This window comes from Microcoleus sp. LAD1_D5 (assembly GCF_036702115.1).
Classification (GTDB): domain Bacteria; phylum Cyanobacteriota; class Cyanobacteriia; order Cyanobacteriales; family Microcoleaceae; genus Microcoleus.
Genome location: NZ_JAUBSA010000052.1, coordinates 1 through 45,647 on the forward strand (window position 1 = coordinate 1; position 45,647 = coordinate 45,647).

At 45.2% G+C, this 45,647-nt stretch carries 37 protein-coding genes, 3 pseudogenes and 1 CRISPR repeat array; of the genes and pseudogenes, 20 read left to right on the plus strand and 20 right to left on the minus strand.

Translation table 11 applies throughout. The annotated features are described in order from the left end of the window. Positions 1-267 precede the first annotated feature (267 nt). From QUA70_RS19835 to QUA70_RS19845, 3 genes are all read right to left on the minus strand, one after another. Positions 268-1,443 (minus strand): ATP-grasp domain-containing protein, encoded by a 1,176-nt coding sequence (locus QUA70_RS19835; protein ID WP_333329888.1) that lies wholly within the window; start codon positions 1,441-1,443, stop codon positions 268-270. A gap of 22 nt (positions 1,444-1,465) precedes the next feature. Next, a complete protein-coding gene (locus tag QUA70_RS19840; RefSeq protein WP_333349387.1) occupies positions 1,466-2,527 on the minus strand; it encodes a DMT family transporter in 1,062 nt (353 codons plus the stop codon). Positions 2,528-2,669: 142 nt separating this feature from the next. After that, positions 2,670-3,170 carry a thioesterase family protein gene (locus QUA70_RS19845; RefSeq protein ID WP_333329884.1) on the minus strand — a complete coding sequence of 167 codons (501 nt, stop codon included), beginning with the start codon at positions 3,168-3,170 and terminating at the stop codon, positions 2,670-2,672. A gap of 141 nt (positions 3,171-3,311) precedes the next feature. Here QUA70_RS19845 and QUA70_RS19850 point away from each other — a divergent pair, with 141 nt between their 5' ends. Further along, positions 3,312-4,163: a universal stress protein gene (locus QUA70_RS19850; protein WP_333329881.1), complete on the plus strand. Its 852-nt coding sequence runs from the start codon at positions 3,312-3,314 to the stop codon at positions 4,161-4,163. Positions 4,164-4,282: 119 nt separating this feature from the next. On the opposite strand, the gene psbM is transcribed toward QUA70_RS19850, so the two are convergent. From psbM to QUA70_RS19890, 8 genes are all read right to left on the minus strand, one after another. Next, positions 4,283-4,396, minus strand: a complete 114-nt coding sequence (psbM, locus tag QUA70_RS19855; protein WP_015177760.1) for a photosystem II reaction center protein PsbM — start codon at positions 4,394-4,396, stop codon at positions 4,283-4,285. A gap of 298 nt (positions 4,397-4,694) precedes the next feature. Next, positions 4,695-4,991: a 2Fe-2S iron-sulfur cluster-binding protein gene (locus tag QUA70_RS19860; RefSeq protein WP_333083505.1), complete on the minus strand. Its 297-nt coding sequence runs from the start codon at positions 4,989-4,991 to the stop codon at positions 4,695-4,697. Positions 4,992-5,109: 118 nt separating this feature from the next. Further along, complete coding sequence (locus tag QUA70_RS19865) at positions 5,110-7,005, minus strand: TolC family protein (RefSeq protein WP_333329880.1); 1,896 nt, start codon at positions 7,003-7,005, stop codon at positions 5,110-5,112. A 141-nt stretch (positions 7,006-7,146) separates the two neighbouring features. Then, positions 7,147-8,532, minus strand: a complete 1,386-nt coding sequence (locus tag QUA70_RS19870) for a TIGR03279 family radical SAM protein (RefSeq protein WP_333329879.1) — start codon at positions 8,530-8,532, stop codon at positions 7,147-7,149. A gap of 173 nt (positions 8,533-8,705) precedes the next feature. Beyond that, positions 8,706-9,041, minus strand: coding sequence for a hypothetical protein (locus QUA70_RS19875; RefSeq protein ID WP_333329878.1), 336 nt, complete (start codon positions 9,039-9,041; stop codon positions 8,706-8,708). A 15-nt stretch (positions 9,042-9,056) separates the two neighbouring features. After that, positions 9,057-9,254, minus strand: a complete 198-nt coding sequence (locus tag QUA70_RS19880; RefSeq protein ID WP_333329876.1) for a hypothetical protein — start codon at positions 9,252-9,254, stop codon at positions 9,057-9,059. Positions 9,255-9,272: 18 nt separating this feature from the next. Then, the gene (locus QUA70_RS19885) at positions 9,273-9,410 is read right to left on the minus strand and encodes a DUF5615 family PIN-like protein (RefSeq protein ID WP_333349388.1); all 138 of its coding nucleotides are present in this window, start codon (positions 9,408-9,410) and stop codon (positions 9,273-9,275) included. A 6-nt stretch (positions 9,411-9,416) separates the two neighbouring features. After that, positions 9,417-9,749 (minus strand): DUF433 domain-containing protein, encoded by a 333-nt coding sequence (locus QUA70_RS19890; RefSeq protein ID WP_333329869.1) that lies wholly within the window; start codon positions 9,747-9,749, stop codon positions 9,417-9,419. 137 nt (positions 9,750-9,886) lie between these two features. Between QUA70_RS19890 and QUA70_RS19895 the strand changes: the two genes are divergently transcribed. Continuing rightward, positions 9,887-10,798 (plus strand): tetratricopeptide repeat protein, encoded by a 912-nt coding sequence (locus QUA70_RS19895; protein WP_333349390.1) that lies wholly within the window; start codon positions 9,887-9,889, stop codon positions 10,796-10,798. A 433-nt stretch (positions 10,799-11,231) separates the two neighbouring features. On the opposite strand, the gene QUA70_RS19900 is transcribed toward QUA70_RS19895, so the two are convergent. Next, positions 11,232-12,134, minus strand: coding sequence for an undecaprenyl-diphosphate phosphatase (locus QUA70_RS19900; protein ID WP_333329863.1), 903 nt, complete (start codon positions 12,132-12,134; stop codon positions 11,232-11,234). Positions 12,135-12,452: 318 nt separating this feature from the next. On the opposite strand from QUA70_RS19900, the gene QUA70_RS19905 reads away from it, so the two are divergent. Both QUA70_RS19905 and QUA70_RS19910 read left to right on the plus strand, forming a co-directional pair. Continuing rightward, a complete protein-coding gene (locus QUA70_RS19905; protein WP_333349392.1) occupies positions 12,453-13,064 on the plus strand; it encodes a thylakoid membrane photosystem I accumulation factor in 612 nt (203 codons plus the stop codon). A 637-nt stretch (positions 13,065-13,701) separates the two neighbouring features. After that, a CRISPR array of direct repeats spans positions 13,702-17,010; the repeat unit is 37 nt; unit sequence GTTTCAATCCCTGATAGGGTTTTAGGTGTTTTCCGGC. 355 nt (positions 17,011-17,365) lie between these two features. Further along, positions 17,366-18,427, plus strand: coding sequence for a mannose-1-phosphate guanylyltransferase (locus QUA70_RS19910; RefSeq protein WP_333329857.1), 1,062 nt, complete (start codon positions 17,366-17,368; stop codon positions 18,425-18,427). Positions 18,428-18,541: 114 nt separating this feature from the next. Here QUA70_RS19910 and QUA70_RS19915 read toward each other — a convergent pair whose 3' ends face one another. Then, positions 18,542-19,126, minus strand: a complete 585-nt coding sequence (locus QUA70_RS19915; RefSeq protein WP_333329854.1) for a Uma2 family endonuclease — start codon at positions 19,124-19,126, stop codon at positions 18,542-18,544. A gap of 107 nt (positions 19,127-19,233) precedes the next feature. On the opposite strand from QUA70_RS19915, the gene QUA70_RS19920 reads away from it, so the two are divergent. From QUA70_RS19920 to QUA70_RS19955, 9 genes are all read left to right on the plus strand, one after another. Then, positions 19,234-19,371 carry a hypothetical protein gene (locus tag QUA70_RS19920; RefSeq protein WP_333329851.1) on the plus strand — a complete coding sequence of 46 codons (138 nt, stop codon included), beginning with the start codon at positions 19,234-19,236 and terminating at the stop codon, positions 19,369-19,371. Positions 19,372-19,425: 54 nt separating this feature from the next. Then, positions 19,426-21,078 (plus strand): AarF/ABC1/UbiB kinase family protein, encoded by a 1,653-nt coding sequence (locus QUA70_RS19925; protein WP_333329848.1) that lies wholly within the window; start codon positions 19,426-19,428, stop codon positions 21,076-21,078. A gap of 261 nt (positions 21,079-21,339) precedes the next feature. After that, the gene (locus QUA70_RS19930) at positions 21,340-21,546 is read left to right on the plus strand and encodes a hypothetical protein (RefSeq protein WP_333329845.1); all 207 of its coding nucleotides are present in this window, start codon (positions 21,340-21,342) and stop codon (positions 21,544-21,546) included. A gap of 236 nt (positions 21,547-21,782) precedes the next feature. Then, complete coding sequence (gene uvsE, locus QUA70_RS19935; protein ID WP_333349393.1) at positions 21,783-22,727, plus strand: UV DNA damage repair endonuclease UvsE; 945 nt, start codon at positions 21,783-21,785, stop codon at positions 22,725-22,727. Between the two features lie 110 nt (positions 22,728-22,837). After that, positions 22,838-23,509, plus strand: a complete 672-nt coding sequence (locus tag QUA70_RS19940) for an SOS response-associated peptidase (protein WP_333349395.1) — start codon at positions 22,838-22,840, stop codon at positions 23,507-23,509. A 103-nt stretch (positions 23,510-23,612) separates the two neighbouring features. Continuing rightward, on the plus strand, positions 23,613-23,792 hold the full coding sequence (locus QUA70_RS28640) for a heavy metal-binding domain-containing protein (protein ID WP_445251659.1): 180 nt from the start codon (positions 23,613-23,615) through the stop codon (positions 23,790-23,792). 168 nt (positions 23,793-23,960) lie between these two features. Beyond that, complete coding sequence (locus QUA70_RS19945; protein ID WP_333349396.1) at positions 23,961-25,220, plus strand: lipase family protein; 1,260 nt, start codon at positions 23,961-23,963, stop codon at positions 25,218-25,220. 98 nt (positions 25,221-25,318) lie between these two features. Further along, the gene (locus tag QUA70_RS19950) at positions 25,319-25,639 is read left to right on the plus strand and encodes a heavy metal-binding domain-containing protein (RefSeq protein WP_333349398.1); all 321 of its coding nucleotides are present in this window, start codon (positions 25,319-25,321) and stop codon (positions 25,637-25,639) included. 478 nt (positions 25,640-26,117) lie between these two features. Then, entirely contained in the window at positions 26,118-26,504 is a 387-nt protein-coding gene (locus QUA70_RS19955; RefSeq protein ID WP_333349400.1) for a VOC family protein, read from the plus strand. 120 nt (positions 26,505-26,624) lie between these two features. On the opposite strand, the gene QUA70_RS19960 is transcribed toward QUA70_RS19955, so the two are convergent. Further along, positions 26,625-27,242: a CP12 domain-containing protein gene (locus QUA70_RS19960; RefSeq protein WP_333349402.1), complete on the minus strand. Its 618-nt coding sequence runs from the start codon at positions 27,240-27,242 to the stop codon at positions 26,625-26,627. A 486-nt stretch (positions 27,243-27,728) separates the two neighbouring features. Here QUA70_RS19960 and glpX point away from each other — a divergent pair, with 486 nt between their 5' ends. From glpX to QUA70_RS19975, 3 genes are all read left to right on the plus strand, one after another. Continuing rightward, positions 27,729-28,766, plus strand: a complete 1,038-nt coding sequence (glpX, locus tag QUA70_RS19965; RefSeq protein ID WP_333219227.1) for a class II fructose-bisphosphatase — start codon at positions 27,729-27,731, stop codon at positions 28,764-28,766. Positions 28,767-28,911: 145 nt separating this feature from the next. Beyond that, a complete protein-coding gene (locus QUA70_RS19970; protein ID WP_333349403.1) occupies positions 28,912-30,204 on the plus strand; it encodes a glutamyl-tRNA reductase in 1,293 nt (430 codons plus the stop codon). A 208-nt stretch (positions 30,205-30,412) separates the two neighbouring features. Next, complete coding sequence (locus QUA70_RS19975) at positions 30,413-33,421, plus strand: UPF0182 family protein (RefSeq protein WP_333349405.1); 3,009 nt, start codon at positions 30,413-30,415, stop codon at positions 33,419-33,421. A gap of 824 nt (positions 33,422-34,245) precedes the next feature. On the opposite strand, the gene QUA70_RS19980 is transcribed toward QUA70_RS19975, so the two are convergent. From QUA70_RS19980 to QUA70_RS19990, 3 genes are all read right to left on the minus strand, one after another. After that, positions 34,246-34,914, minus strand: coding sequence for a hypothetical protein (locus tag QUA70_RS19980; protein ID WP_333329825.1), 669 nt, complete (start codon positions 34,912-34,914; stop codon positions 34,246-34,248). Between the two features lie 228 nt (positions 34,915-35,142). Further along, on the minus strand, positions 35,143-36,093 hold the full coding sequence (locus QUA70_RS19985) for a hypothetical protein (protein WP_333329822.1): 951 nt from the start codon (positions 36,091-36,093) through the stop codon (positions 35,143-35,145). Between the two features lie 241 nt (positions 36,094-36,334). Then, entirely contained in the window at positions 36,335-37,963 is a 1,629-nt protein-coding gene (locus QUA70_RS19990; RefSeq protein ID WP_333329819.1) for a site-2 protease family protein, read from the minus strand. Positions 37,964-38,510: 547 nt separating this feature from the next. Here QUA70_RS19990 and QUA70_RS19995 point away from each other — a divergent pair. The 4 genes and pseudogenes from QUA70_RS19995 to QUA70_RS20010 all read left to right on the plus strand — a co-directional run bounded on the left by QUA70_RS19995 (position 38,511) and on the right by QUA70_RS20010 (position 42,015). Further along, entirely contained in the window at positions 38,511-39,644 is a 1,134-nt protein-coding gene (locus QUA70_RS19995; RefSeq protein ID WP_333329813.1) for a tyrosine-type recombinase/integrase, read from the plus strand. A gap of 269 nt (positions 39,645-39,913) precedes the next feature. Continuing rightward, a complete protein-coding gene (locus QUA70_RS20000) occupies positions 39,914-40,288 on the plus strand; it encodes a hypothetical protein (protein ID WP_333329810.1) in 375 nt (124 codons plus the stop codon). Beyond that, positions 40,281-40,490: a hypothetical protein gene (locus QUA70_RS20005; protein WP_333349407.1), complete on the plus strand. Its 210-nt coding sequence runs from the start codon at positions 40,281-40,283 to the stop codon at positions 40,488-40,490. The genes QUA70_RS20000 and QUA70_RS20005 overlap by 8 nt, the downstream gene beginning before the upstream one ends. A 30-nt stretch (positions 40,491-40,520) precedes the next feature. Next, positions 40,521-42,015: pseudogene (locus QUA70_RS20010) on the plus strand (IS5 family transposase). A 179-nt stretch (positions 42,016-42,194) separates the two neighbouring features. On the opposite strand, the pseudogene QUA70_RS20015 reads toward QUA70_RS20010, so the two are convergent. The 3 genes and pseudogenes from QUA70_RS20015 to QUA70_RS20025 form a co-directional block, all read right to left on the minus strand. After that, positions 42,195-43,384, minus strand: a pseudogene (locus tag QUA70_RS20015) (ISAs1 family transposase). Positions 43,385-43,551: 167 nt separating this feature from the next. After that, positions 43,552-44,653, minus strand: a pseudogene (locus tag QUA70_RS20020) (IS4 family transposase); the annotation flags it as partial. 75 nt (positions 44,654-44,728) lie between these two features. Continuing rightward, on the minus strand, positions 44,729-45,565 hold the full coding sequence (locus QUA70_RS20025; RefSeq protein ID WP_333349409.1) for a reverse transcriptase domain-containing protein: 837 nt from the start codon (positions 45,563-45,565) through the stop codon (positions 44,729-44,731). Positions 45,566-45,647 lie beyond the last annotated feature (82 nt).

The following is a 45,647-nucleotide window of genomic DNA, read 5'->3' on the forward strand; positions in this document are numbered from 1 at the left end:
ATTTTAAACCATCCTAATCTTTCTTCAGTCTTGTCTTATGGTACTTTGGCTGCTTAAAAACTGTCCGGAGTATTGTTCCATTTGTTTTATCTAATTAATATAAATTGAGTGATTTTGATGCTGACCAAAAAATGGACATCCCCAAATTGCTATCTTACTCAAAGCTATCACAACTTGCCAGCCTGTGTTTACTTGGCTCAACAATTTATATTTCTTTACAAATCCCTTTTGTTTTCAGGTAAGGTGCAGCGCACCCTGCAAGTTTGATTAATGCAGCAAATCCACAATATGAGGAATAATTTCGATATGCTGAGTTAACAAATAATCCAACCTATCCGCCAATAAACTAAAAATTAAATCGTTATAACTCATCCCGTATTCCGCCAAACCTAAAGCTACCAAACTCGTCACATTTTCCCCTGGATGTTTCAGATCCGGTTTTGGATTTGCTTCCAAAACATAAAGCGAGCCATCAGCATCACTTCGGACATCGAGCCGCACCAAACTGTTCAAACTAAACTCCCAATAAATTTTTCGAGCTAACTCAATTAACTCTTGTTTTAGTTCCGGTTCCTCGGCGCCCATTAACCGTCCTCTGTCGGCCGTAATGGCTTTTTGATCCATAGAAGTAAAGATACGTTCGTCAGACTCTAGCACCCGCTCCACAGTCGAAAAAGCAAAGGGTTTTGTATTTTTATCAAATTTGCCTTGAGCATAAGTAACATAGCCACAAACCGCTACACAAAATTCTCGTCCAGGCAAATACTTTTCAATTAAAGCAGTATTGTGAGTGTCTCGGTGAACTTCCGAAACCGCCTTAGACAAACCCTCAATCTTGTCTACAAAATGAACGTGCAGCGAAGCGCGGCCGGATACTGGTTTAACAACAAACGGCCCTGGATAATCTCCAAAAGCAATGGAAAAACGCTCGTGCAAATGAGGATGCAAAATCCCTTGAGAAGGATGCCAAGTCATAAACGGAGCGGTTTTTATTCCGACTGATTGCAGTTCCCGTTTAAAAGCGTGTTTGTTATCTAAAGTTGAACTATTTAAAGGATTGTGACCAACATAAGGCATTCCCAACATTTCCAACAATGCGGGAGTGTGACAAACAGGATTGTAGCCCTGGACTCCGCCAGTATTCATCCACACTAAATGGATATTTTTTTGTTTTAGTTGTTCGCCTAAATTCATGTCATCAGGCATGACAAAGACTTGCTGAAATCCAATTTCTGCTAATGCTTTAGCAATCTCGCGGGCGACGACTTCGTAACTCTTCCAAGAGCGGGGATTGTGAGTTTTGTAAATCACTGATTCGGGGCGATCGCAGTCGCCGCCGAACACCACAGCAATCCGCAATTTAGCAAGCAGCACCTCCAAATATTGAGGTAGTAAACTAAAGTCGTAATGCCAGTGATTCATGCCAATTGATGTTGCAAACATTTAAGTTTTTTCCCTGTGTATTTTATTTTTTATCGGCAGAACTGCTAGATTTTGCCAAATATATTCCAGCCAAAACTACGGAGAAAGCCAACCAATTAAACAAGCTCAAACTTTCCGCAAACAGCACCCCGGCAATAATCGCAGTAATCAGGGGTTCTAGCAGCAGGAAAAGAGCGACAAATCCCGACGACAAACGACCGAGACTGTGGATGAGAAGTCCTTGGCCGAAAGCTTGGCAAATCACCGCCAAACCAATTACAGCCAGCCATCCCTGCCAAGAATAAGGGAAAATTCGATCGCCCGCCAGCAGAACCAGTGGCAAAACCAATATACTGCCAATAAAACAGCGCCACATCAATATAGTTGTCGCTGGAAACTTCGTTCGCAAATGTTCTGCAATCAGCAGATTTCCTGCATAAAACATCGCCGATAAAAGAGCAGCAATGTCGCCGACAAGAGTGTCTCCCGCCGTTTGCAAATCCTCCATGCCGATCGCAATTGCGCCGGACAAAGCCACCGCCAGTCCCACCAAAAACCTGTTGTCAAAGCGCCGCCCCAACAGCAGCCATCCCCCCAAAGTAGTAAATAAAGGAGTTAAGTTTCGCAGTACAGTAGAATTAGCGACATTAGTCTGAGTCAGTGACCAGGCCCAGAAACCCAAAGAAGCAGAAGAAACCACGCCTACGGCTGTTAACAGCATCACATCCTGCCGAGTGTAGCTCGATCGCCCTTCAACTTGTGCCCCAGACATTCGGCGACGCGCAGCACCCGCACCATTCCACAGTCCAAATACCACAGTTGCTATCCACAAACGGTTAAAAACAGTAGCATTCGGGCTGATTTCCCGTTCGCTCAACCTAATAAAAATCGCAGCCAGCGACACCGCTAGCAGCGCCGCCGACAGCGAAACGATCGCCCAAATTTTGCCTTTACTGTCAGCTAATTCACCGTTTTTTAAACTGTCCGGCTTTCCCGAAACAAGAGTTTTGTCTTCAGTTGTTAAGGCAGAGTTTAACTCGGTTTTTCCCAAAATATTGCGCTGAATTTCAATATTTGGCTCTGGCAATCCCAGTTTTTTTGACATTATTAAAAGTTCCAATAAAGGCAGAAGGCAGTTGTGTATAGTGCGTGACTCAATAAATTTTTGGCTGCGAAGATAGTAACTCAAAAGTCACGCACTATACTTACTAAGGCTGCATAAACTATTGTTTAGAGTTAACAGCAGCTTAGGTTGAAGGTTTAACAGAAAGCCTTGTCAAAGCCTCCTTCAGCGCCGGCGGCAATTGGCGGATAATCTTGCCCTTGTCGCGATCGACACCAACCAAAGTTACCTGTGCTGTCACGTATAATTCTTGAGTATCGGGCGATCGAATTTCGTAATCCCAAAGCAGCCGCACACCCTCGGTAGCAGCGATCCGCGTTCTGACTGCCACAGATTGACCCATTTGTACAGCCCGGTGGTAGCGCAGCGAAAGTTCCACCACGGGCAATTCCAAACCCTGCGCCACCCAGTCTGCATACTCGATGCCTAGAGAGCGCAAACTTTCCACCCTCGCTTCCTCCATCCAAGCAATATAAGTTCCGTGCCAAACCACACCGCTGTAGTCAGTATGGTGAGGGTACACTCGCACCAAATATTCAAACCAGCCCTCCGAGTCCATCCCGCGCCGGTTTTGAATAGCACCAGCCGGTGCGAGTTCTGGTTGAGTTCGATCGTTCTCTAACACGTTACAAATCGTTCCAAAACGCTACATTTCTACAAATCATAAGACAAACTTCAGGCCTATGCTTAACATTAACGAACTAGAGTACCAACGCCCTAGTTTAACGTCGCACAAGAAAACTCAACTGTTTTTACCGCCAAAACCATGATAGAAAAAATTTTAGTAGCCGTCGCCGGTCGCGGCTTGTGCGAAGAGATGTTTAATATGTTGATGGACATCCCTTCCTTGCAACAAACCTCTGTCACCGTCTTGCACGTCGTGCCGCCGCAAGTAACATCCGATGGCATGGCCGAGAAATTGGAAGAAGGAGGCAAGATTTTAGCACAAGCAGTCCAGTCTTTAAAAATAGATCCCAGCAGAGTCAATCCCCGGCTCAAACAGGGAGACCCAAAAACAACAGTTTGCCAAGTCGCAGAAGAAGAACAATCCGACTTAGTAATTATGGGTTCGCGGGGACTCGGACGGCTGCAATCGATTTTGGAAAACTCAGTCAGCCAGTACGTTTTCCAGCTAACATCGCGACCGATGCTGTTAGTAAAAGACGACATCTACGTTAAAAAAATCAAGCGCGTCATGGTGGCGGTAGACAAGTCAGAAGCGGCCAACCAGTCATTACAGCTTGCGCTATCTTTGGTCAAAGAAGTCAGTGGCGGAGAGATAATTTTAGTACACGTCACCAAAGATTTGACGGGAAAAGCCAGCACAGATTTAACAGCAAGTGCTGACAAAGACCCCGTATTGGCCCCAGCAGTAGCACTAGCGAAACAAATGGGAGTTAGCTACCGCTGCGTTAGTGCTACAGGCAAGCCTGGGGAAGAAATTTGTCGGATTGCAGACGACATGAATGCCGACTTGTTGGTGCTCGGTTCCCCGGATCGGCGACCCAACGTTGCCAAAAACTTTGTGGATATCGATCGACTCCTAGGAAATTCGCTATCAGACTACGTGCGAGTTTATGCCAACTGTCCCGTCTTGCTAGCCCGCACAGTCGGCTAGAATCTCCTCGTTAAGAGTTAGCAGCTAACACTCAACAGTTAACAAAAAAAGCGCCTCAGCAAAAAGCTGTTGGCGCTTTTTTTGCAAGCAGCAAAGCCAGACAGAAATAGCAGCAGTTGCTAATCTTTTCTGCCTTGACGGCTAGCTGTTTGAATGTACAGAATGATTAGAAAAACACTGGGAACCAATACAAACAGAATGGTTGCCACAAACCCTAAATCGTTAACTTCCATGAAGACGCTCGCCTCTATCGGAAAATAGGAAAATACACACAACTAGGATATCACTCAAAGGCAAAAGGCAAACTCGAAGACAGAAGAATGGCTTACGGACAAGCGTCGAAACCCAGTTTCTGCGTGGATGCCTCGCAGACCAACCTTTTATTTTTTGTAGAAACCAAGTTTCTTTTCCTAGGTCAGGAAAAGAGATGATTATACAGTGAAATAGGAAAAAAAAACAAAATTATTGCATTCTGCATTTTTCTTTCCTTCTGCATCTCTAGCATCTCTAGCATCTCTAGCCTTCTGAAAGTCACGGTTTAGTCTTCACGCTCACCTGGCCGTTGACCATAGCTTGACAAGCCAACCGATAGTTTTCGGGCTTCTTCTTGAGCTTGCGGTTTTCAAAGTCAGTGCGGGGCGACAGATTTTCACTTCCCTCGACAATTTCCACAATGCAGGTGCCGCATTGACCGATGCCCCCGCAATTCATCATCTTTCCCGAAAACGTGTACAAATCGATGCGGTTTTCTAGAGCTTTGAGCCTCAAATTGGCTCCGTCTGCTGCGATGACTTCCTGATTTTCCTTCACAAACTTGATATTGGCCATTGCCGCTCCCTTAACGCAGTTGACATGGAACTCTATTACCAAATATTAACTAATGTGTCGGACGTTTAATACAGGATGTCCAATTGATCTGGTAATTAAAGCTCGCCCCAACTCAATCTCAAGGAGCGTCTGAGAGGTTATTAGTGGGCAGATTGCTCACAGCCCGCTGAAGAGACGAAAGTCCCAGGTTGTAGGTGACAATTGCCGACAATCGGTTTCTCTCAGCCCTAGTCAAATCAGTTTCCGCCTGAATCACATCCGTCTGAGTACCCACACCAGCTTGAAACCGCAGTCTCGCCAAACGCAGAGCTTCCCTTGACTGCAAAACCCCCGCCTCAGAAGTTTCGATATTCTCAAAACTCGACTCCAAGCCAAAATAAGCTTGTTCCACTTCCCGGCGCACCTGATTGCGGAGTTGGTCAAATCGAGTTTCGGCGATCGTAATATCAGCATTCCGCTGTTGCACCCGGGCGTTCGCCGCGCCCCCATCGAAGATACTCCAAGTCAGACTCGCCCGGATCGAATAACCATCGGCCCAGCCACGAGCAGCAAACGGATCGGGGTTATCAGGGTCTTGTCCCAGTACGTTGTAACTACCCCCCACGCTCACTTGAGGCAAACGCGATGCCTGAATCGCTCGCCTCTGCTGCTTGCTGATATCCCTCTGCACCAACTGCTGTTCCAACTCGGGGCGATTCCTAAAAGCCTGCACGATACTCTCTTCCAAAGATAGCCTCCAAGAGCCCGCTTGCTCTACCGGATCAGCCGCCGTCAAGTTCGCCGACTGGCTGATATTCAAAATCTCAGCCAGACGCCGCTGGGCAACTCGCTGATCGCGACGGGCTACTGACAGTTGTTGCACTTCGTTAGCCAAATTTGCCTGAGCCTGCAACACAGCAAATCGGGTTCCTACCCCGGCCCGTTCCAAAGCTTCGGCATCCCGCAAACTTTGCTGGGCATTTCTGACCGAAGCTTGGCGGATGGCAACTTGTCCGTCCGCGTTTTGCAAGGTGTAGTAAGCCTCAGCAGTGTCGAAGCGGAGTTCCTCGGCTTGGCGTTCCACATCCAGTTCCCGAAGGCGCAACTGTTCCTCTGCCGCGCGGATGGTAGCGCGCCGGCCTCCGAACAAATCGAGGTTGTAGCTCAACTGCAAAGTGCTGTTGAGACTGTTGTTGCCGAAATTTGTGCCTGCTTGCTCGGCGGGCTGCCCGGTTCGGTTAGCCAGAGAGTTGAGGCGGCGCTGGCTAGCCCGGATTCCGAGTTCTCCGCCCGCACTCATAGAACGGCTGGCGTCCATTTGAAAATTCAGGTCTGGATAAAGAGCAGCTTGCTGTTCGCGCAAAGCTGCTCTGCTTTGTTCCACTTGCTGTCCGGCGATTTGCAAAACTTGGCTGTTGCGGCGGGCGAGGTCGATCGCCTGCTGCAAGGTAATTGACTCTGTTTGCTCGATCCTGACATCCTCCGGGTTTGTCGGAAACAGCAGCGGATTCGGGTTGGGTTCCAGGGAAGCCGGAGGCTTGGTATCTAAAATGCCCTTCGGCGGGACAGGGGGGAAACTTTCGTTCGGAGTGCCCCGGAGAATGGGTACCGGGGAACTGGGCACAGGAACATTGTTGGGAGGGTTCGGAGAAGGCTGCTGAACCTCTGTCGGTTCCAACCCTCTTAGAGGCGTTGAACCGCCCTGCGACAGAGTTAAAGGGGCAGCCGGAGCAGCCTGTTGAGGCTTTGATGCTTGCTCGGACTTGGTTGAGGAAGTTGATGCGATCTTTGATCCCCCTTGCTGCTGAGACTCGGAGGTTGGCGGGTTAAGGGCGATCGACTGTTCGGGATCGGATGCTGATTCAGGCGCTGTGTTCGAGGTCGATCGAGCATTCTGCCCTAATTCGAGCTGATTGCTAAGGGGGGAACTGTCCTGAGATTGAGCCGGAGGCTGTGCTGAAGCACTCTGTGTGGCGTTGCTGAAAGTAATTGCAGCGCCTACTCCGACTACGATGATTTGACGAAAAACACGCATAATTTTTTAATTACTCTGCAATCCTAGAGACAATTTTAGAGCAAGATTGAGGTCTCAAGTTTCTAGTTTGTAGCCTGAACTCGCCAGTTACAAGTCAGAATTACCCTACTCATCTTAACTTTTGAATGTTCGATTCAAAATTTAGAATTCAACCTCAGCAGTTGCCAGACCGATCGCCGCCGAGATTAGTTCCTCTACTCCGCTCACGGGCAAAATCCGGGTTTTCAGAGAGCTAGCGAGCTGTTCGAGGGTCATGTCGTCTAGAAAACGCGGTTCCCCCTGTTTTAGCATCACCGACGGCAACAGGATACCATCTCCCAAGTCTCGCCCCTGCAAAGCTTCGAGTAAATCTTGCCCGGTGAGCAAACCCGTAACAGTGATAGTTTGTCCCCAGTAGTGGCTGCACAAAGCTGCCATGTTGACGGACAAGCCGGGAATTTGGTTTAGTTGTTGTACGATCGGCTCAAAAGCTTTTTCCACAGCATTCCCCACCACCCAAACTAACTTGCGCGCAGGCTCGACTGGCATCGGTTGCAGCTTCTCAAAAGCAGTTTCAAACTGCTGGATAAACTGGCGAATCGAACCCACACCGTTACCAATTTGCGGATAATCTTCGTAATCAGCAGCCGACGGCAAATCTAAACCAGCTATTAAAAACCACTCGTCAGCCAGCCAAATACAGCGCGATTTTGCATTCTGCTTTTTCGCCTTTTGGCCACCTTTTCCTTTACTCAAAAGCACTTGAATTTTCTGCACTTGCTCTATTACTTCTCGCGCTTTTTCCGCAGTTACTGCGATCAGTTCATCTTCGGCAGGGCGAAAGCGAGTTAAACCCACTGGCACTACGGCCACCGATGCTACAGCGGGAATATTTCCGGTATGAAACTTTGCTAAATCTAACAAAGTGCGTTCTAAATGTTCGCCATCATTAATACCAGGACAAACAACTACTTGAGCGTGAATTTGCAAGCGACGTTCTTGAAACCATTTAATTTGTTCGAGAATCTTGCCCGCGCGGAGATTTTTTAACAGCCTAATTCGCACTTCCGGTTCCGTAGCGTGTACGGAAACATAGAGAGGAGAAAGCCGCATTTGTTCGATTCTGTCCCACTCTTTCTGAGTCAGATTTGTGAGAGTGAGATAGCTACCATAAAGAAAACTAAGTCGGTAGTCATCATCCTTAAGATACAGAGTTTCCCGCTTGCCCGGTGGTTGTTGGTCAATAAAGCAAAAAGGACAGCGATTATTACACTGAATTAGTCCATCAAAAAGAGCAGTTTCAAATTCCACTCCCAAGTCTTCGTCATACTCTTTTTCTATTTCTAACTTGTGGGTTTTGCCTTTAGTGTCTAATACTTCTAATTCGAGAAATTCATCGGCGCACAGGAATTGATAGTCAATTAAATCGCGGGGTTTTTGACCGTTGACGGCGACGATTGAGTCTCCGGGTTCAAATCCGATTTCGGCGCAGATACTGTCGGGGATAACTTTGGTGATTAGGGCGGGCCGGATTGATAAGTCGCTCATAAGTTCGGGCTGGCATTTTCCAATTTGATAAGTTGTTGTTAAAAAATTTGTTTTAAGTTTTTATTTAACGATAAACTATACCATAATTCATGTCATTTGTCAAGCGCTCAGTGCCAAAAAAAGAGCTGTTTGTGATGCGCGAAATGACTTGTCGAGTTGCTGAATGCACAGGATTATATTTTTTCCATAAACACTCCTTCAATCCGCACCTCAAAACGTATCCCGATCGCGCTCGGCTGCCATCCAAGTTGCACCGCTTGGCCTATCCATTGTGCTGTATCAGAGGGTGTTACTGGTTTCACTTCGTTAGTTGGAGTCAAACCTTGAGGATGAGGTCGATCGGTGAGGATAACTAACACTGAACCCCGTTTTTCAGAGTGTTCGACAGCAACATGAAGATTTCCGCAAGCGTAGTCTGCTTGCGTATTAGTAGCTTGTCTTCGGATTAGCCAGATGAAAGGCTCCCTATCAACAATTATTTTTCTTGTTCCTTTTTTCGGTATTGACATAGTTTGCTAAGGTCGTTAGCGTAAAGGTAAAAATCGCACTTGCCCTTCCCATTCTCCTTCCAGACTGCACTCAGCTATTAGCAAAATTTCCTCGATCGCCAAACCTACGGAAACACGGCGACTGACTTCAAATAACCCAGGCATTGCAAGACCTGCGTGCATTCGCTCATAGGCGAAGTTGGTCATCGTTGCTACATCGTGAGTTAGTCCCACGCGCCCTTGCACCGCTGCCTATTCTAAGACCGTTGGGTCGTCTGCTTCGATCAAGCCCATATCTTGAACGCGGACAATATCAACGTCGGGATTCCGTCGCAGAATACCTCGGACAATCTGATTGTTAAAGTTCTCGTCTGCTAAGAATCGCAGCATATAAAACTACTCTTTTTGGTTGCGTCTTGCTAATAGGCGATCGCGTATTCCAACTGGGCTAAAACGCCTTTCTGCTTCCTGCTGAACTTCTGCGGCAAGACGTTGACGTTCCATCATATAAGCGTTAACTTCAGATGGGTGTCGCAAGTAGTAGCCGATCGCAAAATAAATATCGGAAAGTTCAAGAGACGGGTACTGTTCCCGGATTTCTTCTGCTGTGCCTCCTTCAAGAAAAGCTGTAATGAGTGTATCTAGTGTGACCCGGGTTTTGCTAATGCGGATAACACCGTTTGCATCAGCCACAAGCGGAATTGGTTCAGCCGTAGGAACAAGTAGCATTTTGAGATTGATGGCAGTGTTAGTTTTCTCTCTTCAGCATAGCAGTCTGCTAAGCTCGATCGCCTTTAAAATTAGGATAAGTTCTGGGTTGTGAATTTATTTGAGCTGTGACAGAATAAAGCAAAAATCTTTAATTTATGAAATTCAAAATCTTGACAGGACTGCTAACCGGGTTAGTTGCTTGTACTACAAATGTACTTTTTTGTCAACCCAGTAGTGCGGAAAATGATAGCTTTTTTAACAACGGTACTCTCAAATATATTAACACTGGGATTCTGAATGCAGAACCCGTGGTGTGCGCTGCTGTTAACAAAGACGATACTTGTACGAATAGGACTTTGCCCCACACTCTCAAGGGGAGGAGGGATGCTGACGCTACCTTGAAAAAACAGCCAAAAGTTGACTTAACAGTTGTACAGTTTACCAACAGTCAAAATTACAGCATTGCTAAGATTGGCAACTCCGATTTAGCGGCAGGGGAAAAAGCTGAGGATTTCTTGATTCAGGGTGAGGAAAAGTATAGAAAAGGAGATCGTCAGGGTGCGATAGAAGATTTAAGCAAAGCAATTCAGCTTAATCCTAATTATGCCGAGGCTTACTATAACCGGGGAATACTCCGCTATGTATCAGGAGACAACCAAGGTGCGATCGCCGATTTCAACGAAGTTTTGCGAATTAATCCTAACTTGTTCCAAGCCTACGTCAACCGGGGGAATGCCCGCGATGACTCAGGAGACAGCGAGGGTGCGATCGCCGATTATAACGAGGCTCTGCGAATAAATCCTAGCGATTCAAAAGCCTACTACAACCGAGGGGTTACTCGCTCTCGTTTAGGAGACAACCAGAGTGCGATCGCCGATTACAACGAAGCTTTGCGAATTAATCCTAATTATGCCTTAGCCTACAATGGTCGCGGGAATTCCCGCGCTGAGTTAGGAGACAAGCAGGGTGCAATTCAAGACTTTCAGAAAGCAGCAGACTTATTTCAGAAGCAAGGAGATAGAGATAACTATCAAAAAGCCATTAATAATCTTAGGAGACTTCAATAAACTGCAACAACTCCCCAAAGGTCGATCGCACTACTAAGCGCTAAAAAATAGAATACTTAGAACCCAAACCTCTTTTTTAAGAATTCTGAGTTATAATTAAATATTATCATCATCAGATAATTTAATAATTTTTCAGATTTTAATTACTTACTATAGGGCGGGTAAATGGCTTATGTAAATCAAAGAAGATTCCTAAGATAAAATTACATTAAATAAAAAACCGAAAAAAATGTTCGCTTTCATCATTAAAAGCACGCACATTTTATCTCCAATTTCCCTGTCTAAATGAATTTTTAACTATCAAAAGATTCGTTAATTTTGAGATTTTATGTTTTTTTAAAAAAACAAATAGATTGTAATTTGGCGTTCCAGTTATTAATTAGACCGAGTTCAGAGCGACATAAGTCGCTCCTACTGCTATCGAATTTCTATTTTAGATATTTCGCACGGCCCCACCTGCGATCGCCGTTAAAATGGCTACGCCAAAAGCTAGCCGATACAACACAAATATCCACGTCTTTTGAGTTTGCAGGAATTTCATCAGCCATGCGATCGACAAATAAGAAAACACAAACGCCGAAATCGTTCCAACTATCAAAGCTGCAACTCCAGCCTCGCCGATTCCTTGTCCCAAATCACCCTTTAATTCCACTAATCCAGCCAGAGTAATTGCCGGAATTCCCAATAAAAAAGAAAACCGCGCGGCGGCAGGTCTTTCCAATCCCATGAACAATCCTGCTGTGAGAGTGGAACCCGATCGCGAACACCCCGGAATCAAGGCTATTGCTTGAGCTAATCCCATCAAAATACCGTCTTGAACAGTTAACTTTTCATAGGTGCGATTGCGCTTACCAATTTTTTCTGCTGTTGCTAACAGCAGCGACATGACTATCGAAGCAATGGCGATGCTGGCCAAACTTCTCAGTGGCGAGTTGTCAAAATCTGGAACCAATGCCTTGATTAGCAGCCCAAAAAAGACTATAGGTATTGTTCCCAAAACCAGTCCCACCGCCATTTGAAACTCTTGCGATTTGTAGTTGCGCTTCACCACGGCTTCTACTGCACCAACAGTTATATTTGTCAAGTCTTTCCAGAAATACCAAAGCACTGCCACAATGCTGCCCAACTGAATAACAGCAGTATAAGCAACCCCTGGATCGCCCCATCCTAGGGCGATCGGCACTACCTTTAAATGAGCGGTGCTGCTGATGGGCAAAAACTCGGTTAATCCTTGTACAATTCCTAAAACAAATGCCTGCACCAGATTGATTTGAGCAGACCCGGAAACATCAGCAGCGGGCGTTTGGGCGAGGAGTGCGTCAAGCAAAGCTATCATTAGTTGTGAATTCCCAGTTGTCAGTTTCTAGTTATCAATTGGATTTAAGATTTTGTACCCTTCTGGGAAGCTAGAAGTCCATCCCACCAATAAATTTTATTGTGGCGCGGATAGTTCCAGTCCGCCCGTGAAAAGCCGATCGCAAATAGCGATCTTCGGTCAGTATAATCCCCTGGTAGATGGCCACTATCAGGAATTTATGATAGTCGAGCCGAAACTACTTTAACTTACTCACCAACATTTGCCTACATTTTGCTGATAAACTTAGGAAAGTTTTTGCATCTGATTTCGCTTTCCTTACAGCAACGGCCAACACCTATGATATTTCCTGAGAACAAAAATTCAATTGTTACTCCTGCTTCTGGCCAGGGCTTGCTGCGGCGAATCTTGTCAGCCAGTCTTTTAACAGTCGCGATCGCACTTAGCTTGATACTGCTAACAGGCACGCCACCAGCCTTAGCAACTCTCACCGACGATCGCTTCGACGGTACAATCTTTGCCCTCTACGCCGGCAACGGTTCCCTAGTTCCTCCTAAAGTCAAGCTTGCAGAGTCTTTCAAACGCCATAAACCCGTATTATTAGTGTTTTACACAGACGACAGCAGCGACTCCAAGCAATATGCGATCGTCGTGTCTCAACTCCAGGAATTTTACGGCCGCGAAGCCGATTTTATGCCGATAACAGTTGATTCTTTGCCTCCGCAACCGTCACCGGAACTCACAGAACCGAGCCATTATTACGAAGGTTTCGTACCTCAAACTCTCATCCTCGACCAATCGGGCAAAGTAGTTTTTAACGAGAAAGGACAAATACCATTTGAACAGGTAGATGATGCTTTTCGGAAAGTATTTGATTTGCTGCCCCGTGAAAAATCCCTCCCGCTAAAACGCCGCGTCGTGAACGAACTTAATGTCGAATTATCGAAGTAAAATGTTGCAATAAGTAATATCAATTCCGGTTGCACCGGAATTATTGTTGACCCTTCGACTTCGCTCAGAGCAACGCTGTTGACTGTTGACTCGGGGTATAAAAACTGAATGGTTGAGTGTTAACTGTTGACTCGATTTTATCATTCCGATGCAACTGGAAAGGATATAAGCTAACTTCCACAAATGAAATACTCGCGAGACCCGACTTCTTGAACAAGTCAGGTCTCGAATAGCTATCAAACCAATTCATATCGTTTCTGGCTGTATCGGGAACAATATTAAAGCTGAAAAAAGCGGCGCCACCAAGTATGGAACAGTACAAGATAAATAGAAATAAAAATGAAGTGGGCAAAGTATTGATAAAACTTGGATATCGATCGGGTGACAAAAAATCCTTGATAGGGTTTTGGGTTAATTGCGGCTGAGTTTTGAGGATATTAAGAGGAATAGGCATCAAAATCAAAGAAGGCGGGTTTTTTGCCGTTTGTGCGGGTTCGGAAGTATGCTAGCAAAAAAACCGGGTTTCTGAGTGCGATCGTTAATCTTCCCATCCCGCTGCTGTTTCAAGCCCTAGATGGGGAAATAGGTGTTTTCCGGCTTAACAACCTCATTGCTGAAGTTCAATCAAAGGGAATTGGTTTCAATCCCTGATAGGGTTTTAGGTGTTTTCCGGCTCAAGCGGGTGGCTTCTTGTTTGATTATAACATGAGTTTCAATCCCTGATAGGGTTTTAGGTGTTTTCCGGCACCGCCGCCGCCGTTGTACCTTTGGCGGGAGTTCCTGTTTCAATCCCTGATAGGGTTTTAGGTGTTTTCCGGCCGGCTTAACAATGCCATCCGCAACAACACGCCGGGTTTCAATCCCTGATAGGGTTTTAGGTGTTTTCCGGCTGATCGCGTTGAGTATAGGAAGATCGCCAAAACTCCCGAACATGTTTCAATCCCTGATAGGGTTTTAGGTGTTTTCCGGCGGGCGTCTCCCGTTGGGCCGCACGAATTAACTCGTTTCAATCCCTGATAGGGTTTTAGGTGTTTTCCGGCGCAGTCGGCAACAAAAAACCGAGTAGCAACTTTATGTTTCAATCCCTGATAGGGTTTTAGGTGTTTTCCGGCAATATTAGAAGTATTATTGATGGTGCATTTTCTGTTTCAATCCCTGATAGGGTTTTAGGTGTTTTCCGGCTCGCATCGCTAATTCCGGTTTATGGCTATCGGAAATGTTTCAATCCCTGATAGGGTTTTAGGCTCTGTTAGTCGCAAAGTTAAAGGCTCAAAAAATCTATCGGAAATGTTTCAATCCCTGATAGGGTTTTAGGTGTTTTCCGGCTAATGCGCCTCAGTGCAAACCCGACAAAGATGGAGTTTCAATCCCTGATAGGGTTTTAGGTGTTTTCCGGCTTGCTTTGACGACAATCTGACTAAGGATCTGACCGAGAAAGTTTCAATCCCTGATAGGGTTTTAGGTGTTTTCCGGCCACATCTTAATCGGATTGCCGATCGGGCTGCAATTCTTGTTTCAATCCCTGATAGGGTTTTAGGTGTTTTCCGGCTAGTGCCTAAATTTCTCAGTCCTGAGAAGAATCCGTCAGTTTCAATCCCTGATAGGGTTTTAGGTGTTTTCCGGCTCTATCTTGATTAAATGGGTTAGGCAAGAAGATGTTGTTTCAATCCCTGATAGGGTTTTAGGTGTTTTCCGGCAATCGCAAGATAAACAGACTGCCAGAATGCGGAGCTAAGTTTCAATCCCTGATAGGGTTTTAGGTGTTTTCCGGCAAGCCACCCGCGCAGCCACCGCACCGACAACAGCCGGGTTTCAATCCCTGATAGGGTTTTAGGTGTTTTCCGGCTCAAATCATAGAGCTGTCCGAGTCCATGCCCTTTTACAGTTTCAATCCCTGATAGGGTTTTAGGTGTTTTCCGGCAGGTCAAATATATCCATTTCTAATATGCGAATGTTTCAATCCCTGATAGGGTTTTAGGTGTTTTCCGGCGTGCGGTCTGTAGTGGATGAAGCCCAAAGTGATTGTTTCAATCCCTGATAGGGTTTTAGGTGTTTTCCGGCAGTAGCGGCGAAAGTCAAATCTCCCCAGACACCGGTTTCAATCCCTGATAGGGTTTTAGGTGTTTTCCGGCCTGTAACTTGCCCACTGAATCGGAATTTGTTGATTGTTTCAATCCCTGATAGGGTTTTAGGTGTTTTCCGGCGTTCAGGTGTAGACACTGCGGGTTCGCCGCTGATTAGTTTCAATCCCTGATAGGGTTTTAGGTGTTTTCCGGCTGTGCGACCCGATGGTACGCCAATCACCCACCAGGTTTCAATCCCTGATAGGGTTTTAGGTGTTTTCCGGCTTGGGGGAATAATTGCAGCAAACTGGTGATTAAATCGTTTCAATCCCTGATAGGGTTTTAGGTGTTTTCCGGCCAGGGGCCGATCGCAGCAATGGCGATCGGTGGTACGTTTCAATCCCTGATAGGGTTTTAGGTGTTTTCCGGCTTGAACCCAAAACGCAGGCTAACCACTGGCGGCCCCGGTGAAGTTTCAATCCCTGATAGGGTTTTAGGTGTTTTCCGGCTCATGAAAACCCATCAAACTTTGGCGACCATCTAGTTTCAATCCCTGATAGGGTTTTAGGTGTTTTCCGGCTAAATGTAGTGTGAAGTGCCAAAATTCCCGCTTTCAAGTTTCAATCCCTGATAGGGTTTTAGGTGTTTTCCGGCTTGGTGTTGGCGCTGGGATTGGAGCCGCATTATTAGGTTTCAATCCCTGATAGGGTTTTAGGTGTTTTCCGGCTCAATTTAATCTTCAACCAGAGTTTCGGATAATGTTTCAATCCCTGATAGGGTTTTAGGTGTTTTCCGGCTAGATTTGGCAGTGAAATGCGTATTCCTACCAAGTTTCAATCCCTGATAGGGTTTTAGGTGTTTTCCGGCTTGACATTTTAGTAAAGAATCGGTGACTAATGAACTGGTTTCAATCCCTGATAGGGTTTTAGGTGTTTTCCGGCACGTAACAACAAACTGGGAAAAAGGAAGAAAATTTGTTTCAATCCCTGATAGGGTTTTAGGTGTTTTCCGGCTTCCCTCCCCCCTGGGTCTACTGTTGTTGTGACTGGTTTCAATCCCTGATAGGGTTTTAGGTGTTTTCCGGCACTGTCCCGGCTTCGGTGTTACCTAATGGGTTATGTGTTTCAATCCCTGATAGGGTTTTAGGTGTTTTCCGGCTGGTATAAATTAATTTTAGGTATTAGAGTACATTAGTTTCAATCCCTGATAGGGTTTTAGGTGTTTTCCGGCTTGCAAGTTGATCAGGAGTCAGAGAATTGAAAGGTTTCAATCCCTGATAGGGTTTTAGGTGTTTTCCGGCTTCACCAGACGCACGAAACGAAATCACAGAGGAGTTTCAATCCCTGATAGGGTTTTAGGTGTTTTCCGGCGGGGAATAGCCAACATAGCATTTACAGCAACATCAGTTTCAATCCCTGATAGGGTTTTAGGTGTTTTCCGGCTTTTTAATTCCAAGTGCTTTGCAACGTGCTTTAAGTTCGAGTTTCAATCCCTGATAGGGTTTTAGGTGTTTTCCGGCAATATTTACGTTATCAATCATCATCGTCTCATCTCGGCGAGTTTCAATCCCTGATAGGGTTTTAGGTGTTTTCCGGCTCAAAGTCGATCGCCTTTCTAGCTTCAGGATTGGGGTTTCAATCCCTGATAGGGTTTTAGGTGTTTTCCGGCTATCGGTACGGGGCCGAAATAGACGGCTGCTGGGTTTCAATCCCTGATAGGGTTTTAGGTGTTTTCCGGCTCATCTTTTGAGTCTCAAGCGGTTCATAATGCTGGCTGTTTCAATCCCTGATAGGGTTTTAGGTGTTTTCCGGCTCGACACCAAAGGCCGACTATTCCAAAAAGCCAAGTTTCAATCCCTGATAGGGTTTTAGGTGTTTTCCGGCCGCCCGTTCCAGAAGCCTTGGTGTATTTGGTTTTCAACGTTCATTTGCGTCTGTATTAGCAAAAATATCATTTCAGCCTCCGACCTGTCAATACCCTATTTAAACTTTACCCCTCAAACCCTTATCATATAAAGGTTTCAGCAATTGCGTCTGCCGTTTTCCCCAAGAATTGGCATCAAACCCTTACAGAAATTGGATTACAGCCCAAAAAATTCACCCCTCGATTTTTACACCCAGTAACAGACGCAATTTTCCCAAAAATATACCTCGCCCCCAAAACCCGCAGACAGCAACAATTATCTCCATAATTATAAGCTGTTGAGCAAAATAGATCAGAACCCTTAAACTTCAAACCATGACCAAAACCTTAATTCCCGTAATACTCGCCGGCGGTAAAGGCGAACGCTTCTGGCCCCTCAGCCGCAAGCAGCGCCCCAAGCAGTTTTTGAGTCTCGACGGTAGCGGCAATAGTTTGCTGCAAGCTACAGCAGAAAGACTATTAACATTAGGTAACGGCTGGGACGATTTGTGGGTGGTAACGTCGGAAATGTTGGCTGCGGGAGTCCGGGAACAGTTGCCGCTTTTACCCCCTGAGAATTTGCTGGCGGAACCGGAGGGCCGAGATACTGCGCCAGCCGTGGCCTGGACTGCTATAGAAACTGCCAAGCGTTACGGTGAGGATGCGGTAGTGGGTTTTTTCCCGGCGGATCACTGGATTGGGGAACCGGAGGAGTTTGTCAAGACTTTGGAGGCGGCGGCCGAGTTGGCGAAAAATCAGGATGCGATCGCCACTTTGGGAGTCAAGCCGAGTTATGCTTCCACTGGTTACGGCTACATCGAACAAGGCGAGGAAATTGGCAGTTTTGGAGGTTTTCCGGCCTATCGGGTTGCCAGGTTTACCGAAAAGCCCGATCGCGCCACCGCTGAGGAATTTGTAGCCAGCGGCAAGTTTAGTTGGAACGGCGGAATTTTTGTATTTCGAGTCGGAACAGTCTTGACAGAATTGCGAAATCATGTACCGGAAATGATGGCAGCTTTGGAAACAAAAGGCGCGCAGGCGTACTCGGAATTACCCAAAATTAGCATCGATTACGCGCTGATGGAGAAGACGCAAAAAGCCTGTGTTCTGCCCGTAGGCTTTAGCTGGGACGATTTGGGTGATTGGAATGCGATCGGCCGTTTGCTGCAAGGAGATAAGCCAAATGTCGAATTAGCAAAACACGTCGGAATTGATACCAAAGGCGGCATTTTTTATGCAGCAGATGAGAATGAAGTCATCGTCACCATTGGTTTAGAAGATGTGGTAGTTGTCAGAGATGGCAATGTGACCTTGATTGTGAAAAAGGACAGGACGCAGGAGATTAAACAGGTAATCAAGGTATTGGGAGAAGATGAGAAATTGAAAGATTTGCTGTGAGGCTGAGATGAGGCCGCACGACACGGATTCTGAAGGCGGATACACCAACTATTCATCACTGTTTATCCAGGCATTCGTTTTTGAATCTGTGTTGGGCCTTACTATTTACTTTATTTACATAATTTCTTCTAAATTCAACACAAAACCAGGCAGTACATCTTCCCCTGATAGAGTGGCAGGATTTTCGATAATTTCAACATCTTGACCGGGGCGATAAATTTCTACCAACCGATTTTGCCTGTCAATTAACCAACCCAATTTAGCAGCGTTATCTATATATTCTTGCATTTTCTCTTGAAGTTTTTTCAGGGAATCAGTCCGAGAACGTAACTCAACAACAAAATCAGGACACAAAGGAGCAAAACTGTCTTTTTGTTCTGGTGTTAAAGCATCCCAGCGTTCTTTTTTGACCCAAGAGGCATCAGGAGAGCGATCGGCACCATTGGGCAGCCTAAAGCCTCCAGAAGAGTCGAAAACAACTCCCAGTTTAGTTTCACGGTTCCAGACTCGGAGTTGAGATGTTAAATCGGCATTACGCTTGTTAGTTTCACTGCCTGTCGGTGGCATAATAATTAATTCCCCTGATGCTGTACGTTCAAATTGATAATCGCGGTTGTGCTGACAAAGCTGAAAAAATTGCTCGTCACTTAAGTTGATGGATAATTCGATCGAGTTGGTAGGAAATTGGATGGCAATCATGTCTCTTATACGGTATGAAACACACGGAGAATCGGGTTTGTAATAACTTACTCATTCAAGTTTTTGACACATCTTTTCAAGTCAATAAATTTAATTATAAAAATATCATGTCTGCTTTAACTGTATATTACTATGAGGAGCAATGCCACGGCCAAAAACCGATCGCCCCCACACGCAAAAGCTGTCACGCCCCTTTCCACCCTTTCGCCCAAGTTATTCCCCAAGACACTCGTCAGCTTGGTTAACAGCGCTATCCTAGTAGTTATATTGCCCTTAAACCCGATCGACCCGGAGGCCCCTTGTTTAGCCTAGTTCAAAACAATTCTCGCAAAGGAGAAATTCTAGAGGTCGTCTTCCGCAACGGTTGGGACTACATGAAAAGCCTCCTAACCGGCCGCAAAACCGACGCACCCAGTCTCCCAACTCCAGCAGTTCTCCGCAACATCCTCGTCGAATTAGGCCCAGTTTTTGTCAAATTGGGACAATTGTTGAGTACCCGTCCCGACCTTTTGCCGGCCGTCTACATCGAAACCCTCTCCACGCTACAAGCGGAAGTGCCGCCCGTACCCTGGTCGCAAGTAGAATTTATCGTCCGCAAGGAACTCACACAATCTCTCGAAGATACCTTCGCCAAATTTAACACTCAAGCCGTCGCCGCAGGTTCGATCGCCCAAACCCACAAAGCTACTTTAAAAGACGGCCGCGAAGTCGCCCTCAAAGTTCAGCGCCCCGGTATTGAGATTGTCATCGAACAAGACATCGCCGTACTGCGAGGTTTGGCAGAACTTGTCATGCTCACAGACTTCGGTCAACAATACGATATTGTCGCCCTCGCAGAAGAATTTGCGATCGCCCTGCGTGCAGAACTAGACTTCATTCAAGAAGCCAGCTACACAGACGAACTGCGCCGCAATTTATCTAAAAGTCGCTGGTTTGACCCCACACAAGTTGTCCTACCAGAAATTAACTGGGAGTTGACTACAAAAAAACTCTTAGTCATGGAGTGGCTGAACGGAGTCCCAATTTTGTTAGGCGATTTGCAAGGAATTCGCCAAAAAGGAGATATAAACGCCGAACGCGAAGAAATTACAACGCTGCTTTGCCGCGTTTTCTTCCAGCAGTTGTACATCGACGGATTCTTTCACGCAGACCCGCATCCCGGCAATTTATTTTATCTAACAGACGGCCGGATAGCTTTGCTAGACTGCGGCATGGTCGGCAGATTAGACCCGCGCACTCAACAGAATTTGACAGAAATGTTGCTGGCAATTGTCGATTTAGACGCTCAGCGCTGCGCTCAATTAACTTTAGAAATGGCAGAATTTGCTCAGCCGACAAGTTTAGTTAATCTAGAGAACGATTTAGCTCGAATGCTCCGCAAGTATTACAATGTGAGCTTGTCGCAAATGAACTTGTCGGAAATTTTTTATGAGGTGCTGGGAATCACCCGCAAAAATAAAATTCGGCTGCCCAGCAATCTCGGTTTGTATGCAAAAACTCTAGCTAATTTGGAAGGACTGGCGCGCTCTTTTAATCCCCGATTTAATATTGTAGAGCAGGTCAAACCGCTGATGACCGATATGTTTCGGCGTCAGTTATTCGGAGATGACCCGATACAAGCTCTGTTGAGAACAGCCCTGGATATAAAAAGCTTATCTTTGCAATCTCCGCGACAGGTGGAAGTGCTTTTAGACCGAGTTACTTCGGAAACTTTGAAGTGGAACTTGACACTAAAAGAACTCGATCCGCTACGCCGCACTCTGGGGGATTCTGCGAACCGACTTTCTTTTAGTATTGTTGTGGGTTCGCTGATTATAGGGGCGGCCATTATTTCTTCTAACGCGCAAAGTTCTCAGCTATCTTTTCTGAGCACTGGTTTGTTTGGGGCGGCGAGTTTTTTGGGTTTTTGGTTGATTATTAGTATTCTCAGGTCAGGGCGTTTGCGGAGTTGATTGAAAAGGGGAAATGGGGAAAATCAGGAAATATAGCAATCCTTTCGGGAAACGGGCAACTGGCTTTTATTGTGAACGAACAGCGAAGACGCTATTGACGCGAATGTTGAGGAAAGAAGAGTAAAGATTTCACAATTGATGCCAGGAGTGCTATAGCATCCTCAACTGTTAAGCAACATCTCTGACTTAAGATAGGCGATCGCCCGCAGCACCTAAGTCTAAGCTAGAAATTGTTCCATAAACCTAAATGAGGAAAAAAAGATGAGTAGCGGTCACGCCAGCCATAAAGGTTCTTCCACAAAACCCAATACCAACACTAATGGTCAAATTACATCCCCTAACGACCAACCCGCTGACCCGCTAAATCAAGAAACATCCGGTTATCCGTTCCATAACGAAGCAATGGAAAATCCTGTTGCTACCGCGCGGCCAGACGAAGAGGCTGAGTCTGGCGAAAAACAGCAATAGTTATATCGATTAAATTGGCATCGATATGCTATCTGCGACGTGGTTGATTAGAGGTTTGAGAAAAATTAGGTTTGTACTAATTACATCTTGCACCTGTCCCCGTAGTCCGCCAGGGATTTCAATCTCTGCCGGACTATTTTGGCAGGTTCAGTAGTACCTCAGAGCTTAAAAAAAAGGACTAAAGTCCTTACGACAAAACTATTTAACCTAAAATTCAAGTTAGGAATTATTGATAAATGAGCGAGATTAATCAACTATTTCAAAAGGACAAATTGCCGGAATTGGGGTTAGTCTGCATTACAACATCCGATGCAGTTCGCTTTCGCACTGTCACGCGGAAGCGACTTTTACAGCTTTCGGAAACTGAACAAGAAACAGTATTGCGCGAGCTTTATACAGACAACTTAAAGCGGCTTGACAAAGCGATCGACTTCTGTTCAGCTAATCAGATTAAGCTCTACCGCATGACTTCCGCACTGTTCCCTTTTGCAGATACAGATTTGGGGGAAGCAGTGCTACATTCCATGACTGAGGAATTGCGGATTACCGGCGATCGCGCTTTGTCTTTGGGCATCCGTTTGGTACTCCACCCCGATCAATTTGTCGTGCTCAGTTCCGACAAGCCTGATGTGGTTGAAAACAGCATTAAAATTCTCGCGACTCATGCTTTAATTTTAGATATGTTGGGACAACCCCGATCGCCCCAGGCACTGATGAACATTCACGGCGGCAAGGGCGATCGCACTTCGCAGCTCACATCAGTCATCCGCGACTTGCCAGAATCCATTCGATCGCGCTTAACCTTTGAAAATGACGAATACGCTTACAGTTCCTCGGAAATTTTAGAAGTTTGTCTCGATACCGGCGTACCAATGGTTTTTGACGCCCACCACCACGTCATTCACGAACATTTAGAAACTTACGACGATCCCAGCGTTGCCGAAATGCTCGCAGCAGCCCGCACAACTTGGTCTGTTCCTGAATGGCAATTAGTGCACATATCGAATGGAAAAGAGTTTTTTGCCGATCCGCGCCACAGCGATTTAATTACAGAAATGCCTAATTGCTATTATCAGGCTCCTTGGATTGAAGTAGAAGCTAAATTCAAAGAATTAGCTATTGAAAAGTTGCGCGCCGAATGGTTGTCTGCGAATGTTCCACAATTTAGCAAGGTGTCGTAGGGGCGGGTTTTACAAACAAACGATCTTTGCCTAACACGAATAATCTCGAAAAACCGCCCCGCCCAACGGTAAATCCCAATCTACCTTTTGGTTAATACCAATTATAAATTATGTGTGGACGATACACTTTAACTACTTCAGGTGAAATTATCGCCGAATTCTTCAAACTGTCGGGAGTTCCCGACATCAAACCGCGATACAATATCGCCCCAACTCAATCAGTTGCCACAGTAACAGTTGAACAAAAAAAAATGCAGCGACAGTTCCAATTTATGCGCTGGGGTTTGATTCCAAGTTGGGCAAAAGACATGAAAATAGGCAGTCGCATGATTAACGCGCGATCGGAAACTGTAGCCGAAAAACCTTCTTTTCGCAGCGCCATCAAGCACAGGCGATGTTTGATAGTCGCTGACGGTTTCTACGAATGGCAGCAGCAGGGAAAGAACAAACAGCCTTACTATTTTCAAACGGCAGACGGCGAACCTTTTGCTTTTGCAGGTTTGTGGGAAAAGTGGGAATCTCCAGAAAAAGAAAACATTGTATCTTGCAGTATAATTACTACCGCTGCTAACGAAACAGTGGAGCCGCTGCACGATCGAATGCCAGTGATTCTCCCCGACAGCGATTGGGAACAGTGGCTCGATCCTTCTGTTAAAAATGCTCAGGAAGTTTTGCCCCTGTTAAAGCCCTATGCTTCGGAAGCCATGAAAGCAAAGGCCGTAAGTGCGATCGTCAACAGTCCAAGTAGAGACAGTCCCGAATGTATTAGCGATCGACAATAAATCATTGGAGCCGACAAAACCGAGATAGTTTGAGTGTATCCGCTCAATAATCCGGGGTAAAGCGCTCAACGATGCACCTCAAATGACGCAAAATCGTTCCTGAGTGGGTAGTCCGCCCCGAATTATTGAGCGGATAAATCGATCTCATGATAAAATGTGCAAGCGTGCTAGTCAAATGGACGCCAATGCGATCATTGGCGTGCGCTGCCAAACACAACGTGACACTCAGGGGGTTCTCGAACTCCTCTGCTATAGCACCGCGGTGTTAATCCAACCGCAGTGACCGACTCCAGTAGTCATCATGGTGTTTGATTTAGCGGGGATCACGGAGTTTGATGTGCTAAATTCCAGGGAACGGAAACGGGGATACTGTACCCCTTACAGAGTTGAGAACAATTAGTGATTGAACGCTAAATTGTTAACCGATGTCTTATAAATTGGAGAATTAATTATGCTTGGTAATTTTGGAGACAAACTTGGCAAACTCGGAACACAATTTGGCGATATGACATTCACCAATTTACTTAGAGTCCAGCTACATGGGGTGCTAACCGGAAATCACTTTGACCAATACTACTTTGATGCAAAAGCAGAGAATTATAGTAATTACAATGCTTATTCATTAGCACTAGCTAGTTTTTTAGCTTATTTGTTAAATAGTGAGCAGTCAGGAAAGCTCCAGCTAGACAAAAAAGCTATCGAAAAAGAAATAAAAAGAATAGACCAACAAAACTCACAACAAACCGAAGAAATCTATACCAAATTAGAGAATTGGTTGAAAAATTTTCCAGATAGCTACTTTATTACGGGCAACGAATTCGGTTTAGCTGGGAAACAGGGGCTCACTGTTCTTTGCTCAAATACTCAAGCTCTAATCCTCAAAAACGATGAAGTAATTATTGTCGCTTTTCGAGGGACTCACCAGGTAGCTGATTGCTTCACCGATCTTCAATTGATCCACTCTAGGCAATTTGCTGATGGATTCGGTGTACATAACGGATTTTATGAATCTATGATGTCCGTTTGGCCTGAGGTGTGGGAACAGATTAAACCAGAAGCAAGGGGAGAAAGAACACTCTGGATTACAGGACATAGCTTAGGAGCAGCTCTAGCAAAACTGGCTACTGCTATGTGCCTCTTTGACGAAAAATACAATGGGAAGATTCCTAATGGTTTGTATACCTACGGGCAGCCCAAAGTTTGCGATCATAAATTTGCCACAGTATTTGACGAAAAGTTTAAACACCGAACATTCCGTTTTGTTAATAACAACGATATAGTGCCTTTTCTTCCCCTTGGTCCTTCAGATTTTGAGCTTAAGCTGCCCAATGTCTTCCATTCTATCCCCAAGTTCGACTATACACTACTCAATACTCTTTTCATGATTGACTACCACCACTCTGGACATTTCAAATTATTTGATGGTAATGGCGTTCTTCAAGATGAGAGCTTTGGGATTGTTGATAAGTGGTTAGACAGGGTGACTGGACACCTCAAGAATTCATTTAAACTCGATCCAGCTTCTCTGAAGATCGTGCTTTCATTAAATCCTCTTGAGATTATGAAGAGTTTAATGTGGCGTGCAATAGAACGTCATGATGGCATATACGATCATTTTATAGCTCAATATGTCGTCAATTTGAAAAAACATCTCGACAAGTGGGAAAAAGAAAATCCATCAGCCGCTCTTAGTTCACCAAAAGGGGGTTAAACTAACGAAGTCTTGGTGATGTTAACATCACCTCCGCCGAGATGTATACTAGGGCGTAAGCGTTCTCGGGCGCAACATATACAAGGAGAAGTGACACTATGATGACATCAACGACCAGTGACATTGCGGGCTTCGTGATTGTGCGGAATTTCGGCGTCGTGGACGTCCTAACAATAAACGCTGTCGGAGCCGCCGGCAATGTCTTGGGCGGTCTCCAAGCTCTGGCGGGGGGCAAGCTCAGCGCCTACCACGAGCTTAACGATAGCACGCGCAAGGAAGCCTTTGATAAAATGTGCGATCAGGCTGGCAAAATGGGTGCCAATGGGGTCGTTGGCGTCCGCATCCAAACACAAGGTTACGTCCAGGGGGTTCTCGAAGTCCTCTGCTATGGCACCGCGGTGTTGGTTCAACCACTGTGATCGGCTCCAGTAGCCATCATGGGTCGTGCGTCAAAAGAGTGTGGGGTAGGTAGCTAGCTCATTCCAAGCCCATCCCCAAGGCGTTAAGCCGGCCCCTTGTGCTGCTGTAATTCCTAATCGGCTGTTCTGCCAAAGCCAGTTATAGCATCGAACAAGAGGCTTAGGACAACGAGCAATTCACAAAGTACGCTGCGTCTAATGCTGACTTGTCCTAACAGATTTGGCGACTGCTATCCCGATAGTGAGTGCTGGGTATCCGCTCAATAATTCGGGGCGGACTACCCACTTAGGAACGATTTTGCGTCATTTGAGGTGCATCGTTGAGCGCTTTACCCCGGATTATTGAGCGGATACGTTTGAGTTATGATGTAAAATAATGTTTGAGTTGTAGCTTGGGTTTTCTCAATCGCAGTTTAACTCAGTTGTTATTTGCTCAAACATTTTTTTTCATCTTAACATCAGTTAGAACACAAAAAATATGATCGGATACGTTACACTGGGTACCAACGATATTGAAAGTGCAGCCAAGTTTTATGATGCTTTGCTTGCTGAAATTGGCGCTCGACGATTCATGGAATTCGACGGATTTATCGCATGGAGCGTTTCTCCAGAGCTACCAGCACTTGCTATTACAAAACCATTTGATGGTAACAGAGCAACTGTTGGCAATGGAGTAATGATAGCTCTTCGAGTTGACAGTCCAGAAAAAGTCAACTTAGTTTATAACAAAGCGATCGAACTTGGGGCTAAGGATGAAGGAGCTGCGGGACCAAGAGGCGTGTTGCCGGGGTTTTATGCGGGATATTTTCGGGATCTTGATGGGAACAAGCTGAACGTGTTTTGTATGACTGAGCCAAACACTTAAGATTTTTATTTTTCGTGAGGCGAGCCGAAAAAAAGCTATTTCCGGTCGTTAGCTATTAGTTATCAATCCATAAATAAGAGTTGATAACTAATAACTAATCACGAATAACTAATAACTAAATTAACTCTCGTACATCCGCGCTTCAGCAGCTTCGGGATTTTCCTCGCAATACTCGTCAAAAGCCGTTTTGTCAAGCTTCATCGATCGCTGGTGAGAAGCCTCAGCCTGCATTTCCTCTACAATATCCCACGCTACCGCGCACTCTCTAGAAGTAGCGCCTTTCTCGGCACAGATAGTTCTGGCATCCGTGATCGCCTGTTCGATTTCTTCCTCAAATAAAACACTTTTGGGCTTCTCGACAAAATCGCTTTTTGTCAAGATATCCGTTACCGAAATAATGCCCAGCAGTTTGTCTTTAATCACCGGAGCTCGGCGGATTCGGGTATTTGCGAACAACCTCGCCACGTATTCCACGCCCAAGTCTGGATTCACCGTGATGCACGGTTTGGTCATAATCTCGAAGACGCGGACTTTCTGCGGGTCTACTCCGTAGGCTGTTACTTTGTAAACAATATCCGTTTCCGTGACAATGCCGTAGGCATCTTGTTCGTGGCGGCGTTCCACAATTAACGCACGCAAACACAAATCGTTCATCATCGCCACCGCTTCAGCTACAGTTGCTGAACCGCGAATGGTAACAACTTCTGTGGTCATAATATCTTGGGCTTTCATCATCATTTTTTATTGCTTCCTGCTTATAAAGTCTAGTGCGTCCCGATTGGCGGCTGTCCATTTGATTCGTCATCCTTAGGACTTACCCTCAGAAACCTGGTTTATACCAAAATATTGGGTTTAGTAACGATAAATCCGGTCAGCAACCGGGTTTCGGAGAAATCGTGCGATCGCAAACTAATCATAAAACCTTTAACGCCACTCGGGATGACAAGTTGCCTGAAATAGCCGATTCCCCGGAACCTCTGGAGTCCGCCAGTTCCGGCTTAGACGGGGCCAGTGTGTGATCGCCCAAGCAAGAGTGAAGTATTCGGGCGATCGATCTTTGAGCTTGTTGGACTCAGATTTTCCAGCCCCAGTCTCAAAGAAGCAAAAGTTAACACAAACTAAGCAACTGCTTGCGCTCGCACAGATCCCCGCCTCTGATAAACTTGATGGCTGGGAGTGCAAAAGAGCACAAGGCACGCATCAGCAGTTGGGAGGATCTAGTTCGTGGACAATGTAATCGGTTTAGAGATTATCGAAGTAGTTGAGCAGGCAGCCATCGCCTCCGCTCGCTTGATGGGCAAAGGCGAGAAAGATGAAGCCGACAGAGTGGCTGTAGAAGCCATGCGGGAGCGGATGAACAAAATTCATATGCGCGGCCGCATCGTGATCGGCGAAGGCGAACGCGATGACGCACCCATGCTTTACATCGGGGAACAAGTAGGTATTTGTACCCGCGAAGATGCCAAAGATTTCTGCAACCTAGATGAATTGATCGAAATTGACATCGCTGTTGACCCCTGCGAAGGTACTAACCTGGTAGCTTACGGTCAAAACGGTTCGATGGCAGTTTTGGCAATCTCTGAAAAAGGTGGTTTGTTTGCTGCACCGGATTTCTACATGAACAAATTGGCTGCTCCTGCGGCTGCTAAGAATCATGTAGATATTCGCAAAACGCCCACTCAAAATCTCAAAATTATCTCTGATTGTCTCGGCCGCAGTATTGAAGATTTGGTGGTGGTGGTCATGGATCGCCCCCGGCACAAAGATTTAATAAATGAAATTCGGCAAGCGGGTGCAAGAGTTCGGCTGATCAGCGACGGCGACGTTTCGGCAGCGATTTCTTGCGCGTTTTCTGGTTCCAACATCCACGCACTTATGGGTATTGGCGCTGCACCCGAAGGCGTGATTTCCGCAGCAGCAATGCGCTGCTTAGGCGGTCACTTCCAAGGGCAGTTAATTTACGATCCGGCTGTTGTCAAAACTGGTTTGATCGGTGAAAGCAAAGAGAGCAATATCGCCCGCCTGAACGAGATGGGCATCACAGACCCAGACAAGATTTACAATGCTGAAGAGTTGGCATCTGGAGAAACAGTTCTGTTTGCAGCTTGCGGGATTACTCCCGGAACGCTGATGGATGGAGTTCGCTTCTTTGGCGGCGGCGCTCGCACTGAAAGCTTGGTAATTTCTTCTCAGTCGAAAACTGCTCGGTTTGTGGATACAATCCATATGTTTGACCAGCCGAAATCTTTGCAATTGAATTAGTGATTAGTTAGGGGTTAACAGTTAAATGTTAACAATTAACAGTTAACGGTTAACAGTCACCGGTGATTAGCAATTAGCGATAAACTAATAACTAATAACAGGTGACTGTTAACAACTAAGAAAGAAATAGTGACAAATCACAGATATGAATATTGCAGTCGTAGGTCTCAGCCACAAAACAGCGCCGGTTGAAGTTCGCGAAAAACTGAGCATTCCAGAACAAAAAGTTGAAGCGGCGATCGCCCAATTGCGAGGCTACCCCCACATTCAAGAAGTTGCCATCCTCAGCACATGCAACCGCTTAGAGATTTATATTGTTACCAGCGAGTCGGAGCCTGGTGTGCGAGAGGTTATCCAGTTCCTTTCGGAATGCAGTAAAGTTCCTTTGCAGTCTTTGCGCCCTCACCTGTTTATTTTGCTGCACGAAGATGCGGTGATGCACTTGATGCGAGTGGCTTCTGGCCTCGACAGTTTGGTGCTCGGAGAAGGACAAATTTTGGCTCAGGTGAAACAAACTCACAAACTCGCCCAGCAGTACAAAGGTGTCGGCAGAATTTTAGAGCGCTTATTCAAGCAAGCTCTCACAGCAGGGAAGCGAGTTCGCACAGAAACTAGCATCGGTACCGGCGCGGTTTCTATCAGTTCGGCGGCGGCAGAATTGGCTCAAATGAAGGGTCAGCATTTAGCAAGCAGCAAGATTGCGATTATCGGTGCTGGCAAAATGTCGCGGCTTTTGGTGCAGCATTTGCTCTCAAAAGGAGCTAGCCATATTTCCATAGTCAACCGCTCTGTGCGGGGCGCCCTGGAGTTGGCCGGTCAGTTTAAAGATGCTGAATTGCATCTGTATCAGCTCTCGGAAATGATGCAGGTAATTGCCAGTTCTGACTTGGTTTTTACCAGTACCGCAGCTACCGATCCGCTGTTAAATAAAGCTAAATTGGAAGCGGTTTTAGACCCGAATCGCCCTTTAATGTTGGTGGATATTTCTGTGCCACGCAACATTGACTCAGATGCGAACGAACTCGCTAATGTGCGATCGTTTAATGTGGACGACTTGAAAGCAGTAGTAGCTCAAAATCACGAAAGCCGCCGCAAAATGGCAATGGAAGCTCAAGGCTTGCTGGAACAGGAAGTAGAGGCTTTTGATCTCTGGTGGCGCAGTCTGGAAACTGTTCCTACTATTAGCTGTTTGCGGGATAAGATAGAATTGATTCGGGAACAAGAATTAGAAAAAGCTTTATCGCGTCTTGGTTCGGAATTTTCGGAGAAACATCAAGATGTGATTGAATCTTTAACAAGGGGGATTGTGAATAAGATTTTGCACGATCCGATGGTACAGTTGCGCGCTCAGCAGGATATTGAGGCGCGGCGACAAGCGATGCAAACTTTGCAAACACTGTTTAATTTGGATGTGGATGTCAATCAGCAGTACAGCTAGTTGGTTATTAGTCATTGGTCATTAGTCATTAGTCAGTTGCCAGTTGACAGGAAAGCAGGAGTCATATTATGTCCGGTCAATTACCCTTAATAAAAAGGCCTCCAACCCTTGCGGCAAAAGCATCGTTCGGGATGGGCAATTGCTCGGACTTGATATCAGTTATCATTCAACCAATAACTACTGACTAATAACTAATGACTAATAACTAATGACTAATAGGCGAATTTATCAAATAATCCTACTGATTGCGGTGCTATGGCTGGTTTTGGAGTTGGCCTCCCGCATTGCGGCAGAAATTCTGTGGTTTCAGGAAGTTGGATATCTTCAGGTTTTTCTGTTAAAGCTGAAAACTCAAGGGTTGCTGGGGGCGATCGCAATTGCTGTTTCTTCTGTCTTTTTGCTCGGAAATTTGGCTTTAGCCCGCCGCCTGCAACATCCCGCAGAGGAAATGAAATCGCCGGTTGCGGGGGCGCTATTCGCTTCACTGAGGGCGAACAAAACCGGGAAGAATTACGAATTACCTGTTGCTAAATCCCAAATTACCTTTTCCTGGCTGCTGTTGGCGGTATTCGGATTGAGTTCGATCGCAACTTTGACAGTAATTCACTGCGGGCTGTTAGCTGCAAACAGCCTCACCTATTTCGGTATAGCTGGCAATTTGCCTGCACCGCCCGTGCAGTTGGGAATTGAGTCAATCCAGCAAATAGCAGTGCAGCTATTTTCTCACTGGTGGCAGTTGGGCTTGCTGCTGGGCGCAATCTTAGCTGTGGTAATTAAGCCTGATTTTTGGCTGCGGGCGATCGCCCTTTTTCTCAGTTTGGCGATCGGGCTGATTGCCGCCAGTCGCTGGACAAAAGTTTTGCAATATTTCCACCCTACTAATTTTAACACAACTGAGCCTCTTTTTAATCAAAATATTAGCTTTTATGTCTTTATTTTGCCAATCTTAGATTTGCTAGGATTCGGGCTGACAGTTGTATTTTTGTACGGTTTAGTATCTTGTGCTTTAACATATTTGCTGTCAGGAAATAGCCTGAGTCAAGGGAGGTTTTTGGGGTTTTCTCGATCGCAGCAGCGGCACTTGTACGGGTTGGGTGCAGCTTTAATGCTAGCCACCGCATTCAGCTACTGGCTAGGGCGCTACGAATTGCTGTATTCGCGGGGAGACGTTACTTACGGGGCAAATTATGCTGACGTGACGGTGCGGTTGCCCTGCTATGGATTTTTGAGTATTTTGGCGGGGGCGATCGCACTTTTGATGCTGTGCCAGGTTTACCAATTCAAAATTAAGAATGAACTCATAAAAAAAATTCTTTTAGCATGGGTAACTTTAACTTTGGTGGGAGGTTGGCTGCTGCCACAAATTGTGCAGCAACTCATAGTTCAACCCAACGAACTAGCACGAGAACAGCCGTACATTCAGCGCAGTATTGCCTTTACTAAAGAAGCCTTTGACCTCAACCAAATCGAAATAAAAACCTTCGATCCCGCCGGAAAACTTACTTATGCAGACTTAGAAAAAAATCAACTTACTATTAGCAACATCCGCCTGTGGGACAAGCGACCGCTGCTGCAAACAAACCGACAGTTACAGCAAATCAGACCCTATTATACATTTCCTGATGCCGATATCGATCGCTACACAATCAAAAATGAAAAAGCGCAAAAGGGAGATTCGGACAGCCAACAAGTGTTTCTGGCAGCGCGGGAATTAGATTACACAGCAGTTGCCCCCGATGCTCAAACTTGGGTGAACGAACACCTAGTTTACACTCACGGTTACGGCTTTACTATTTCTCCCGTAAACACAGTGGGTGTCGGCGGTTTACCCGATTATTTTGTCAAAGATATTGGAGTTGCAGCCCAGAAAGGAGAGACTGCTTTGGAAGTCACTAGCGATCAAATTCGGGCTAGTATTCCGATCGGCTACCCGCGAATTTACTACGGCGAAATCACCGATACCGACGCCATGACACCCACAAAAGTCAAAGAATTCGATTATCCCAGCGGCGAAGAAAATGTTTACAATACTTACAGCGGTAGGGGCGGAATTGCGATCGGTTCTATGTGGCGGCGCTGGCTGTTTGCTAATTATCTCAAAAATTGGCAAATGGCGTTGACGCGCAATTTCACGCCAGAAACTAAATTGCTGTACCGCCGAAATATTAATAAAAGAGTCCGGGCGATCGCTCCTTTTTTGCGCTACGATTCTGACCCATATTTAGTAGTAGCAAACGCCAATCTTAGCAAAGATGATATAGAAAAAGAAAAAGATGAAACTGGCAACGAGATTCAACCTTCACCCTCAGCAACTGATAAATCTCCCAACTATCTTTACTGGATTATTGATGCCTATACAGCAAGTCCTCGCTATCCGTATTCTGACCCTGGAAATCATGACTTTAACTACATCCGCAACTCGGTTAAAGTAGTGATTGATGCCTACAACGGGTCTGTTGACTTCTACGTTGCCAATCCCTCCGATCCGATTATTAATAGTTGGATTGCTATCTTTCCCGGACTCTTCAAACCCCTTGACAAAATGCCTCCGGCTCTCCGCACACATATCAGATATCCAGTAGATTTGTTGAGCATTCAATCCGAACGCTTGCTAGCTTATCATATGGAAGACCCGCAAGTATTTTACAATCGGGAGGATTTGTGGCGAGTTCCCCGTGAAATTTATGGCAGCGAACAGCAGCCCGTAGACCCGTATTATTTGATTACGAAACTGCCAACGGAAACAGCAGAAGAATTTATTTTGCTGCTGCCATTTACACCAGTAAGTCGCAACAATTTAATTGCTTGGATTGCAGGGCGATCGGATGGTGGCAATTACGGAAAATTGCTGTTGTATCTGTTTCCCAAACAGCGATTAGTTTACGGCCCGGAACAAATAGAAGCTTTAATTAACCAAGATCCAGTTATTTCCGAACAAATATCTCTCTGGAATCGCCAGGGTTCAAAAGCCATTCAAGGAAATTTATTAGTAATTCCCATTGAACAATCTTTACTGTATGTTGAACCTCTTTACTTAGAAGCCGAACGCAATAGTTTGCCAACTTTAATCAGAGTTATTGCGGTCTACGAAAACCGCATAGTCATGGCAGAAACTCTAGACTTGGCACTCAAGGCACTTTTTCAGGCAACATCTACCAATAAACCCCCAATTATTCGACCTGTAGAGGGAACAGCACCAGCTTTAAATAGTGAATGATATCAATTCCGGTGTGCGATTCGTTTAACCTAAATGGGTAGGTTCTCCTATCCAGGGACGGTTAGCCTAACTCCTAGAAGTTAGTGATAACTGATTACACTTCTGGGTGAGGCATTAAGTCAAGTCCCAGTCCGCAGGTGCAGCGGTAAAAGCATATCCCCTATTTTGTTGGGTAGCAACCAACAGGATAAAGCGGGGATAAAAGGCAGAAAGACTCTTAGCCGAAAGGGGTAGCTGTCGAGCAAGAACTTATGCGTAGCGAAAGCAAAAATGTGTCTGAACCACCGTTATGATAGATGGTCAAACGGCTGATAGACCAAGCCAAAAGGCAAGGATAGGGCATAAGCAATTATCGGATTGACTTATATGCACTGCCCAAAAAACCCGGTGGAAAACATTACGCTGTCATGTTCAACCAATGTGTAATCGGAACGAAGTAAAGCATTCATAGCCCTTAATAACATAAGTAGGTTGCTAGCCGTAAGCTGTGAATGTGAGGGATGGTTGCAGAAGCCAATGCGGGCGCTGTAATAGCAGAGATATGCTGACAGCGCCGGGTGGTGTAAAAGATAGAGACTAAGTAACCCTTTAAAAGCCTAATGCCACGGAAAAATCTGATGGTGGGATGTAGGGGTAAAAGGAAAACTCTCAAGCGGTAGAAATCATCTCTTGATGCGATCGTACTGTATCCATAACCAGGATTACATCACCCAGGAGCCGTGTGCGGTGAAAGTCGCAAGCACGGTTTTGTAGGAGAGATGGTGGGGGACACCCTACCATCGACTCTCTAACTGCACCGTAGGTGCAACCGGAAACGATATAAATTACTGCGATTTCTGTTTGCTAGCAGCCTTAATATCCTGCCACCAAACATCGACATAGGGCCACATCAATCTCTTGTCTCCTCCAGAATCTAGTTTCACTGTCACCTCATAACGGTAAATATGCGTGAGTTCGCCCGTTTTACCATTCAAATACAATTGTTTGGGATTGTCGGTGATAATTTCTACCCTTTGATTCAACAGCGGCAGCATCTGGGTAGAAGAACCCTGAAACGGATTTTTGCCTTTGATCACATAACCACCAATCAAAGATAAGTACATTAAAGCTAGAAAAAATACTGTACATAAACCCACAATTACCAGTGTTTTTTGTTGTGAAAAACTGGTATAAACGCTCACATATCCTACGATCATAGTTCCCAAAAACAACAAATTTGGCAGGTACAGCCCATCTTCCAAAAACACGCTACCAAAAAACATCAGGACTACCTGAAAACCAAATAATGCAGCCACCCAACTCCACCCAGTTAGCAACGATGCAGATAGTAGCCAATTCATTGCTATAGTAAGGGCGATCGCCATTGCTATAGCCCCAATTGGTGCTGCATAATCGTACTGTCTGAAGGGAAGAAGAACAAAAAAGACTAAAGCATAAGCAAAACCCGCAAAAGCCAGTGCTAATCCACTAAGTATTTCGTTCGAGTTCAGCATGGCTATGAATTTTTGGAGCGCTAAAGTCAAGCGTTCATATTCTGTTCGGGTTCTAGCGGTTAAAAATTCCAAGAGGACTAAGATCAGGAATTTTAACCGTAGGGTGCGCTACAAGCACCTAACCGCTATATTTAGGGGAGCGAACCGATTTGTTAACCAAGCGTGCCATCCCAGTTTCCGAACGCACAAGTCAGCCGGATCTGAAGGTAAAATTTTCAGAAAACCAGATTATTTACGGTCGATCGACTTAACAAATTGTTGCACAGGCTGTGGTAGAGCCGGCACAAAAGTCTTTCTAAAACCCCTAACATCGAACACTCGCCACAAAATACCTACCGCTACCGTCAAGAAAAATAACGCTCCCAAAAAATTGAACACAGTAGACAGAAAACCGCTGTTCCTTTTTTTCGGAGGTGTAATATGTTTCATGCGATATACAGCCGGCTCGTAATCTCTCGACTCCTCGCGACTGCGCCGCGGCGTTTTGGGGCGCGAACTCGCACTGCGCTTCTCAGTCAAACCCGTTTTATTAGTTTTAGTAAAACTGCTGGGCGATTTTAGCTCAGAAGCGCCGCGGGTTCCCGTTAACTTGCTAGCAGAAGCCCCCGTTGGGCCAACAGCAGCATCCTGAATTCTGCTGTTAGGGCGCTGAGTCGATTTACGTTCGGCGAGGGTACGCATCAAACTTTGCAATTGCTGAGTCGCCGCCGGCGGGCGTTCCCCTTTCCTCGCCCAATTTAACAGCATCGCCCCGGTAATCCCGCAGAGATTCGTAGCGCCTACAGAAGCCAGCCGCTTCAGCAGAGGCTGGCTGTTGGACACAAAAATTACCAATGCGTCCGGGTGTTCGGTCGCCAAACCGTAAACGCACTGAGCCGTCGCCACCACCAGCATTGCTGGCTTGCTTTGATTTTTGATCGAAGGTTCGAGAGCTCGGTGTGTTTCCTGAGCGTCAGTTGCAATCCAGCCACTGTCGGCAAAAAATCGCATAAACTCTCTAGCTACTTGCTCTTGCTCTTTTTCCACCGCTTGCCCTGTCAGACGATCTATTTCGTCGTACACTACTTCCGGGATATAGCAAGTTCCCACCTTGGCATATTCTTGCCACACTTGGGTTCTGCCAGCCATTAAAACATCTGCATCAAAAGTTACCAATACAGGAGGAAGTTGATTAGCCATGACTTTATCCTATAGGCTCAGATAAGTTATTTAAACTTAATCGATCAAGTTTAAACAAATTTTGGGATATAAAAAAATCAACTTTTGGTAGTAGATAAATTGCCCTGGGCGCGGGTCTTAATTGGAAATTAGTAGTTAGGAACCAGATCGCCCTTCAGTTCCCCAGTTCGATCGCTCAATTCCTAGATTCCACTAATTTACCGCAACCCAAGAGCCTATTACCAAAGATGCCCGACTACTGCTAGTTCCCGATGCCCAGACGGCCAGCCAAAGCCGGAGTCAACGGCAACAGCGCAGCAATCATCAAGAACAAAGCTAGCAAACCCAAAGCCGCGCGAGCGTCGTCAGGCTCAGTCAACTCGTTGAGGCTCGGCCGCTCCAGATTCCGCTGTAAAATCAGAATCACGATCGCCCAATACAGAGCCAAAGGATTAACTAAAGAAACGATAGCCAGCACAACAAAAGTCGCCAAAGTAGTGCGACTGGCTATTTTCCGACCGTAGATGGCTTGCACGATTCTACCCCCGTCCAACTGTCCCGCCGGCATCAAATTAATCGCCGTTATTACCAAGCCCAACCAACCGATAACTACCAGCGGGTGAACGTCAACAATCTGCTGCTGCAACGCCGAACCCAAAACCACTTTTGCCAAAGTTCCCACCAAAACCGAGCCCTTGAAAAATTCTGCGGGAATTTGAAACAAACTGCCGGGGTGAGACAGCAGCAAACCCGTTACCAGCATTAGCAGAGAAACTATTCCCCCAGCCGCTGACCCGGCAAAAGCGATGTCAAACAAAACTTTACGGTTGGGCAGTAGCGACTCAAAACGGTCGATCGCTCCAAAACAACCTATCTGCAAAGTTGGTATAAAAAACGGCCAACTCAAGCCAACCTTGTACCGATTTGCCAGCACTCGGCGAGCAATTTCCCCAGAGCCTAAAACCGCCCAAATTCCGGCTGCTATTGGCAGAACTTCTAGATATCTAGTCGGCGAGTTAAAGAAATCGAAACCCAGCAGCAAACCGCCTGTCTCTAAGCTGGTAGCAATTGTTGCCAGCAACAGCACGACTGCGAGGATTTTTTGAGATACGGTAGTTGGCTGCGGGTCGTTGGTGCTGGGCAAGATAATAACTACTGGCTTGTCGTCCTGATTTTCTACTAAAAATAGGCGGTAGCGATCGTTTAATCTTTCTTGCAAACTTGCCGTCAAACGTGAGTGTACTTGTTCTGGGTCTCCCCGGAGATTGCCTTTGAGAATTACCCCATCTTGATAAGGAATGGTTTCTGTGGCAAAGAAAGTATCAATTCCAAAGATGCCTTTAATTGAATTGAGGTCTTCAACTGGAACGGGAATAATTTGTAATTCATTATTAGCAGGCGACGAAGTGACGATTTTAATGGTTTCTGGGCCTGGTGTTCGCTGCGACTCAGGGGCCGAGAAAGCATCGCTTTGGGACTTTACCTCAGCAGCATCCGGCCGCGGCAGCACTGTATCGGATGCAGCCTTACGCAATTGCCGGCCCAGATAAATGTACAATCCCGTGGATGCCACTAGCAGCAACAATACCGCAACTAGATTGAGGTAAATTCCGGCGGCGAACAAACCAAAGAACAGCAGCCAGGGACTCATCAGCGCAACAGACTGCAACCAAGCCAAAATTCCCAGTTTGCCAAAAGGTCTGGCGCGATAAAATCCCCAACCCAGAATTCCCATAGCAACCAATACGAGCGCAATTGTTGCCGTATTTTCCGATGCAACTATAGGCATTCCGGTTGCTTGCGCCAATAGGGGCTTTAATCGGTCGATCGCGCTGCGGTCGAGTAATAGCATTAAATTTTGGGGAATATGAAATAGAGTTGTTGGGAACATATCCAAACCTATCGGAAACTAGCCTGATTACTAAGGATAACCCCTGAGGGCTACTCGGCCCACAACCTGCTGCTGGTGCTGTTTGAACATCGCAGGAGCTAGGCTATTGACACAAGAGACTTTTTATGATAACACATCGTCTGTGGCAAGCATATACTCAGAAGGGTAGCAGTGTCGATCGGGAAGCGGGAAGATAAGCCCCGTATCAACCGGAAATTGGGCTGCTGGAGGTCGCGTGTTCAAGACAAGCAATGTTTCCGATATCGGAATCCGAAACAAATCCGAAATCAATAAGGTTTGGGCCACTGTCTCCTTTGCGGCAGAAAACGGCCCAAACCTTTGATAATACGAGCTTCGTGTAACGGGTACGGCAGGACTTGAACCTGCGGCTCGCTGCTTAGAAGGCAGTAGCGTCAAATTCTTGAATTCCTTTGTGCATAAGTCTTTCAACCTTTAGTCACGCAAAACCAAACCAAGATGCACAACAAATGCACAACAAATGCACAACAATTTGATATTGTAGCCCTGTAGAGTTGAGGGCGCAATCGTGCAAACAAACCAATCTCAGCGTCGGAGAAAGGTGACTGTAGGAGTGATGGCAAGCCGAGGTATGCTACGTCTTCACTTGCCCCGCGAGCTTTATTCCGGTAAAAATACGTTTCTGTATGTAGGTCTGGCGGATACTTTGGAAAACCGGGCGATTGCAGAATGCAAGGCTAAGCAGATTGAGCTTGACATCCTTACAGGGATATTTGACCCAAATGATTTAAGCAAATACAAGCCTGTCCAACCCCACAAACACAGCAATCTGGTACAGGCTAAATTTGGGACAACAGGTCTGACGCTGCAAGAGTTGTGGGACAAATATCTAAACTACAAGGAGGGTACGCTCAAGCCAAAGTCTTTGCACTACTTGCAAACTACGTTGGGGCGACACATAACTAAGTGTCCTTCGGATATTCTGCAAGCGCTAGAAGTTCGCGAAGTCCTTTTAGGGACAACAACGGGGGACATGACTAAGCGCATTCTCACCCACTTAAATGCTGCTGTTAATTGGGGTATCAAGCACGGGTTAATTATTTTGCCTGTTAGTCCCTACAAAGATATGGCCAATGATTTACCTAAGTACAACTGGCAGAATGACCCCACCCCTAATGCTTTTGTCACTGAAGAAAAGTTGCTGGTGCTACAAGCTTTTGAGTCTCACAAAAATAAGCCCGGACACTGTTACAACACATACTACCCATTACTAAAATTTTGGTTTTTAACGGGTTGCCGTCCTAGCGAAGCTATTGGCTTGACTTGGGGGAATGTCTCGCCAGACTGTTCTTACGTTTTGTTCAACAGCAGTATTCAGTTCATTGAGGGCAAGGCTGTTGAGAGTAAGGGCAGTAAAAATAACAAACACCGAAAATTCCCTTGCAATAACGAATTGAAAGAGCTTTTAGTGTCAATTAAACCAAAACAGTTTGGCTCTAAAGAATTGGTTTTTTCTTCTCCAACTGGGGAGGCAATCAACTACAGCAATTTTTCTCAAAGAGCTTGGCACAAGATAGTTGTACCTATCACTGACAAGACGCGGGAACCTGGTTACAAGCCTACTACCCCGTATTCTTGTCGCGATACTTTTATTAGCGAACAATTGGCGCAAGGTATCCCATCTGCGGTAATTGCTCGCTAGTGTGATACGTCGGAAAGTATTATTAATTCCCACTATTTAGATAACAAAATATTGGAGCATTTACGCCCGCTTTGATACTATTAGTATGTTGATTCTACGGGCAACTTTTGCGAAACAAAACTTTACAGTCCCTGTGTTGAGAAGGAACTGTAAGTCTGCAATCGTGAGTAACTAAGGAAGATTGATGCGCGGTTGACGAGCACTTGCAATGCTAGCCAAACCACGACTTCCCCAAACCGTTACATCACAACGTTGGGAGCCTATAAATTATGCCACTTTCAGCCGATTGTCCTAACGGACGATCGCAACACTTTACATTTGGCCGTCGCGAGTTATTGCAGAAAATCGCATCGGCCGCTTTGCTGTTTTTTGTGCCGCCTTCTCAGTCGGTTGCTTTAACTCTTAATGGGCAAACTTTGCCAGAGTTTAATATTGGCGACTCAATAGCCGTTGATTGGACTGGTGAATTTGGCGAGGACTTTATCGAATTTGGCGAGGTTGTGGGTATCTGTCATCGCCCGGAAGATGGTTGGGTCTATTACATCAACTGGACACATAGCACCAGCTCAGATGATTTCCACTATCCCTGTTTTGAGGGAGAGCCGACTACGGCCGACAGGTTGAGGCTTGTCAGTCATGGCTAAACCAACTGTTAGTTACCGTCGCATTGACCAATTAAAAGCGATCGCCTTTGACCGTGGCTTCACCAATGAAGACGCTAGACAATTCGGAAAACTCAGCAAAACTGCTACATGGGGCTTCCTGAATATATCGATCGCACTTGACGTGGCATGGGTTAAGAACTGGTGCGATCAAAAGTCAGGTGCAAAAAAACAGGTAAAATAGATCAAAACTCGTGCATCACCATCTGCGATCGTGTACCGAAAAGCTGAGCTTGCTCACCCCTCACCCTCCGACTTTGAACTCCCCTCATGTGGAAAGTTGTCAGCAGATAACCGTTGGGTAAAAATGGCCCAAATAATCCCGTGGTCAGAATTTGAATCAGAATATGCGGCCAACTTCCCCACAGAAAAGGGGGCCCCTGCTAAATGCTTTAGGATGGCATTGGGGGCATTAATTATTAAAGAAAAATTAGGAATTAGCGATCGTGAAACAGTAGAACAGATCCGTGAAAACCCCTATCTGCAATACTTCATCGGTCAATCAAGCTACAGCAACGAACTCGCATTTGACCCATCACTCTTAGTACACTTTCGACGGGCGTATTAGTCCCAATCTAATTAATCAAGTGAACGAACGCATGGTCAAAAAAATGCGAGAACTCACGCCAGTCAAACCCGAAAAAAAAAAGGATTCGGACGCCAAAAATGAGTTATCCAATCGCGGCCAATTGATCGTAGATGCAACCTGCGCCCCAGCCGACATTAGTTATCCGACCGACTTAGGACTATTAAACAGAGCCAGAGTTCATACAGAAAAAATTATAGACATTCTGTATAAACAAATTAAAGAAAACACCACTAAAAAACCAATAACATACCGTAATCTAGCGAGGAAAGACTACTTAGCAGTAGCCAAACAACGACGACCGACCAAAAACAAAAAAAGACAAGCAATTAAAAAACAACTTCAATACATAAAAAGAAACCTAGCTCATATTGAACAGCTAATCGATTCAGGTGCGAGCCTAGAAGCTCTGAATAAAAAGCAATATAAAACCTTGTTAGTCCTCACAAAGGTCTATCGCCAACAGCAATGGTTATTTGACAATAATAAACAGAGTATTGAGGATAGAATAGTAAGTTTAAGCCAACCCCATATCCGTCCCATAGTCAGAGGAAAAGCAGGAAAAAGCGTAGAATTTGGAGCCAAAATATCAGCCAGTTGTTTTGAGGGATATGTATTTTAGACCGGATGAGCTGGGATAACTTTAAGGAATCAGGGGACTTAAAAACACAAGTAGAAGCATATCATAAATTCACAGGGTATTATCCAGAGTCAGTTCATGCAGATCGCATTTACCGAAATCGGGAAAACCGAGCATGGTGTAAAGAAAAAGGCATTAGGCTGAGTGGGCCGCCATTAGGAAGACCGCCAGCAAATGTGAGTAAATCAAAAAAGAGGCAAGCGTTGGAAGATGAGAGGATTAGAAATGCCATTGAGGGCAAGTTTGGGCAAGGAAAACGAAGATTCGGTCTCAATCGAGTGATGGCAAAACTTGATAATACATCTGGTACAGTTATTGCAATTACTTTTTTGGTAATGAACCGATGCTTCCTGGTGGCGCCGGGTTTTTTGTGTGTTTTTATGTCTATTTGGAAAAAGAACACCTGTTTTTGGCTTGAATATAATCTACAATTATAACTGGGTGGAATCAATGCCGAAACAACTTATATTTAACCCAGGGTAAACGCATCTAAATTAATTTGACAAAAACATGAATTTGTGCATTACTCAATAAATAAAAAAACCTTCTTAAAATCATTAATTTTAACCCCACTTAAGCAGATTAAATCAGAACCTTAAGAATTTCTAAACTTCTTAAAGCCGGATAATTTTGCTTCTTAGATAGGTGTTAGATTTCGAGCATTAACTGGCAGAGTTTAAAATTTTAACTAAATAATTATTGTCCATTGCCGCTCGATACCGCTTCATTTTTAGACTTTGCTTAGAAGTTTTTTCTTGTTTCAGTAAATTTATGGCTAATCGACGTAGAAGTGCAAAATTTTCGGGAGAGTTCTGTTTCCGAATCCGGCTTTCATCTTCACAAAATGTAACATCAAGTGTCCAATGTAAGCTATTTTCAATGCCCCAATGACTGCGAATCGCTCCAGCAATTTTTTCAGCATTACTGCTTAAACTACTCAAGTAAAAACGAGCTTCTGTGGTGGTTTTATTCCACAATCGTCGTTCACTAACTATCATGACAACTGTTTTTAATCCACTCCATAATGCTTGATTATGCAGAGGTGGTAACTCGGATACATCCACAGTCCAGACTTGTCTTTTTTCCACTCGATGATGTCCAGCTTCTACTTGTTCATGATAGTTATACTCTCTACCTAAATCATCGGACTTTTGGGCTAATTCAAACCATTCTTTTACGGCTTGGTACAGGAGTTTTTGATTGCCTTTTAAAGCTAAAATATAATCTCCTTTTTTCTTAAAAATCAGAGATGTTATGTCTTTTTGACACCCATAGCATCTATGGTTATTACACTTCCGGCAATTTCTATTAATTCCGGGATTGCTGTCAGCTCGTTAGATTTTTTAGCGACTTTTTTTGGTCCTAAAACCAATTGATGAGATGAAGACCAAGCAGTAACTATATGTAGCGCTTTTTGCTGGTCATTTCGGTCATAAGATTGTTTCATTGTTTTGCCATCAATGGCAATCACGTTGAGTTCTAATTCCCCGACTATCGCATTTACCCAGCTCAAAAAACATTCTTGAAACTGTTGTGGTTCAATTCGAGCAAATACCCGACTAAATGTGTCATGAGATGGTATACCATTCGGTAATTCTAGAAAGCTTTTCAACCATTCATGTTTGGCGTTACCATAGGCTTCTATTGCCACCCATCCGTCTGCACCACTGATGATAGCTAGAATCGCAATCGCTATAATATCTTTGAGTAAATGTTCTTTACTTCTTTCTATTCTTGGGTCTTTCAACTTGGCAAAATCTTCTAAGAAACTGGCATTTAAAATATTCAGTGAAGGCAATAAATCTGTTTTTTTTTGTTGGGAAGTTACAGCTTTACTAAAACCTCTTGCCATTGATAACTCTCATGAACTACAATAAACTACATTGAAATTTACTCGGATATAACTGTAGCATATTTTGGGTTGAAGTTAAGATGCGTTTACCCTGATATTTAACCAAGCTTGAATATATCGATCGCTCCTGCTCTTGGTTGGCGATCGATTATTCAGCAAACCCTACTTAAAAAGCCTAACAAAGGCTTCATACCCTCAGCAGCAAGTCTGTAGCGCTCACACTTGCAGCCAGACTTAAAGATTTTATGATAATCTTCCACCCGCCAACGGTAAGTATACCAGCGCAGCATCTTAATCGCAGTTTCTATATCTTCTACGACTTCAGTCGTCAGAAGCATCCATTCTAAAGGTGTTTCGCTTTCTGGGCCATCGATTTCAGTTGCATAAACAGCATAAACTTGTAATGAATCACGATTCTCTCTCGCGATAGGGAACTCGTAGTTGAACTTGACAGAAGCGCACTGCCAATGAAGCTATCCTTCCCTGACGTTTACCAGTTTCTGGTACTTTGATTTCCTGTTCAAATCTGATCCGTTGGGATTCCAACTTTCTCCACAAACGTTCGCTATTCTGGTAAGGGCTACGGTCATGAGCTGCACGTACTAATACTCCTGTATGTTTCAGTTGACGTGCTTGGTCGAACACTTCACTAATATCTCCTTCTCGGTCGAAAACATGAATTACTCGGGTGCTGTTACTTACTTCATGCTGGACTTCGGTCATCGCTTCTACCCATCGATAAGACTCTTTTTCTTCAAATGGGCGTTGACGAGCAGCTTTTCGCGCGATTGCCTGTCGTTGTTTTTTGGCTGCTGCGGTTTCATCCTGTGGTGGCTTTTCTTTGTGCTCTCGATTCCATAGCTTTTGCCATAACAGTCCCATTACTTGTCCTTGTTCGGGGGTGAGCGCCAAGGCACTATGTAAAATTAATCCGTTGCCACCGTTACCTGTGGGTCCATATCCTTCCCGTTTGGCTTTGATGCTACCATAATCTAGAAAGGTTGTATCTCCTATGGACAATACGACTTCTTGCTCTTCCACAGCTTCACAGGTCATTTGACAGTGAGGTTTGATTACTTTGTCAAATTCTATTTTGCTGTTGCCAAAAACTCATAAGCTCTTTTCAACTCGTTTCCAATGAGTGAATATTTCTGACAATGCTTTCCCGAACCCTTGACTTAGGGCTTGGCCAATTGAATAGGCTCTATTGTTTAATCTCTCATCTCCTAATTCACAAGTTGCAAAATTTTTCTCCCACCAGCTCAACATTTTTCGCCTGCCTTTACTTGATTTTAACCACATTATATCGGTTGAGTCGATGGAAGGTATTATCCTTCGCACCTCTCAGTTAGATCCGGACGTGCTGGTTTCCCCGCATCCGGCTCCCGATGTTCTTGGCTTACGCCTTTGCTCATGTGGAGATAATCGTGGCAGATGAGAGTGAACCGCTAGAAGGTTGTTTATTTTCGAGTTACTATGGTTTCCGTCTACATGATGTAGATGCACCTTTTCATCGCTTAGCATTTTTAGACCACATTTCGCACATTTATGGTTTTGCCGTTTTAAAGCTTTAGAGGTTTCGCCGTTATAGAGCTTGCTGTTACGCTCACTCCAGTAGGCTATATCTCCGTCGTAGGGAGATTTCTCTCCTTTGACATTGACAAATTTGTTTTCGGAGTAAGGAACCGTCGGGAATGCTTTATCAAGCAGTTTCTTGCTCGTGTAGCTAGATTGTTTTGATTCCTTATTGAATACCTTGAAGGCTCTATTTTGGATAAACCACAGTGATAACCGTGACCCTTCCAATTTACAGTAGCGATGGTAATTTCTCCAGCCTCTAACTACAGGGGCTAATTTCTTAGCTTTGACCGTAGCACCATAATTCGAGCTGTTAACGATGTGTTTTACCTTCTGACGGAACGCTTTAAAATTGTCCGCTGATGGAACGCATCTAAATTTCCCGTTGTTCTGCACTTTGAAATGCCAACCGAGGAAGTCAAACCCATCTGTCGTAGCCGTTAGCTTTGTTTTCTTTTCACTAACCTTCATGCCTCGTTCTGCCAGAAATTCGCTGACTTTATCAAGTATTGCAGTCGCATCATCTTTAGGCTTTAGAATTATTACCATGTCATCCGCGTAGCGGACTGATTGATGTATTTCCTCAATCCCATTGAGAGCTATATTGGCTAGTACAGCATGGCGGAAATAAAGTACCTATTTTATGGGAGACTGGGGCTAAGTGAGATAAATTGCACTCAGAACA

Bases quoted from the DNA above. Each gene is read 5' to 3' on its own strand.
- QUA70_RS19940 (WP_333349395.1), top strand. From the start codon at position 22,838: ATGTGTGGACGATACACTTTAACTACTTCAGGTGAAATTATCGCCGAA.
- QUA70_RS19930 (WP_333329845.1), top strand. From the start codon at position 21,340: ATGAGTAGCGGTCACGCCAGCCATAAAGGTTCTTCCACAAAACCCAAT.
- uvsE (WP_333349393.1), top strand. From the start codon at position 21,783: ATGAGCGAGATTAATCAACTATTTCAAAAGGACAAATTGCCGGAATTG.
- psbM (WP_015177760.1), bottom strand. From the start codon at position 4,396: ATGGAAGTTAACGATTTAGGGTTTGTGGCAACCATTCTGTTTGTATTG.
- QUA70_RS19955 (WP_333349400.1), top strand. From the start codon at position 26,118: ATGATCGGATACGTTACACTGGGTACCAACGATATTGAAAGTGCAGCC.
- QUA70_RS19840 (WP_333349387.1), bottom strand. From the start codon at position 2,527: ATGTCAAAAAAACTGGGATTGCCAGAGCCAAATATTGAAATTCAGCGC.
- QUA70_RS19960 (WP_333349402.1), bottom strand. From the start codon at position 27,242: ATGATGATGAAAGCCCAAGATATTATGACCACAGAAGTTGTTACCATT.
- QUA70_RS19870 (WP_333329879.1), bottom strand. From the start codon at position 8,532: ATGAGCGACTTATCAATCCGGCCCGCCCTAATCACCAAAGTTATCCCC.
- QUA70_RS19980 (WP_333329825.1), bottom strand. From the start codon at position 34,914: ATGCTGAACTCGAACGAAATACTTAGTGGATTAGCACTGGCTTTTGCG.
- QUA70_RS19905 (WP_333349392.1), top strand. From the start codon at position 12,453: ATGATATTTCCTGAGAACAAAAATTCAATTGTTACTCCTGCTTCTGGC.
- QUA70_RS19975 (WP_333349405.1), top strand. From the start codon at position 30,413: ATGACTAATAGGCGAATTTATCAAATAATCCTACTGATTGCGGTGCTA.
- QUA70_RS20000 (WP_333329810.1), top strand. From the start codon at position 39,914: ATGCCACTTTCAGCCGATTGTCCTAACGGACGATCGCAACACTTTACA.
- QUA70_RS19990 (WP_333329819.1), bottom strand. From the start codon at position 37,963: ATGTTCCCAACAACTCTATTTCATATTCCCCAAAATTTAATGCTATTA.
- QUA70_RS19970 (WP_333349403.1), top strand. From the start codon at position 28,912: ATGAATATTGCAGTCGTAGGTCTCAGCCACAAAACAGCGCCGGTTGAA.
- QUA70_RS19950 (WP_333349398.1), top strand. From the start codon at position 25,319: ATGATGACATCAACGACCAGTGACATTGCGGGCTTCGTGATTGTGCGG.
- QUA70_RS19895 (WP_333349390.1), top strand. From the start codon at position 9,887: ATGAAATTCAAAATCTTGACAGGACTGCTAACCGGGTTAGTTGCTTGT.
- QUA70_RS19920 (WP_333329851.1), top strand. From the start codon at position 19,234: ATGTCTGCTTTAACTGTATATTACTATGAGGAGCAATGCCACGGCCAA.
- QUA70_RS19945 (WP_333349396.1), top strand. From the start codon at position 23,961: ATGCTTGGTAATTTTGGAGACAAACTTGGCAAACTCGGAACACAATTT.
- QUA70_RS19985 (WP_333329822.1), bottom strand. From the start codon at position 36,093: ATGGCTAATCAACTTCCTCCTGTATTGGTAACTTTTGATGCAGATGTT.
- QUA70_RS19915 (WP_333329854.1), bottom strand. From the start codon at position 19,126: ATGATTGCCATCCAATTTCCTACCAACTCGATCGAATTATCCATCAAC.
- QUA70_RS19865 (WP_333329880.1), bottom strand. From the start codon at position 7,005: ATGCGTGTTTTTCGTCAAATCATCGTAGTCGGAGTAGGCGCTGCAATT.
- QUA70_RS19890 (WP_333329869.1), bottom strand. From the start codon at position 9,749: ATGCTACTTGTTCCTACGGCTGAACCAATTCCGCTTGTGGCTGATGCA.
- QUA70_RS19910 (WP_333329857.1), top strand. From the start codon at position 17,366: ATGACCAAAACCTTAATTCCCGTAATACTCGCCGGCGGTAAAGGCGAA.
- QUA70_RS19875 (WP_333329878.1), bottom strand. From the start codon at position 9,041: ATGTCAATACCGAAAAAAGGAACAAGAAAAATAATTGTTGATAGGGAG.
- QUA70_RS20005 (WP_333349407.1), top strand. From the start codon at position 40,281: ATGGCTAAACCAACTGTTAGTTACCGTCGCATTGACCAATTAAAAGCG.
- QUA70_RS19860 (WP_333083505.1), bottom strand. From the start codon at position 4,991: ATGGCCAATATCAAGTTTGTGAAGGAAAATCAGGAAGTCATCGCAGCA.
- QUA70_RS19885 (WP_333349388.1), bottom strand. From the start codon at position 9,410: ATGCTGCGATTCTTAGCAGACGAGAACTTTAACAATCAGATTGTCCGA.
- QUA70_RS19835 (WP_333329888.1), bottom strand. From the start codon at position 1,443: ATGTTTGCAACATCAATTGGCATGAATCACTGGCATTACGACTTTAGT.
- QUA70_RS19850 (WP_333329881.1), top strand. From the start codon at position 3,312: ATGATAGAAAAAATTTTAGTAGCCGTCGCCGGTCGCGGCTTGTGCGAA.
- QUA70_RS19900 (WP_333329863.1), bottom strand. From the start codon at position 12,134: ATGATAGCTTTGCTTGACGCACTCCTCGCCCAAACGCCCGCTGCTGAT.